The 54,917-nt window shown below is 71.6% G+C and carries 52 protein-coding genes and 4 pseudogenes (1 of these 56 running past the window's edge); 25 read left to right on the top strand and 31 right to left on the bottom strand.

What is annotated here, in order from left to right; all coding sequences use genetic code 11:
• Window positions 1-165: the start of a thioesterase II family protein gene (locus QMZ92_RS03275; protein WP_283295697.1), read on the bottom strand. It extends 645 nt beyond the left edge of the window; 165 of the gene's 810 nt are visible here — the first part of the coding sequence; its start codon is at window positions 163-165; its stop codon lies beyond the left edge, outside the window.
• Between the two features lie 318 nt (window positions 166-483).
• On the bottom strand, window positions 484-2,886 hold the full coding sequence (locus QMZ92_RS03270; RefSeq protein WP_283295695.1) for an ATP-binding cassette domain-containing protein: 2,403 nt from the start codon (window positions 2,884-2,886) through the stop codon (window positions 484-486).
• 552 nt (window positions 2,887-3,438) lie between these two features.
• Here QMZ92_RS03270 and QMZ92_RS03265 point away from each other — a divergent pair.
• The 3 genes and pseudogenes from QMZ92_RS03265 to QMZ92_RS03255 form a co-directional block, all read left to right on the top strand.
• Window positions 3,439-3,648, top strand: a pseudogene (locus tag QMZ92_RS03265) (carboxymuconolactone decarboxylase family protein); the annotation flags it as partial.
• Between the two features lie 498 nt (window positions 3,649-4,146).
• A pseudogene (locus QMZ92_RS03260) lies at window positions 4,147-4,392 on the top strand (RNA polymerase subunit sigma-24); the annotation flags it as partial.
• Between the two features lie 203 nt (window positions 4,393-4,595).
• A complete protein-coding gene (locus tag QMZ92_RS03255) occupies window positions 4,596-5,828 on the top strand; it encodes an NAD(P)/FAD-dependent oxidoreductase (RefSeq protein ID WP_283295694.1) in 1,233 nt (410 codons plus the stop codon).
• Between the two features lie 144 nt (window positions 5,829-5,972).
• On the opposite strand, the gene QMZ92_RS03250 is transcribed toward QMZ92_RS03255, so the two are convergent.
• Window positions 5,973-6,266 (bottom strand): WhiB family transcriptional regulator, encoded by a 294-nt coding sequence (locus QMZ92_RS03250; protein WP_283295693.1) that lies wholly within the window; start codon window positions 6,264-6,266, stop codon window positions 5,973-5,975.
• 297 nt (window positions 6,267-6,563) lie between these two features.
• On the opposite strand from QMZ92_RS03250, the gene QMZ92_RS03245 reads away from it, so the two are divergent.
• Complete coding sequence (locus QMZ92_RS03245; protein WP_283295692.1) at window positions 6,564-7,169, top strand: sigma-70 family RNA polymerase sigma factor family protein; 606 nt, start codon at window positions 6,564-6,566, stop codon at window positions 7,167-7,169.
• A gap of 275 nt (window positions 7,170-7,444) precedes the next feature.
• Window positions 7,445-8,620, top strand: coding sequence for a PP2C family protein-serine/threonine phosphatase (locus QMZ92_RS03240; RefSeq protein ID WP_283295691.1), 1,176 nt, complete (start codon window positions 7,445-7,447; stop codon window positions 8,618-8,620).
• A 25-nt stretch (window positions 8,621-8,645) separates the two neighbouring features.
• Here QMZ92_RS03240 and QMZ92_RS03235 read toward each other — a convergent pair whose 3' ends face one another.
• On the bottom strand, window positions 8,646-9,872 hold the full coding sequence (locus QMZ92_RS03235; RefSeq protein WP_283295690.1) for an amino acid aminotransferase: 1,227 nt from the start codon (window positions 9,870-9,872) through the stop codon (window positions 8,646-8,648).
• The gene (locus QMZ92_RS03230; RefSeq protein WP_283295689.1) at window positions 9,865-10,740 is read right to left on the bottom strand and encodes an EamA family transporter; all 876 of its coding nucleotides are present in this window, start codon (window positions 10,738-10,740) and stop codon (window positions 9,865-9,867) included. Before QMZ92_RS03230 ends, QMZ92_RS03235 begins: the two co-directional genes overlap by 8 nt.
• Window positions 10,741-10,997: 257 nt before the next feature.
• On the opposite strand from QMZ92_RS03230, the gene QMZ92_RS03225 reads away from it, so the two are divergent.
• The gene (locus QMZ92_RS03225) at window positions 10,998-11,486 is read left to right on the top strand and encodes an Lrp/AsnC family transcriptional regulator (RefSeq protein WP_138051763.1); all 489 of its coding nucleotides are present in this window, start codon (window positions 10,998-11,000) and stop codon (window positions 11,484-11,486) included.
• Window positions 11,487-11,589: 103 nt separating this feature from the next.
• On the opposite strand, the gene putP is transcribed toward QMZ92_RS03225, so the two are convergent.
• The 3 genes from putP to QMZ92_RS03210 all read right to left on the bottom strand — a co-directional run bounded on the left by putP (window position 11,590) and on the right by QMZ92_RS03210 (window position 16,841).
• The gene (putP, locus tag QMZ92_RS03220) at window positions 11,590-15,171 is read right to left on the bottom strand and encodes a sodium/proline symporter PutP (protein WP_283295688.1); all 3,582 of its coding nucleotides are present in this window, start codon (window positions 15,169-15,171) and stop codon (window positions 11,590-11,592) included.
• Between the two features lie 182 nt (window positions 15,172-15,353).
• Window positions 15,354-16,133 carry a cache domain-containing protein gene (locus QMZ92_RS03215; protein WP_283295687.1) on the bottom strand — a complete coding sequence of 260 codons (780 nt, stop codon included), beginning with the start codon at window positions 16,131-16,133 and terminating at the stop codon, window positions 15,354-15,356.
• A 33-nt stretch (window positions 16,134-16,166) separates the two neighbouring features.
• Window positions 16,167-16,841, bottom strand: a complete 675-nt coding sequence (locus QMZ92_RS03210) for a FadR/GntR family transcriptional regulator (protein WP_502961982.1) — start codon at window positions 16,839-16,841, stop codon at window positions 16,167-16,169.
• Window positions 16,842-17,013: 172 nt separating this feature from the next.
• Between QMZ92_RS03210 and QMZ92_RS03205 the strand changes: the two genes are divergently transcribed.
• The 5 genes and pseudogenes from QMZ92_RS03205 to QMZ92_RS03185 all read left to right on the top strand — a co-directional run.
• Window positions 17,014-18,051, top strand: a complete 1,038-nt coding sequence (locus tag QMZ92_RS03205; RefSeq protein ID WP_283295686.1) for an ABC transporter ATP-binding protein — start codon at window positions 17,014-17,016, stop codon at window positions 18,049-18,051.
• Window positions 18,052-18,113: 62 nt separating this feature from the next.
• Entirely contained in the window at window positions 18,114-19,313 is a 1,200-nt protein-coding gene (locus QMZ92_RS03200) for an ABC transporter substrate-binding protein (RefSeq protein WP_283295685.1), read from the top strand.
• A gap of 2 nt (window positions 19,314-19,315) precedes the next feature.
• Complete coding sequence (locus QMZ92_RS03195; RefSeq protein ID WP_283295684.1) at window positions 19,316-20,209, top strand: ABC transporter permease; 894 nt, start codon at window positions 19,316-19,318, stop codon at window positions 20,207-20,209.
• Window positions 20,210-20,221: 12 nt separating this feature from the next.
• Window positions 20,222-21,037 carry an ABC transporter permease gene (locus tag QMZ92_RS03190; protein WP_283295683.1) on the top strand — a complete coding sequence of 272 codons (816 nt, stop codon included), beginning with the start codon at window positions 20,222-20,224 and terminating at the stop codon, window positions 21,035-21,037.
• A 14-nt stretch (window positions 21,038-21,051) separates the two neighbouring features.
• Window positions 21,052-21,210: pseudogene (locus tag QMZ92_RS03185) on the top strand (gamma-aminobutyraldehyde dehydrogenase); the annotation flags it as partial.
• A gap of 18 nt (window positions 21,211-21,228) precedes the next feature.
• On the opposite strand, the gene QMZ92_RS03180 reads toward QMZ92_RS03185, so the two are convergent.
• The 3 genes from QMZ92_RS03180 to QMZ92_RS03170 all read right to left on the bottom strand — a co-directional run bounded on the left by QMZ92_RS03180 (window position 21,229) and on the right by QMZ92_RS03170 (window position 23,390).
• Window positions 21,229-21,729 carry a transposase gene (locus tag QMZ92_RS03180; protein ID WP_283295682.1) on the bottom strand — a complete coding sequence of 167 codons (501 nt, stop codon included), beginning with the start codon at window positions 21,727-21,729 and terminating at the stop codon, window positions 21,229-21,231.
• Window positions 21,730-21,890: 161 nt separating this feature from the next.
• Window positions 21,891-22,064 (bottom strand): hypothetical protein, encoded by a 174-nt coding sequence (locus tag QMZ92_RS03175; RefSeq protein WP_283295681.1) that lies wholly within the window; start codon window positions 22,062-22,064, stop codon window positions 21,891-21,893.
• Window positions 22,065-22,424: 360 nt separating this feature from the next.
• Window positions 22,425-23,390, bottom strand: coding sequence for a pirin family protein (locus tag QMZ92_RS03170; protein WP_283295680.1), 966 nt, complete (start codon window positions 23,388-23,390; stop codon window positions 22,425-22,427).
• A gap of 137 nt (window positions 23,391-23,527) precedes the next feature.
• On the opposite strand from QMZ92_RS03170, the gene QMZ92_RS03165 reads away from it, so the two are divergent.
• The gene (locus tag QMZ92_RS03165; protein WP_283295679.1) at window positions 23,528-23,878 is read left to right on the top strand and encodes a tetratricopeptide repeat protein; all 351 of its coding nucleotides are present in this window, start codon (window positions 23,528-23,530) and stop codon (window positions 23,876-23,878) included.
• 37 nt (window positions 23,879-23,915) lie between these two features.
• Here QMZ92_RS03165 and QMZ92_RS03160 read toward each other — a convergent pair whose 3' ends face one another.
• On the bottom strand, window positions 23,916-25,367 hold the full coding sequence (locus QMZ92_RS03160) for a dihydrolipoyl dehydrogenase family protein (RefSeq protein WP_283295678.1): 1,452 nt from the start codon (window positions 25,365-25,367) through the stop codon (window positions 23,916-23,918).
• A gap of 151 nt (window positions 25,368-25,518) precedes the next feature.
• On the opposite strand from QMZ92_RS03160, the gene trxA reads away from it, so the two are divergent.
• Window positions 25,519-25,899, top strand: coding sequence for a thioredoxin (gene trxA, locus QMZ92_RS03155; RefSeq protein ID WP_138051777.1), 381 nt, complete (start codon window positions 25,519-25,521; stop codon window positions 25,897-25,899).
• 165 nt (window positions 25,900-26,064) lie between these two features.
• Here the strand turns inward: trxA and QMZ92_RS03150 are convergent, their stop codons facing one another.
• The 3 genes from QMZ92_RS03150 to QMZ92_RS03140 form a co-directional block, all read right to left on the bottom strand.
• Window positions 26,065-26,334: a hypothetical protein gene (locus tag QMZ92_RS03150; RefSeq protein ID WP_283295677.1), complete on the bottom strand. Its 270-nt coding sequence runs from the start codon at window positions 26,332-26,334 to the stop codon at window positions 26,065-26,067.
• A gap of 123 nt (window positions 26,335-26,457) precedes the next feature.
• Complete coding sequence (locus QMZ92_RS03145) at window positions 26,458-27,480, bottom strand: LacI family DNA-binding transcriptional regulator (RefSeq protein WP_283295676.1); 1,023 nt, start codon at window positions 27,478-27,480, stop codon at window positions 26,458-26,460.
• 141 nt (window positions 27,481-27,621) lie between these two features.
• The gene (locus QMZ92_RS03140; protein ID WP_283295675.1) at window positions 27,622-28,467 is read right to left on the bottom strand and encodes a TIGR02452 family protein; all 846 of its coding nucleotides are present in this window, start codon (window positions 28,465-28,467) and stop codon (window positions 27,622-27,624) included.
• Between the two features lie 157 nt (window positions 28,468-28,624).
• Here QMZ92_RS03140 and egtA point away from each other — a divergent pair, with 157 nt between their 5' ends.
• Genes egtA through egtD form a run of 4 tightly spaced genes read left to right on the top strand, consistent with a single transcriptional unit; the run spans window position 28,625 to window position 32,917 of the window.
• The gene (gene egtA, locus QMZ92_RS03135) at window positions 28,625-29,893 is read left to right on the top strand and encodes an ergothioneine biosynthesis glutamate--cysteine ligase EgtA (protein WP_283295674.1); all 1,269 of its coding nucleotides are present in this window, start codon (window positions 28,625-28,627) and stop codon (window positions 29,891-29,893) included.
• The gene (gene egtB / locus QMZ92_RS03130) at window positions 29,890-31,203 is read left to right on the top strand and encodes an ergothioneine biosynthesis protein EgtB (RefSeq protein ID WP_283295673.1); all 1,314 of its coding nucleotides are present in this window, start codon (window positions 29,890-29,892) and stop codon (window positions 31,201-31,203) included. Before egtA ends, egtB begins: the two co-directional genes overlap by 4 nt.
• Window positions 31,203-31,958, top strand: a complete 756-nt coding sequence (gene egtC, locus QMZ92_RS03125; RefSeq protein ID WP_283295672.1) for an ergothioneine biosynthesis protein EgtC — start codon at window positions 31,203-31,205, stop codon at window positions 31,956-31,958. The genes egtB and egtC overlap by 1 nt, the downstream gene beginning before the upstream one ends.
• A complete protein-coding gene (gene egtD / locus QMZ92_RS03120; RefSeq protein WP_283295671.1) occupies window positions 31,955-32,917 on the top strand; it encodes an L-histidine N(alpha)-methyltransferase in 963 nt (320 codons plus the stop codon). Before egtC ends, egtD begins: the two co-directional genes overlap by 4 nt.
• Here egtD and QMZ92_RS03115 read toward each other — a convergent pair.
• From QMZ92_RS03115 to QMZ92_RS03100, 4 genes are all read right to left on the bottom strand, one after another.
• Entirely contained in the window at window positions 32,812-33,774 is a 963-nt protein-coding gene (locus tag QMZ92_RS03115; protein ID WP_283295670.1) for a lysophospholipid acyltransferase family protein, read from the bottom strand. The two genes, egtD and QMZ92_RS03115, sit on opposite strands and share 106 nt — an antisense overlap.
• Complete coding sequence (locus QMZ92_RS03110) at window positions 33,771-34,547, bottom strand: GNAT family N-acetyltransferase (protein ID WP_283295669.1); 777 nt, start codon at window positions 34,545-34,547, stop codon at window positions 33,771-33,773. The genes QMZ92_RS03115 and QMZ92_RS03110 overlap by 4 nt, the downstream gene beginning before the upstream one ends.
• 194 nt (window positions 34,548-34,741) lie before the next feature.
• On the bottom strand, window positions 34,742-35,158 hold the full coding sequence (locus QMZ92_RS03105; protein WP_283295668.1) for a hypothetical protein: 417 nt from the start codon (window positions 35,156-35,158) through the stop codon (window positions 34,742-34,744).
• A gap of 386 nt (window positions 35,159-35,544) precedes the next feature.
• Window positions 35,545-36,798 carry an extracellular solute-binding protein gene (locus tag QMZ92_RS03100; protein WP_283295667.1) on the bottom strand — a complete coding sequence of 418 codons (1,254 nt, stop codon included), beginning with the start codon at window positions 36,796-36,798 and terminating at the stop codon, window positions 35,545-35,547.
• 199 nt (window positions 36,799-36,997) lie between these two features.
• Between QMZ92_RS03100 and QMZ92_RS03095 the strand changes: the two genes are divergently transcribed.
• Complete coding sequence (locus QMZ92_RS03095; RefSeq protein WP_283295666.1) at window positions 36,998-37,222, top strand: dodecin; 225 nt, start codon at window positions 36,998-37,000, stop codon at window positions 37,220-37,222.
• A 234-nt stretch (window positions 37,223-37,456) separates the two neighbouring features.
• On the opposite strand, the gene QMZ92_RS03090 is transcribed toward QMZ92_RS03095, so the two are convergent.
• Both QMZ92_RS03090 and QMZ92_RS03085 read right to left on the bottom strand, forming a co-directional pair.
• Window positions 37,457-37,963: a phosphatase domain-containing protein gene (locus QMZ92_RS03090; protein ID WP_502961981.1), complete on the bottom strand. Its 507-nt coding sequence runs from the start codon at window positions 37,961-37,963 to the stop codon at window positions 37,457-37,459.
• Between the two features lie 31 nt (window positions 37,964-37,994).
• A complete protein-coding gene (locus QMZ92_RS03085) occupies window positions 37,995-38,174 on the bottom strand; it encodes a cupin domain-containing protein (RefSeq protein WP_349307701.1) in 180 nt (59 codons plus the stop codon).
• Between the two features lie 529 nt (window positions 38,175-38,703).
• Between QMZ92_RS03085 and QMZ92_RS03080 the strand changes: the two genes are divergently transcribed.
• On the top strand, window positions 38,704-39,441 hold the full coding sequence (locus QMZ92_RS03080) for an SDR family oxidoreductase (protein ID WP_283295665.1): 738 nt from the start codon (window positions 38,704-38,706) through the stop codon (window positions 39,439-39,441).
• A 247-nt stretch (window positions 39,442-39,688) separates the two neighbouring features.
• On the opposite strand, the gene melC2 is transcribed toward QMZ92_RS03080, so the two are convergent.
• Window positions 39,689-40,516, bottom strand: coding sequence for a tyrosinase MelC2 (melC2, locus tag QMZ92_RS03075; protein WP_283295664.1), 828 nt, complete (start codon window positions 40,514-40,516; stop codon window positions 39,689-39,691).
• Between the two features lie 17 nt (window positions 40,517-40,533).
• Window positions 40,534-40,941 (bottom strand): apotyrosinase chaperone MelC1, encoded by a 408-nt coding sequence (melC1, locus tag QMZ92_RS03070; protein WP_283295663.1) that lies wholly within the window; start codon window positions 40,939-40,941, stop codon window positions 40,534-40,536.
• A 435-nt stretch (window positions 40,942-41,376) separates the two neighbouring features.
• Between melC1 and QMZ92_RS03065 the strand changes: the two genes are divergently transcribed.
• Complete coding sequence (locus QMZ92_RS03065) at window positions 41,377-42,156, top strand: crotonase/enoyl-CoA hydratase family protein (RefSeq protein WP_283295662.1); 780 nt, start codon at window positions 41,377-41,379, stop codon at window positions 42,154-42,156.
• A gap of 160 nt (window positions 42,157-42,316) precedes the next feature.
• Here the strand turns inward: QMZ92_RS03065 and QMZ92_RS03060 are convergent, their stop codons facing one another.
• The 3 genes from QMZ92_RS03060 to QMZ92_RS03050 are packed head-to-tail and all read right to left on the bottom strand — an operon-like array spanning window position 42,317 to window position 45,712.
• Entirely contained in the window at window positions 42,317-43,063 is a 747-nt protein-coding gene (locus QMZ92_RS03060; RefSeq protein ID WP_283295661.1) for a succinate dehydrogenase/fumarate reductase iron-sulfur subunit, read from the bottom strand.
• Window positions 43,060-45,006 (bottom strand): fumarate reductase/succinate dehydrogenase flavoprotein subunit, encoded by a 1,947-nt coding sequence (locus QMZ92_RS03055; protein ID WP_283295660.1) that lies wholly within the window; start codon window positions 45,004-45,006, stop codon window positions 43,060-43,062. The genes QMZ92_RS03060 and QMZ92_RS03055 overlap by 4 nt, the downstream gene beginning before the upstream one ends.
• Before the next feature lies 1 nt (window position 45,007).
• The gene (locus tag QMZ92_RS03050) at window positions 45,008-45,712 is read right to left on the bottom strand and encodes a succinate dehydrogenase (protein WP_283295659.1); all 705 of its coding nucleotides are present in this window, start codon (window positions 45,710-45,712) and stop codon (window positions 45,008-45,010) included.
• Between the two features lie 83 nt (window positions 45,713-45,795).
• Between QMZ92_RS03050 and QMZ92_RS03045 the strand changes: the two genes are divergently transcribed.
• Window positions 45,796-46,707, top strand: a complete 912-nt coding sequence (locus QMZ92_RS03045; protein WP_283295658.1) for a LysR family transcriptional regulator — start codon at window positions 45,796-45,798, stop codon at window positions 46,705-46,707.
• A 73-nt stretch (window positions 46,708-46,780) separates the two neighbouring features.
• Here the strand turns inward: QMZ92_RS03045 and QMZ92_RS03040 are convergent, their stop codons facing one another.
• Window positions 46,781-47,188 carry a RidA family protein gene (locus QMZ92_RS03040; protein WP_283295657.1) on the bottom strand — a complete coding sequence of 136 codons (408 nt, stop codon included), beginning with the start codon at window positions 47,186-47,188 and terminating at the stop codon, window positions 46,781-46,783.
• Window positions 47,189-47,335: 147 nt separating this feature from the next.
• Between QMZ92_RS03040 and QMZ92_RS03035 the strand changes: the two genes are divergently transcribed.
• On the top strand, window positions 47,336-47,716 hold the full coding sequence (locus QMZ92_RS03035; protein ID WP_283295656.1) for a winged helix-turn-helix transcriptional regulator: 381 nt from the start codon (window positions 47,336-47,338) through the stop codon (window positions 47,714-47,716).
• 266 nt (window positions 47,717-47,982) lie between these two features.
• On the opposite strand, the gene QMZ92_RS03030 is transcribed toward QMZ92_RS03035, so the two are convergent.
• The 3 genes from QMZ92_RS03030 to QMZ92_RS03020 form a co-directional block, all read right to left on the bottom strand.
• Window positions 47,983-50,151, bottom strand: coding sequence for a putative bifunctional diguanylate cyclase/phosphodiesterase (locus QMZ92_RS03030; RefSeq protein WP_502961980.1), 2,169 nt, complete (start codon window positions 50,149-50,151; stop codon window positions 47,983-47,985).
• Window positions 50,151-50,963: an SAM-dependent methyltransferase gene (locus QMZ92_RS03025; RefSeq protein WP_283295654.1), complete on the bottom strand. Its 813-nt coding sequence runs from the start codon at window positions 50,961-50,963 to the stop codon at window positions 50,151-50,153. The genes QMZ92_RS03030 and QMZ92_RS03025 overlap by 1 nt, the downstream gene beginning before the upstream one ends.
• A 225-nt stretch (window positions 50,964-51,188) precedes the next feature.
• Window positions 51,189-52,157: an SCO0930 family lipoprotein gene (locus QMZ92_RS03020; RefSeq protein WP_283295653.1), complete on the bottom strand. Its 969-nt coding sequence runs from the start codon at window positions 52,155-52,157 to the stop codon at window positions 51,189-51,191.
• 207 nt (window positions 52,158-52,364) lie between these two features.
• Here QMZ92_RS03020 and QMZ92_RS03015 point away from each other — a divergent pair, with 207 nt between their 5' ends.
• The 3 genes from QMZ92_RS03015 (at window position 52,365) to QMZ92_RS03005 (ending at window position 54,412) form a co-directional block, all read left to right on the top strand.
• Entirely contained in the window at window positions 52,365-52,886 is a 522-nt protein-coding gene (locus QMZ92_RS03015) for a hypothetical protein (protein WP_283295652.1), read from the top strand.
• A 15-nt stretch (window positions 52,887-52,901) separates the two neighbouring features.
• A complete protein-coding gene (locus QMZ92_RS03010) occupies window positions 52,902-53,666 on the top strand; it encodes a bestrophin-like domain (RefSeq protein WP_283295651.1) in 765 nt (254 codons plus the stop codon).
• Between the two features lie 191 nt (window positions 53,667-53,857).
• Window positions 53,858-54,412 (top strand): hypothetical protein, encoded by a 555-nt coding sequence (locus tag QMZ92_RS03005; protein ID WP_283295650.1) that lies wholly within the window; start codon window positions 53,858-53,860, stop codon window positions 54,410-54,412.
• Between the two features lie 119 nt (window positions 54,413-54,531).
• Here the strand turns inward: QMZ92_RS03005 and QMZ92_RS03000 are convergent.
• Window positions 54,532-54,917: pseudogene (locus tag QMZ92_RS03000) on the bottom strand (hypothetical protein); the annotation flags it as partial.

Raw genomic sequence — 54,917 nt, 5'->3', positions numbered from 1 at the left:
CCCGCGCCAGTATGCGGCGGAGCCGCCGGCGTGCGGGAAACAGATCAACTCGAACGCCGGTTCCCCGGCGGGCACGGCGCCGTGTTCCACCGTGTGGAAGCGCCGCAACCACAGGTTCCGCTCCTGACTCACCCCGACCAACTCCGCACCTCGAAGCTCCTCCACCGCACGTCCGTGGCGAACGCCCGGTGTGTCCGCACCTCACCGGACCTGCCCGAACGCACCGAACCGGGTTCGCACGTCCGCGGGTTCACCCCGCATCGTCGCATTCGCCCCCGTGAGTGTCGCTCCCCCGTCGACGTGAACGTGATCACCACGACGGTGCCCACGGCCATGACGGCGCCCACGACCGCTGCGTCGGGAGACCCCGCGGCGCTGCGACGCCATCGGGGTCTGCCGAGGTGCCGCGCGGGCCGCGCCGCCGGTACCGGAGCCCCGGTCGGGTGTCGGACGTGCTCGGCGCGGCCCGGTCAGGTGCCGGTGTCAGGCGCCGACGTACTCCGCGAGGTGCTCGCCGGTGAGGGTGGAACGGGCGGCGACGAGGTCGTTCGGAGTGCCCTCGAAGACGACCCGACCACCGTCGTGACCGGCGCCGGGGCCGAGGTCGATGATCCAGTCGGCGTGCGCCATGACCGCCTGGTGGTGCTCGATGACGATGACCGACTTGCCGGAGTCGACGAGGCGGTCGAGCAGCCCGAGCAACTGCTCGACGTCGGCGAGGTGGAGGCCGGTCGTCGGCTCGTCAAGGACGTAGACGCCGCCCTTGTCCGCCATGTGGGTGGCCAGCTTGAGCCGCTGCCGCTCGCCGCCGGACAGCGTGGTGAGCGGCTGGCCGAGACTGAGATAGCCCAGCCCGACATCGGCGAGCCGCTCGAGGACCTTGTGCGCGGCAGGCGTGCGTGCCTCGCCCGCGCCGAAGAACTCCTCGGCCTCGGTCACCGGCATCGCGAGCACCTCGCTGATGTCGCGGCCGCCGAGGTGGTACCCCAGTACGGAGGACTGGAAGCGCTTCCCCTCGCAGTCCTCGCAGGTGGTGGCGACCCCTGCCATCATCGCCAGGTCGGTGTAGATCACACCGGCGCCGTTGCAGGTGGGGCAGGCACCCTCGGAGTTGGCGCTGAACAGCGCCGGCTTCACGCCGTTGACCTTGGCGAACGCCTTGCGGATCGGGTCGAGCAGCCCGGTGTACGTCGCCGGGTTGCTGCGGCGGGAACCGCGGATCGGGCTCTGGTCGACCGACACCACGCCCTCGGCCCCCACCTGCCGGGGCAGCGATCCGTGAACGAGCGAGCTCTTGCCGGAACCGGCGACACCGGTGACCACGGTGAGCACCCCGAGCGGGACGTCGACGTCGACGCCCTGCAGGTTGTTGGCCCTCGCGCCGCGGATCCGCAGCGCGCCCGTGGGCGTGCGCACGGCCCCCTTGAGGGTGGCCCGGTCGTCGAGGTGGCGTCCGGTGACGGTGTCGCTGGCTCGCAGCCCCTCGACGGTGCCCTCGAAGCAGACGGTGCCGCCCGCCGTGCCGGCGCCCGGCCCGAGGTCCACGACATGGTCGGCGATCGCGATCGCCTCTGGCTTGTGCTCGACGACGAGGACCGTGTTGCCCTTGTCCCGCAGCCGCAGCAGCAGGTCGTTCATCCGCCGGATGTCGTGCGGGTGCAGGCCGATGGTCGGCTCGTCGAAGACGTAGGTGACGTCGGTGAGCGAGGAACCGAGGTGGCGGATCATCTTGACGCGCTGTGCCTCGCCGCCGGACAGCGTGCCCGCGGGACGGTTGAGCGAGAGGTACCCGAGGCCGATCTCGGTGAAGGAGTCGAGGGTGCCCTGGAGCGCGGTGAGCAGCGGCGCCACCGACGGTTCGTCGAGTCCGCGGACCCACTCCGCGAGGTCGCGGATCTCCATCGCGCAGGCGTCGGCGATGCTGATCTCGTTGATCTTCGACGACCTGGCCCCCTCCCCGAGCCGGGTGCCGTCGCACTCGGGGCAGGTGGTGAAGGTGACCGCCCGCTCCACGAACGCCCGGATGTGCGGCTGCATCGACTCCTTGTCCTTGGACAGGAACGACTTCTGGATCTTGGGGATCAGTCCTTCGTAGGTGAGGTTGATCCCGTTCACCTTGACCTTCGTCGGCTCGCGGTGGAGGAAGTCGTGCATCTCCTTCTTCGTGAACCTGCGGATCGGCTTGTGCGGGTCGAGGAATCCCGACTCGACGTAGATCCCGACGGTCCAGACGTTGTCGGACTTCCAGCCGGGGATGGTGAACGCGCCCTCGGCGATCGATTTGGAGTCGTCGTAGAGCTGCGTGAGGTCGATGTCGGAGACCGTGCCTCGGCCCTCGCAGCGGTTGCACATGCCGCCGGTGCGCTCGTAGGTGGCCTTCTCGGCCTTGGTCCTGGCGCCGCGCTCGACGGTGATCGCGCCGCTCGCCCGGACCGAGGCGACGTTGAAGGAGTAGGCGCTCGGCGGGCCGATGTGCGGTTGGCCGAGCCGGCTGAAGAGGATGCGCAGCATCGCGTTGGCGTCGGTGGCGGTGCCCACCGTGGAGCGGGGGTCGCCGCCCATCCGCTGCTGGTCGACGGTGATCGCGGTGGTCAGACCGTCGAGGACGTCGACCTCGGGGCGCGCCGCCGTCGGCATGAAGCCCTGGACGAAGGCGCTGTACGTCTCGTTGATCATCCGCTGCGACTCGGCGGCGATCGTGTCGAACACGAGGGAACTCTTGCCCGACCCGGAAACGCCCGTGAACACCGTCAGTCTGCGTTTCGGAATCTCGATGCTGACGTCCTTGAGGTTGTTCTCGCGCGCTCCGTGTACACGGATCAGGTCGTGGCTGTCGGCGGGGTGCGGCTCGGACGACTGCGGGTCGGTCCTCGTGGCCTTGCTCATCTTCTCTCCATCCGTCGGGCGCCCTCGCGGCCCTTCGCCGGCGTCGCCCGGCTCGGTCCGACCGCCCTCGAGCAGTATGTCCGGTGGTCCCTCGGCGGTGCGGATCGTGGAACCGCTGCCGGGTGCGGCCCGGCCCCGGCGACCGGCACGCGGACGGCCTCGCCGGCCGTCCGGGGGTGGGACGGTTCGGGGTGTGGGGCCGTGCGGAGCGCACGGGGGTCGTGCCACGGCCGCGCGATCACTCTCCACGTCCCCTGGGTGCGGACCGGACCGCCCGCGGGATCGCGGACGGCGCGGCCGCGCACGCCGTACGGCTGCCCCGCCGGCTCCCGGACGGCCTCGGCGCCGCCTCCGCGTCGTCGTGCGTGAGGCGGCTCGCGTGAAGGGTGGTGTCCATGGCCGTCACGCTAGCCGCAGCCCCGCCGCCGGTGCTTCTCCGATTCTGATCGGTCCGGCTCTGATCGGCCCGGCGGGGCCCGTCCCGGGGTATCCCCCTGGCCGCACCCGCCGGCCGTGAGTCCGAGCGCACGCGGCCGCCTCCGGATCCTCGGCGCGGCCCTGGAGCTGGCGGAGCAGGGCACCCGGATCGCCGACGCGGCCGGTGGTGTCACCGACGATGCCTGGGCCGACGCGTCCAAGCACTACGACGAGGACCAGATCGTCGCCCTGATGTCACTCATCGCCGTCATCAACGCCTACAACCGCATCAACGTGATCAACAGGCAGCCTGCGGGCGGCTACCAACCGGGTCGGTTCGGCTGACCGAGGACGCCGGCACCGCCGGAACCGAACGTCCGTCTCCGCGTCGCCGCAGCCTTCCGGCGGGGAGACGGACCCCGGCACCGGCCGGTTCCGTCCCAACCGGTGGAGGAACTCGTCCTACCATCACAGGACATGACGTCTCGTCAGTTCTGAACGGTCGGGCCACGGCTGCCGGACCACGGTGCTTGACCGCTCCCTCCGCCGGCGGCCCGCCGATGTCGGCTGCAGCTCGGTGCAACGGCCGCCGCGAACGGACTCCCGGCCCGGCTCGATCTTCCCCGCCTCGCCTCGCACCGGCTCCGGGACGGCTCCCCGGGCGATGACCGAGTGCGCCGCGCCCCCGTGGCCATGGGGGCGGGGCGGCTCCACCGGCGCGCCCGCGAGCACCGCGGCGCGGAGAGGGCGAGGCCGGTTCGCGGTGTGCCGCCGGCAGCGGGGCGCCGGCAACGACGAGTGACGTGTTCTCCCTCGCGTGATCGGTGTGAGCGCCCACTGACATCGCGGATCCCGGTGGTCGGACGTCCGCACGTCTCCAAGTTCGTCGTCGCCTTCGCACCGCGGTTCTGGCCCGGGGCGGACGTCCGGTGGGTCGAGGCCAACGGACGCCCGGCCGTCCTCGTGTCGTCCGACGGGCAGGCCTTCGCGCTCCTGTCCGTCGACGTGTCCGCGGAGGGCATCGAACGGATCATGTGGGTGATGAATCCGGACAAGCTGACGCCCTACACGGCGTCGCTGGGCCGCTGAACCCTCACCCTGCCGCCCCCTGCGGTGTCACATGTCCCACGGTGCAGGACCGGAGGTGGTGGGGCCAGGACCGGCAGTCGGCACAGCCGTGGGCATCCCAATGACTGAACAGCCGGTTTGTCCCAGGATGCGCCGCCACTCGGTCTGTGAGACAACTCCCACGACACGACTCGCAGCATGCGACATCCGAGACGGGGAACACGGTGTCATCTGACAACACTTTCGTCATCGTCGGGGGCGGACTGGCCGCGGGCAAGGCAGCCGAGGCCCTGCGGGAGCACGGCCACAGCGGCCCGCTCGTCATCGTCGCCGATGAGCGGGAGCGGCCCTACGTCCGGCCGCCGCTGTCCAAGGGCTATCTCCTGGGCAAGGAGGAGCGCGACTCGATCTTCGTCCACCCCGAGGGCTGGTACACCGAGAACGGCGTCGATCTGCGCCTGGGTACGAGCGCGACGGCAGTCGACGTGCGAGCGAAAGAGGTGGAGCTGGACGGCGGGCGCCGACTGCCCTACTCCAAACTGCTCCTCGCGACCGGTTCGTCCCCGCGCCGGCTGTCCGTTCCCGGAGCCGACCTCGACAACGTTCTGTACCTGCGGCGGGTGGAGGACAGCGAACGACTCAGGACGGCCTTCACCGAGGGCGCGAGGATCGTCGTGATCGGCGGCGGGTGGATCGGCCTCGAGACCGCCGCTGCCGCGCGGACGGCCGGAGCCGAAGTGACGGTGCTCGAGCACTCGGAGTTGCCGCTGCTGAAGGTGCTCGGGCGCGAGGCGGCCGAGGTGTTCGCCCGCCTCCACAAGGACCACGGGGTGGATCTCCGCCCCCGTGCCGAGGTCGAGAGCATCACCGGTACCGAGGGCCGCGCCGACGGGGTGCGGCTCGCCGACGGCAGTCACCTGGCCGCGGACACCGTGGTCGTGGGCATCGGCATCACGCCCAACGTCCGGCTCGCGCAGGAGGCGGGCCTCGAAGTGCGCGACGGCATCGTCACCGACGAGCGCCTGCGGACGTCGGTGCCCGACATCCACGCCGCGGGTGACGTCGCCAAGGCGTACCACCCGCGTCTCGGCCGTCATCTGCGCGTGGAGCACTGGGCCAACGCCCTGAACCAGCCGCTCACGGCAGCCCTGAGCATGCTCGGCCGGGACTCCGTCTACGAGCGGCTGCCGTACTTCTACACGGACCAGTACGACCTCGGGATGGAGTACATCGGGTACGTGGAGCCGGGCGGCTACGACCGTGTGGTTTTCCGCGGCGATGTCGCAGGGCGCGAGTTCATCGCCTTCTGGATGTCGGGGAACCGCGTCCTCGCGGGGATGAGCGTCAACATCTGGGACGTCATCGATCCGATCCGCTCCCTGATCGGTTCGGGGGCGGGGATCGACGACGCCCGGCTGTCCGATCCCGATGTGCCCCTCGAAAGCCTCGTGCCCTGACGCTCCGCAGCTTGGGCGAGGAGCGGTGGGCCCCGCGGGTGGCCCGTGCCCGCTGGGGGCCACCCGTCGCCGACAGCCCCGGCCCCGAAGCGACGCCTGCGTCCGTGCCGCGCCGTCGAGTTCGGAGGCCCTCGGGGACGCCCACTATGCGCCGGGCGCCCGCGGCTCTCGACGAGCCGTTCCGCCGGTCATTCCCGAGTCGTCCGGGCGATGGCGGCCGGCCGCGCGTCGTTCACGCTCCGTGGTGCCACCCCATATTCCGTCCACCGGGCCTCTCCCGACAGCCCAGTCGAGGCATTGCCGCACCACGGGACACCGGCGGCACACGGCCTTCGCCTCGGCCGTCTGGATCAGCGTGGGACCGCTGTCACCGCTGCCTACGGGGAAGAACAGATCAGGGTCCTCGCCCAGGCACATCGCGTCCAGTCGCCAACTCACGAAGACCTCCTCGCCGAGGAACGCGCATATGCTCGCGTCACTTCTCCGGGGCCGTACGAGAACGTCCCGGCCCGTCGTATGTGAGACCGAACCGCCGGCGTGTATGTGACATGGGCGTACCTGCGTTCCCACGAGGGGTCCCCCTACGGCGGACACCCGGTACCGCGGGCCGGCGGTGTCCCGAGTGCCGCGCCTGTCCGGTCGGAACCGCGGAGCGGACGGGAGGACACCGTACGGACCAGGCCGATCACGCGGTGCCGCTCTCGGAGCTGCTCGACGAGCGGCGGTGCCTGCTGGATGTCGCCCAGCGTCCGCTGGGCGACATCCAGTGAGGCCCGGAGCGCCGTGGACGAGGCCTTCCGGCGGTGGTACGCGCTGTCCCGTCCGGCGCGGTCGCGGATCACGGCGCCCCGTTCCTGGCTGGTGCGGGTGACCGACGCCGTCTGCCTGGACCGGCCGGCCCTGCCCGGCCGCGAGCCGGCCCCCGCCGGAGGGGAGCACGCGACCCCGGCCGAACAGTCGGCCACTCGGACGGAGCAGGAAGCGGGCGAGGTCGTGCCGGCCGGGCGGGCCGCGTTAGTGCCCGACGACGCCTTCGGCACGGCACCTCGCCCGACTCCGGCATCGCGGGACGGCCGGAGCCGGAGCGTGCCGAACCGGTTCGGCGTGCCACGGTGCGGCCTTCGCGCCCGCCGCCTGCGCCCCGCCACACCGCTCCGGCACGACCTCGTCGTCCACGCCGTCCGGCACGCCTGCCTCACCCAGGACGCGACGCTCCTGACGTCGCTGCCGGCACCGGACGCCACCGCCTCCTTCGACGGCGGCGGCAAGGTCCGTGCCCCGGACCGGCCGGTACTGGGCGGCCGACAGGTCGCCCGCAGTCTGCCGGCCCTGCTCGCCTGATGCCCGGGCAGCACGCCGCGGGCCCGGTCCGTCAACGGACGGACCGGGCCCGTGGTGCGCTACGGCCACGAGGTCGACGCGGTCAGCTGCCCCGGCGTCGCCGGACGCCGCGTCGTCCGGGTGCGGGCCGTTCTCAACCCCGACGAACTGCGCTCCTGGAACCAGCTGAGTGGGGCGCCGCCCGCACCGCCGGGCGGCTCAGCGTCGGGACGGCACACCGCCCCCTGTGGTGCCGGCTGTCCGGCACCGGGCGCCGGGTCGGTTACGGTGCTCACATGGGCGCCACAGCACGGACCCGAACCGGCGGTGCCGACGACGCGGGTGCCGACACGCTGTGGACCGCCACGCCACCGCTGTGGCTGCGCTCGCTGCCCGTGGCCCTGCTGGCCGCACTGGTCCTGGCCCAGGGAGTCACGCCCAACCAGGTGGAACTGGGCGCTTACTACGCAGCCGTGGCGCCGCTCGCGGCCCTGGCGTACGGAGCACCGGGTACCGCGATCACCGGCGCCGCCGTGCTCGGCATCATGCTGCTGCCCCGCGTCGGGGCCGGCAGCCTGATCGCCGACGAATTCGGGGCCGTCGCCGTGATCACCGCGCTGAGTGTGGTGATCGCCGGGGTGCGGCAGCACTTCCGCGGCCGCCTGGAAGTGGCCGGTTCGGTCGCCGAGGCCGCCCAGCTCGCCGTCCTCACCCCGGTTGCCGACCGTGTGGGCGAGCTGCGCTGCGCCGCCCTCTACCGGGCCGCACAGCGGGGTGCCCTGGTCGGCGGGGACCTCTACGACGTACGGTCGGGGCCCTACGGAGTACGGGCCCTGGTCGCCGACGTCCAGGGCCATGGGCTCGCCGCCGTCGGCACCGTCGCGGCCCTGCTGGGAGCCTTCCGCGAGGCCGTCCTCGACCAGCCGGACCTGCAGGGGGTGGCGGCGCGGCTGGAGCGGCGGCTGACACTCGATGCCGTGGCCGGGGCCGGCGGCGAACTGTTCGCCACCGCGCTCCTGATGGAGTTCCCGGGAGACGGTTCACACGTGCGCATCCTCAGTCAGGGCCATCCCCCGGCCCTGCTGCTGCGTGGCCGCACGGTGCTGGAAATGCGCTGCGAACCGGGCCCGCCGCTCGGCACCGGGCTGCCGGGGCTGCCGGCGGCCACCCCCACGACGGTGCCGCTCCGGCCCGGCGACGTGATTCTCGCGTACACCGACGGTGTCACGGAGGCGCGGGACTCCTCCGGCACCTTCTACCCGCTGGACGACCGGCTCACCGCCCTGCTCGCGGAGGGCTCGGATGCCTCACCGCGCGCCGTGGTCGACGCGGTGTGGGGAGACCTGCAGCGGCGCACGGGTGCGATGGACGACGACGTGGCGCTGCTGGCGCTCGCGGTCCCGGGTGCCGCCACCACCACGTCCGGTGGTCGAGCAGGGTCTCGACGCCCCGACCCGGGTCCGCCGCCGTGAGGGACACGGCGGGCGACCCGCTCCGTCAACGCGCCGGCGGGGCGGCCGACGCCGCGCCTGACGCGTCGGCGGTTGCGTACACCGCTGCGACGCCCTGCGCCAGGTAGGGGATCCGATGCGCCGAGACCCCGGCGATGTTGATGCGCCCCGAGGCCGTGCCGTAGATGGCGAACCGCCTGCGCAGTCGGCGCATGTCGTCCGGCACGAGCGGCAGCATCGAGAACATGCCCTTCTGCCGCGCGAGCGAGTTCGCCAGGGTGCCGCAGCCCAGCGCGTCGAGGTGGGCGACCAGGTCCGACCTGTTGGCGGTGATCCGGTCGCGCATGGCGTCGAGTTCGGCCCGCCACGCGGCCCGCAGCCCCGCGTCCTGGAGGATGGTGGTGACGATGGCGGCTCCGTGCTCCGGAGGCATCGAGTACAGGGTCCGTGCGGCGTTCTGCAGGGCCGTTTCCACATGCCGCAGCGCCGGGCCCGACGAGCCGAGGACGATCGCGCAGCCGGTGCGGTCGCTGTAGAGGCCGAAGTTCTTGGAGCAGCTGACGGCGATCAGCATCTCCGGAAGGCGGTCCGCCAGCATCCGGGTGGGCCGCAGGTCGGCCTCGAGCCCGTCGCCGAGTCCGTGGTAGGCGAGGTCGATGAAGGGGACCCAGCCGTTCGTCGCGGCGAGCCCGGCCATCGCCTCCCAGGTCTCGAGGGAGGGGTCGACACCTGTGGGGTTGTGGCAGCAGCCCTGGAGGAGGACCACGTCGTTGCGTCCCGCACCACGCAGGTCGTCGAGCATGCCCGTCGTGTCGGGAAGTCCTTCGCGGTCGATCCGGCCGTAGGTCCGGACCTTCAGCCCCGCTGCCTGGAGGATGGGCCGGTGGTTGACGTAGGCGGGCTCGCTGATCCACACCGTCGCACCCGGCCGGGTCTGGCGCACCAGGTCGGCCAGCAGGCGCAGTGCTCCGGTACCCGCCACCGTCTGGACGGCCGTGGCCCGTGCGATCAGGGCTTCGGCGCCGAGAACCGTGGACATCATGGCGCGGTTGAAGGCGGTGTTGCCCGAGAGTCCGCGGTACTCCTTGGAGGCGGAACGTTCCGCCAGGCGCATCTCGGCCTCTCTGACCGCCGACATGACGGGCGTCGATCCCGTGTGGTCCCGATACACACCGAGGACGAGGTTCAGGCGCTCCGGGCGCGTGTCGGCCTCGAACTCGGTAGCCAGATCCCACAGCGGGTCGGCGGGCGGGGAAGCAAGAAGTTCAAGCATCTGCGGAAACCTTGGCTCGGGGGCGTCGATTGGCGAGAACGACGCCGACGGTGATGAGGGGCACGCCGACCACGACGGGCAGGGTCGGCGCCTCGTCCAGGAGGGGGATGGCGAGCAGGACGACGGCGACCGGGCTGAGGCTGCCGACGACCGAGCTGCGCTGCGGTCCCAGCCGCCGGATCGCGAACGCGTACAGCAGGCCGGCGCACAGGCCGACGCCCAGCCCCTGAACGACGAGGAACAGCAGCAGGTCGCCGGCGGCCGCCCGGGCGAGATTGGCGGGCAGGACGCCGGTCAGGACCAGGGACGAGATGACGGCGAACGACGGAAGGCACAGCAGCCCTATGGATCCGACCGGATCGAGGTCCACTTCGCGCAGCCCCACCGTGTACAGGGCCCACAGGCCGCTGGCGACGAGCAAGGTGCCCGAACCCAGCAGGACATCCGTGTCCAGAACCACGGTGTGGCGGAGGACCAGCGCGATGACTCCGGCGACGATCAGCACCAGCCCGGCCGTCTGAGTTCCCCGCGGCGCACCACGCCCGCTCGCGACAAGGAGGGCGGAGACGAACAACGGGACCATCCCGGGGACGATCGCACCGACGAAGGCCGCCGACGTCAGCGATCCTCCGTGCATCGCCGCGAGGAAGAACGGCACCCCCGCACCACAGATGATCTTGGCGGCGGGACCCGGTCGCACAGCGGCCAGCCGGCGCCGACGCCGCCACAGGGCGGGCGCGAGGACGACGAGGGGCACACCGAACCTCAGCAGGGCCGCGTCGGCGGGCAGCAGGGTGGAGGCGCTGAGGGCGCGGGCGCTCAGCGCGAACGCGGCCCAGATCGCCACGGTCAGCAGCAGTGCCAGCATGCCCACCGCCTGTGGAGAGAGCCCTCCGCGCCGCGCGGCAGCTGACGTGGGTGCGGCGCTCCCGGCCTCCGAGGGCGTTGGCTCCACGGCCGTTCTCGTCGCGACCACCAAGGAACCTCCCACCCATGGACCTGACCTACGGGCAGCACCACGCCTCCCGCGACAACGAGGGCAACGTTAGATCACACAGCAGGGCAGACGATTGCCACTTGTGCCCTTCAGACATAGCTTTGAGGCAGAATCTGCCAAGGAGGCCCATGGACGCCGTCGATCTCAAGATCCTTCATGAGCTGCAGGCGGACGGTCGCCTGTCCAACCAGGACCTCGCGGACCGGGTACGGCTGTCGCCCTCGCCCTGCCTGCGCCGGGTCCGCCGCCTCGAGGAGTCGGGTCTGATCAGCGGCTACACCGCCATGGTGGACCAGGTCGCCTTCGGTCTCCCGATCACCGTCTTCGTGCGGGTCAGTCTGGAACGCCACACCGCCGAGGCGGTCAACGTGTTCGAGCGGCACGTAGGGCTCATCGAACACATCCAGGACTGCTACCTGATGGCGGGCAGCAGCGACTACCTGCTCAGAGTCGTCATCGAGAGCCTTGAGGCGTACGAGGTCCTGGTGCGCACGCAGATCCACGCCATCCCCGGAATCGCGTCGATCGAGTCCAGCTTCGCGTTCGGGAGCGTGAAGCAGTCCAGGGTGTACCCCCGCCCCGGCGCGCCGTCCCGCCCGGCGGCCGGTCCTCGTTGACCTGCCGCGCAGGAACCCGCGGGCCGAAGGGGCCGAGGAGGCGGATGGGAACCCCGGGTGCAGTCCGTGCGGCTGCAGGGGCGGCTTCCCCAGGCCGCGGGGCTCACCTCGTTCCTCCGCCGGGAATCGCCTGTTCCGCCCAGATGATCTTGCCGGTCTTCGTGTAGCGCGTGCCCCATCGTCGGGCGAGCTGAGCGACGATCAGCAGCCCCCGCCCTCCCTCGTCGGTGGTCCTGGCGTGGCGCAGGCGCGGCGAGGTGCTGCTGGCGTCGGAAACCTCGCAGATCAGGCCGCGGTCCCGGATCAGACGAAGACCGATCGGTCCGGTCCCGTGGCGGATGGCGTTGGTGACCAGTTCGCTGACGATCAGCTCGATGGTGAACACGAGGTCGTCCATTCCCCACTCGGACAGCTGCCGTCCGGCGAGACTGCGGGCATGCGCGACGGCGGCGGGGTCGGAGGGCAGGTCCCAGGTGGCGACCCGGTCGGAGCCCAGGGTGCGGGTCCGGGCGAGGAGCAGCGCGGCGTCGTCGGACGGCGGACCGGTCAGCAGGGCGTCGACCGCGCTGTCGCCGGTCTCCTCGAGCGTCGGACCGGGGACCGCGAGAGCGCTGCCCAACAGGGAGAGACCGACGTCGACGTCCCGGTCGGGGGCCTCGATGAGGCCGTCGGTGTAGAGCCCGATCAGGCTGCCCTCGGCCAGCTCGAGTTCGACGGATTCGAAGGGCAGCGACCCGAGGCCGAGCGGCGGTCCGGCGGGCAGGTCCAGGAAGTCGGTGGTGCCGTCGGGGCCGACGACCACGGGCGGGAGGTGACCGGCCCGGGCGAGCGCACACTGCCTGCTGACCGGGTCGTACACGGCGTACAGGCAGGTGGCCCCCATCAGCGCGGCGCCCACGCTGTCGCTCTCGGCCGTCGCCGACTCGTCACTGCCGGGCGCCTCCATGAGGCCGATGACCAGGTCGTCCAGGTGGGCCAGCAACTCGTCGGGGGGAAGGTCCAGGTTGGCGAGCGTGCGCACCGCCGTCCGCAGCCGCCCCATGGTCGCCGCGGAATTGATCCCGTGGCCGACCACGTCCCCGACGACCAGGGCGACCCGGGCCCCGGAGAGCGGAATCACGTCGAACCAGTCGCCCCCCACGCCACTGGGCGCATGTGCCGGGAAGTACCAGGAGGCCACCTCCAGAGCGGATCCTCCCGTCAGCTCCTGCGGAAGCAGATAGCGCTGCATCGAGCGGGCCGCGGTGCGCTCGCGGGTGTAGCGGCGCGCGTTGTCGACACACACCGCGGCACGGGAGACGAGCTCCTCGGCAAGACGTGCGTCGTCCTCTTCGAAGGGGCCCAGGCGCCGGGAGCGGACGAACGTCGCCGCGCCCAGGGTGATGCCGCGGGCCCGTACCGGCACCACCATGATCGAGCGGAACTTGTACTCGCGGATGACGGCGCCCAGCGACGGGTCCATGGCCACCCACGCGCTGGTGGAGGCGTCCAGGATCGGTTCCACCAGGGTCCGGCTTTCCAGCAGGCACCGGGCGACGGGGGACGCGGGGGTGCGCTGGACCGTCTCCCCCACGGCCAGTCTCGCCTCCGGAGCGCCCTCACGCACCGACTTCTGCGCCGCGCGGCGAATGACGGGGCTGGAGTCGACGGGCCCCGGAGCGGGTTCCTCACCCCTCATGACGGAGTCCAGCAGGTCGACGGCGACGAAGTCGGCGAGGGACGGCACGGCGTCGTCGGCCAGTTCCTGTGCCGTTCGGGTCACATCCAGCGTGCTGCCGATCCGGGCGCCGGCGTCGCTCAGCAGAGCCAGTCGCTCCTGGGCCCGCCAGCGCTCGGTGACGTTGATGATCATGTACCAGACGCCCACGTGGCGACCGTGGCGGTCCTTCATCCCGAAGAACGAGGCCGAGTACGCACGCTCCTGGTGGGGATCGGCGTAGCTGGGCCCGCGGAACTCGTAGTCCATCACCGGAGCCCCGGTCCGGAGGACCGTCCGCATCCTCTCCTCGAACGCCTCCGCCTCCAGCTCGGGCAGCACCTCCTTGACCTGCCGCCCGAGCCGTCGTTCGAGGGGGATCAGCCGCCCCAGTACGTCGTTCACCCAGACGTACCGCAGATCAGTGTCGAGAACCGCCACGCCGACCGGTGCGTGAGCGAGAAACGGCTCGAGCCTCAGCTGGCTCACCCCGCCCCCCGGCATCCGCCAGAAGGCACGCTCCGGCGGCCGGCCGACGAACCTGCCGAAGAGCAGCGCGGCGGCCGTGGCGACCAGCACGCCCGGCACCATCTCGTAGATGCCCGAATCGAGCGGCCCGAGCAGCGGACTGATGTCCTTCCAGAGGAGCACCGTGGCCGCGCCCGACACGATTCCCGCCATGGCCCCCGCCCATGTCATCCGCGGCCAGTACAGCGAGAGGAGGACGACCGGCCCGAAGGCCGCTCCGAAGCCGGCCCAGGCATAGGCGACGATGTTCAGCACCCCGCCGCCCTTGAGGGCGATCAGGCAGGCGACCAGGATCACCACCACCACGGCGCCGCGACCGACCCACACCAGCACCTTGTCCGAGGCCCGCCGGCTGAGCAGGGCCCGGTAGAAGTCCTCCGTGAGGGCGACGGACGACACGAGGAGCTGACTGTCCGCGGTCGACATGATCGCGGCCAGTACGGCGACCAGCATCACCCCCGCGATCCAGGGGTTGAGCAGGGTCTGGGTCAGGGCGATGTAGACGGTCTCCGGATTGTCCAGTGGCGTGTCGAGCTGCCCGATTCCCACGAGACCGACGAGCACGGCGCCGCCGAGCACGACGAGCACCCAGCCCGTTCCGATGCGCCGGGCCGCGGGGACGGCGAGGGCGCTGCGGATGCCCATGAAGCGTGCCAGGATGTGCGGCTGACCGAAGTAGCCGAGCCCCCAGGCGAGCAGCGAGATGATGGCGACGGCGCCGAGCGGCTCCCCGGCCGTCCACCGGCCGTCGGCATAACCGGCCTCTGCCCCCACTTCCAGCAGGGTCGGCGTCTTCTCGCTGAGGGCGTTCCCCAGCGCCCCGAAGCCCCCGAGCGCCCCGATACCGATCACGGGGAGCACCAGCAGGGCGAGGAACATCAGGGTGCCCTGCATCACGTGCGTGGTGCTCACGGCGAGGAAGCCGCCGAGGCACGAGTACACCACGATCACCAGGGCGGTCAGTGACACGGCGAGCTCGAAGTCGACGCCGAAGACCTTCTGGAACAGCAGCCCGCCGGCCACCAGTCCACTGGCGACGTAGACGGTGAAGAACACGACGGTGACCGCCGCCGAGACCATCCGGAGCATCCGGGTGCGGTCCTCGAACCTCTCCTCCAGGTAGGCCGACAGGCTCACGGCGTTACCGGCGCGCTCGGTGTAGGTGCGCAGCCTCGGCGCGACGAACAGCCAGTTGAGGTAGGTGCCGATCGCCAGGCCGACGGCGATCCAGCCGGCCCCGATCCCGGCCGCGTAGACGGCTCCGGGAAGCGCCAGGAACAGCCAGCCGGACATGTCGCTGGCGCCCGCGGACAGCGCGGCGACCGGCGCGCTGAGCCTGCGGCCGCCCAGGGCGAAGTCGGCGAAGGTGCGGGTGCGGGTGTACGCCCAGACACCTACTGCGATCACGGCGACCACATAGACGATGAACGTGGCCGTGATCGGCGGGCTCACATCGGACATGTCTTCCTCGCCTGCGAGGCTGACGAGCACGGGCGCAACACGTCGGCCGGTCTGCAGCGCCTTTCGCCCTGGCAAACAAATCTACAGATTCCGAGCCGACGAGGGCCGATCGGCGTGCTCCTCACGGGTGCCGCGGTGTCGGCCCCGGCCGGTCCCGCCGCGCAGCCGGCGCCCCGGAGCCGTCAGTCGGCCGGTGTCACCAGGAGGAGGGAGGTTCCCTCGCAGGGGAAGAGCGTGAGCCCGTTGTGGACGCTCGGCAGCAACGGTCCGGCGGAGAGCGAGGCGAAGTCGCAGGCCTTGGTGAGGGAGCCCGCCAGATGATGTGGGTCGGTGGAAGCCGTCACACGCCCGCGTGAGTTGACCAGTCTGGCCGGGGCGGACAGGCGTCGCAGCGAGGGAACGATCGCCGCTTCGAAGTGCCGGAGGTAGACGTCAGCGGCGGCGACTCCGGCGAAGCGGCCGTCGTGGGCGATGGGCAGGGAGAACGTCAGGCTGTACTCCTCGGAGCAGAGGTAGTCGACGTAGGGCCCGGCGACGATGCGCCGACCGGTGTCCCGGGGGTGTGCGTACCAGTCCCAGTGGGTGTAGTCGGCGTAGGAGGAGTGGGAGCCCTCCAGGTCGAGGACGAGCGGCGTGACACGTCCGGTCGCGTCCCCTTGCCACCACTCCAGCCAGGCGGCAGTGTCGGACAGGAGGTCGAGTGCCGCCACGAATCCGAGCCCGGACACGAGGTCGCCCCGCTGCAGGCGGCTGTGCAGGTGGGGGCGGAGTGACGCGAAATCCGACGAGTGCGGACGGCGGCCCTCGGCAGCCACCGCGGCCAGCCGAGTCGAGCAGGCCACCCTGATCTCGGCGACCGTGCGGAAGACCGTCTCGACGACTTCGCGAACCGCGTGCGAGGCGCGGGCCAGCGCGTCCCGGTCAACCTTCACCGGGGAAGCGGCGGGAAGACTGCTGCCCATGGGAGCCCTCCTCGGGGCGGAGCCTCCGCACGTTCACACCGTCTGGAGGCAGATCTGCACAAGGTGAGCCACAGAAGTCCTGGCGCACTCCTCCATCAACGACCCTGCCTGCTCGCTCGCTCCATTGTGCAGGGCGGAGATTACGTCATTGTGACGGCGAGCGGTAGCTTCCGCATAGGAGTCGTCGGCGAGGGCCAGGCTCATCAGCGCGCCGATCTCGGCCTGGACGGCCATCGCCGCCCGGGTCAGCCGCGCCGACTGGGCGGCCGCGGCCGCCTCGACGTGCAACCGGCCGTAGATCCTCGCCCGCTCCGCGGGCTCCTGTGCCCGCCGCAGCTCCGCCAAGGAACGCCGCATCGCGGCGAGGTCCTCGGGCTCGGTGCGCTGGGCCGCCAGACGTCCGGCCGCCCCCGAGATGGCCGCCCAATAGTCACCGAGATCGCGGAGCTCCTCGGTGCCCCAGTCCGCCAATTGCGCACGCAGCCGGTCGGCTGCGGGTGCGGCGGGCACGGTGACGAAGCTGCCACCTCCGCGACCACGACGCGTGGTCACCAGGCCTCGGTTCCTGAGGGTGACGAGCGCCTCCCGCAGCGTCACGGTCGAGACGCCGAGCAGGGAGGCCAGTTCCAGTTCCCCGGGCAACTGTTCACCGTCCTCCAGCAGGCCCAGCTCGATGGCGTTGCTCAGCCGACGCACCACGATGTCCACGCGCGCCACTGAATCGACGGGCACGAACACAGCCCTGCGCGCTCCGCTCCGTTCCTGCTGCACAGCCACACCCCTCACCGCTTGGCCGAGTCTTTACCCTAACCAGGTCTTGAGATTTGAACTATGACTTCATATGTTTCATTCAACGCTGGACCGCTCAGAAAGGTTCCCCATGGGAGGCAACGCCATCCGGCTTCAGGACGTACGCAAGTCCTTCGGGCAGACCGAGGCCGTGGCCGGGGTCGATCTGGAGATCCGGGACGGGGAGTTCTTCTCGATGCTCGGTCCGTCCGGCTCGGGCAAGACCACGGTGCTGCGCATGATCGCCGGCTTCGAACTGCCCACCGGTGGCGTCATCGAACTGGCCGGCCAGGACGTGACCCGCCTGGCGCCCTTCGAGCGAGACGTGCACACCGTCTTCCAGGACTACGCGCTCTTCCCGCACATGACGCTCGAGGAGAACGTCGCTTACGGCCTGAAGGTCCGCAAGGTGCCCAAGGCCGAGCGACTGGCGCGGGCCCTCCAGGCGCTCGCCGAGGTCCGCCTGGAGGGATACGGCAAGCGGCGGCCCGCCCAGCTCTCAGGCGGGCAACGCCAGCGTGTCGCACTCGCCCGCGCCCTCGTCGGCCGGCCCCGGGTGCTGTTGCTGGACGAGCCGCTCGGCGCCCTCGACCTCAAACTGCGCGAGCAGATGCAGGTCGAGCTCAAGGCCCTGCAGCGCGAGGTCGGCATCACCTTCGTGTTCGTCACCCACGACCAGGAGGAGGCCCTGACGATGAGCGATCGCATCGCTGTCTTCCACCAGGGCCGCATCGAACAGGTCGGCACCCCGGCCGAGATCTACGAACGCCCCGCGACCCCCTTCGTCGCCTCCTTCGTCGGCACGTCGAACCTGCTGGAGGGTGAGGCCGCCCTCCGCATCGTGGGAGCCCCCGGCACCTACAGCATCCGCCCCGAGAAGATCCGTGTGCTGAAGGAGTCTGCCGAAGCCGACACGCCGGGACACACCAGCGCCGTCGGCACCGTCGCCGAGGTGGTCTACCTCGGCGACGCCACCCGCTTCCTCGTCGACCTCGACACCGGCGGCCGCCTCACCGCCCTCCAGCAGAACCTGGAGACCTCCTCCGAGGATGTCGCCGCCTACCGCGGCAACCGGGTGCGCCTGCAGTGGCACCGGCGCCACGCCGTACAGGTTCCCGACCGTCCGTAACCCCCGCCGGCTCCCCGCACACAATCCCCGCACTCCCCGCTGTCTCACCTACGGAGATCGCCATGCGTCTCAACCGAACCGCCCAGGCCGCCGCGGCAGCCGCCGCACTGCTCCTCGCCGCCACCGCCTGTGGCTCCTCCGACGGCGGGAGCTCCTCCGCCGACGGGCTCAACCCGCCCGACCTGAAGGCCCCGGCAAAGCTCGGCGCGACCGAGGACGAGGTCAACCTCATCGCCTGGGCCGGCTATGTCGAGGACGGCTCCAACGACCCCGAGGTCGATTGGGTCAGCGACTTCGAGAAGCAGACCGGCTGTCAGGTCAACGCCAAGACCGCCGCCAGCTCCGACGAGATGGTCAAGCTGATGAAGACCGGTCAGTACGACGCCGTCTCCGCCTCCGGCGACGCCTCCCTGCGCCTCATCGCCTCCGGAGACGCAGCCCCCGTCAACACCGACCTGGTCCCCAACTACAAGGACGTCTTCAGCGGGCTGAAGGACCAGCCGTGGAACTCGGTGAAGGGCACGGCGTACGGCATCCCGCACGGCCGCGGCGCCAACCTGCTGATGTACAACACCGAGACGGTCACCCCGGCACCCACCTCCTGGTCCGCGGTGTTCGAAGACGCGTCGAAGTACAAGGGGCATGTGACGGCGTACGACTCCCCGATCTACATCGCCGACGCGGCGCTGTATCTGAAGGCGACCCAGCCCGCCCTCGGCATCAAGGACCCCTACGCGCTCGACCAGAAGCAGTTCGACGCGGCCGTGGACCTGTTGAAGCGGCAGAACGCCAACGTCGGCGAGTACTGGAGCGATTACCTCAAGGAGATCTCCGCCTTCAAGAGCGGCGACTCCGTCGTCGGTACGACCTGGCAGGTGATCGCCAACCTCGCCAGCGACGAGGGCGCCAAGGTCAAGGCCTTCGTGCCGAAGGAGGGTTCGACCGGCTGGTCCGACACCTGGATGGTCTCGGCGAAGGCCGAGCACCCCAACTGCGCCTACAAGTGGCTCGACTGGATCGTCTCACCGGAGACCAACGCTCAGGTCGCCGAGTACTTCGGAGAGGCGCCCGCCAACTCCAAGTCCTGTGCGCTGACCAGCAACAAGAACTGGTGCACCACCTTCCACGCCAGTGACGAGAGCTACTGGAAGAAGATCGCCTTCTGGAACACGCCCATCGAGCAGTGCCTGGATGGCCGCACCGACGTCAAGTGCGTGCCGTACGCCAAGTGGGTCCAGGCCTGGACCGAGATCAAGGGCTGACGATGGCGACCTCCGTTGCGCGGACCCCCGGACGCGGTACCGTCCGGGGGCTCGCCGGGGCGCTGCACGCCCGCCCCCGGCTCCGGCTCTCTCTCCTGTTGACGGCACCTCTGCTGTGGCTGGTCGTGCTGTATCTCGGCTCACTGAGCGTGCTGTTCGTCTCCGCATTCTGGACGACCGATTCCTTCACCTCCGAGGTGGTGAAGGTCTGGTCGACTGACAACTTCCACGCCCTGTTCACCACACCGGTGTTCCGGCAGGTGATCCTGCGGAGCATAGGCGTCGCCCTCGCCGTCACTGTCCTGTGCGCGGTGATCGCCTTCCCGCTCGCCTTCTTCACGGCGCGGGTCGCCAAGCCGAAGTGGCGCCCCCTGCTCGTGGTCGCCATCCTCACCCCGCTGTGGGCGAGTTACCTGGTCAAGGTGTACGCCTGGCGGCTGATCCTCTCCGAAGGCGGGCTCGCCGACTGGATGCTCAAGCCGTTCGGGCTGAGCGGGCCGGGCTTCGGGCTGACCGCCACCGTGCTGACGCTGACGTACCTCTGGCTGCCGTACATGATCCTGCCGATCCACACGGCACTGGAGCAGCTGCCCGCCAACCTGCTCGACGCGTCGGCGGACCTGGGCGCGCGGACCGGGCGCACCTTCCGTTCGGTCGCCCTGCCGGTGGTGCTGCCGTCGGTGGCCGCCGGGTCGGTGTTCACCTTCTCGCTCAGCCTCGGCGACTACATCACCGTTCAGACCGTCGGCGGCAAGACCCAGATGATCGGCAACCTCGTCTACTCCAACATCGAACTCAACCTGCCCATGGCCACCGCGCTCGGCACGGTCCCGGTCGTCATCATCGTCCTGTACCTGCTGGCGATGCGCCGTACCGGCGCCCTGAGCAGCCTGTAGAGGAGCCCTTCCGTGCAACTCTCCCGATCAGCGCGCATCGCCCTGCGCGTCGCCGCCGGGCTCGGCTTCGCGGTGATCTACGTTCCGCTCGTCCTCGTACTCGTGAACTCCCTCAACCCCGACCGCAGCGCGAGCTGGCCCCCGCCGGGACTGACGTGGCACTGGTGGTCGGTCGCCTGGGAGAACGAGGGCGCCCGCGAGGCGCTGTGGGTCTCGGTCAAGGCCGGCCTCGGCGCCACCGCGATCGCCCTGGTGCTGGGCACGTTGATCGCCTTCGCCGTCGCGCGCTACCGCTTCTTCGGCCGCGACACCATCTCCTTCGTGGTCGTCCTGCCGATCGCGCTGCCCGGCATCGTCACCGGCATCGCCCTCAACTCCGCCTTCAGCACGGTACTCGAACCGCTGGGCGTCGGGCTCGGACTGTTCACCGTGGTCGTCGGCCACGCCACCTTCTGCATCGTCGTCGTCTTCAACAACGTCGTCGCCCGGCTCCGGCGCACCTCCGGCTCATACGAGGAGGCGGCCATGGACCTGGGCGCCCACACCTTCCGCACCTTCCTCGAAATCACCTTCCCCATGATCCGGTCCGCCCTGCTGGCGGGCGGACTGCTCGCCTTCGCGCTCTCCTTCGACGAGATCGTGGTGACCACCTTCACCGCCGGACCCGGCGTCGAGACCCTGCCGATCTGGATCTTCAGCAACATGACGCGGCCACAGCAGGCCCCGGTGGTCAACGTGGTGGCCGCCGTCCTCGTCCTGCTCTCCGTCATCCCGATCTACGTCGCCCAGCGCCTGTCGTCGGACACGGCGACCACCAGCAGGGCCTGAAAGGAGTCTGGACCATGACAGAGCCTCGGACACTGAAGAACTACATCGACGGTGAGTTCCGGGACGCCGCCGACAGGCGGACCACCGAGGTGGTCAACCCCGCGACGGGCGAGGCGTACGCGACCGCGCCGCTGTCCGGGCAGGCGGACGTCGACGCCGCGATGGAGGCCGCCCGAGGCTGCTGTATCGCGTCAAGCAGCTTGAGGAAGGTCCTTGGGTTTCGTTCCGGTGCTTCGGTCGGAGCGTTCGAGGATCTCGAAGAGCTGTCGACAGATGGCTCGCTCGAGGCAGCGTTGCGCATCGCGTGAGGTCTTGCCTTCGGCGGCGCGGCGGGCGACGTACGTCTTCGTCGCCGGGTCCAACCGCATCCGGACCAGCGTGATGGTGTGCAGGGCCCGGTTCAGCTGTCGGTCGCCGCTGCGGTTGATCCGGTGCCGGTCGGTCAGCCCGGAGGACGCGGGGATCGGTGGGACACCGGCGAAGGAAGCAAAGGCCGCCTCGGAACGGAACCGGCCCGGATGCGACCAGCTCACCAGGACCTGAGCTGCCGTGATCGGTCCGACATCGAGCAGATCAAGGAGCTCGGGCGTCAACTGCCTTACCGGGGTGAGGATCTCGATCTCGAGATCCTTGGCCTCGACCTGCAGAGCCTGGATAGGTTGGGCCGTGGACCGCAGGGCCCGGACCGTCATCCGGTGCTCGACGCCATGCGCAGGACGATCCCTAAGTTGAGCGCAACGGGTTACCTGAGCCGGGCGCTTGAGCGCGGCGGTGGCGGCGAGGACCGCGCCGTGGCGGTGGCGGCCCGGATGGCGTCGGCGGCCACCGCGGACGGCCGGCCGGCCGCAGCACCTCAACAGACCTGTTCGCCGGCCTGGTCGAGGAAGTCGGCCAGACCGGCACCGAAGCTGCCGACGCCTTCCAGGGCCCAGCGGCGGCGACCGGGGACATGTTGTCGGGCGAAGTCCAGCAGGCGACGGTAGCCGCGAGCGTTCGCCGGGGAGTCCGCGAACCCGGGGCTCGACACCTTGTCGGATCACCACAACGGCCCTTCTCATCGCGAACCAAGCCGCCGACGTCTTGGTTGGCCCGTGAGGACGAGCAGACCTCTACAGCGTCGGCAAGATCCAGCAACGGTCATGACGCCGGACCACCGGCCGACTCATGGCAGGAATGGGACCAGCGAACACATGGCACTCATTGCTCTGACGACCCATCAGTAGAGTCAGCATTGGGTTTACTGAACCTGCCCACAGATGACCACACCTGGTACTGCCGGCAGCACGGCCGAGGCCGTCAGAGGGGTGATGCGCCACTTTCCGCTCGGCGGGAATGGGCGGACGTACCGCCCTCGACAGGGCGACCAGCCTTCTCTCATCATCCCAGGTCAGCGCACCCTACCCCGTGGCTTCAGTGCCACAGGCGGGAGTTCGGGGGCAGGCAGCCGACCGCCGTCATAACCCTCCACTACGCCGAAGCGGGAGCCGCTCACCCACTCTTCGCGAGCGTTTGCGATGTCCTCGTGCGACCGTCCGATGAAGTTCCACCACATGACGAGCTCCTCCTCGAACGGCTCGCCGCCGAGGAGCATCAGACCGGCGTCCGACTCCGCTCGGAGGGGCAGTTCACCGCGGCCGCATCCGAGGTAGAGCATCGAGCCGGGGAGCACGGGAACACCGTCGACACGGGCATCGCCGGACATGGAGAGGACGGCGTACTCGAAGTCCGGTTCGAGCGGGACGGCGGTCTCGGTGCCGCGGGCGAGGGCGAGGTCGGCTCCCACGATCGGTGAGTACGTGGCGCCCGGCGACACTGCGCCGTCGAGTTCGCCGAGGATGACCGTGGCGGTCAGGCCGGGGGCGGTGATCTGCGGGAGCCCGGCGTGGTGCTGGAAGTGGGGTTCCACGTGGCGGTGGGCGTCGGGCAGGGCCACCCACAACTGGGCTCCGTGGAGGATGCGGGCGTGGCTCTTCGGGCTCTCCTCGGAGTGGCTGATCGCCCGTCCCGAGGTCATCAGCCCGAGCTCCTTCGGCCGGATCGTCCGGAGGCTGCCGACGCTGTCCCGGTGCAGCACCTCTCCTTCGTGCAGCCAGCTCACGGTCTGCAGACCCATGTGCGGGTGGGGCGGGACCTGCATCCCGGGCTCGTCGGCGATGTCGTCGGGACCGTAGTGGTCGACGAAGCACCAGGCACCGACCATCCGGCGGCCGAGGTTGGGGAGCAGCCGGCGGACCTCGGTGGACTCGCCGAGCGGCACTCGGCGGGGGATGAGGAGTTCACGCACCGGATCGGCGACGACGAAGCCCCTGCCGCCGCACACGGAGAGCGCAGCCTGACGATCAAGATTGCTCATGGCGCCCAACCTAGCCCTGTGTGGTGCCGATGCGCCGCAGCACGCGAATATGGAATATTCAACTACTTTCTCGGGTTGACGGGGTGGCGGGGCAGCGGTCCTTCGAGAGATCCCCGAACGGCGGAGAGGAAGACGAAGTGAGCGACACCTACTACGAGTTCGGGACACCGGCGGAGCGGTGGGACCGCGCGGGGTTCTTCTTCGACGCCAAGGAGTACATGACGGCCGCGCGGATCCTCGACGGCCTCGTCGCCGAGGCGCCGGAACAGGTCGCCCCGCGGCTGCTGCTGGCCCGCGCCTACTACCACTCGGCCCGACTCGGCAGGGCCGAGACCGAGCTCCTGGCGGTGCTGGAGCGCGACCCGGTCGAGCACTACGCCCGCCTGATGCTGGGCCGCACGCTGGAGAGGCAGGGCAGGCGCACCGAGGCCGCGCCGCATCTGCGGATGGCGGCGGCGATGTCCGGTGACCTCCCCGAGGTGCGGTGAGGCGCGCGCCCCGCCCCGGTACGGACGGGTGGGCCGGTCAGCCGCCCTGGCCGTCCCCGCCGTCCCGGTACGCCTCCAGCAGACGCAACCACACCTCGCTGATCGTCGGGTACGAGGGCACCGCGTGCCACAGCCGGTCGATCGGCACCTCCCCGGCCACCGCGATCGTGGCCGAGTGGAGCAGCTCGCCGACGCCCGGCCCGACGAACGTGGCGCCGAGCAGGATCTCCCTGTCGAGGTCGACGACCATACGGGCGCGGCCGCGGTAGTTGTCCACGAACAGGCTCGCGCCGGCGACGGCGGCGAGGTCCTTGTCGACGGCGCGGACACGGTGCCCGGCAGCCCGGGCCTCGGCCAGCGACAGGCCGACCGCGGCCGCCTCCGGGTCGGTGAAGACGACCTGGGGAACGGCGTCGTGGTCGGCCGTCGCCGCGTGCGCACCCCAGCGGTCCGTCTCCAGCAGAGGGGTGTGCCGGGCGCGCGCAACGATCGCCGCCCCGGCGATCCGGGCCTGGTACTTGCCCTGGTGCGTGAGGAGGGCACGGTGGTTGACGTCGCCGACCCCGTACAGCCACTCGTGGCCGTCCACCCGGCAACTGTCGTCCACCGAGAGCCAGGAGCCGGGCTCCAGGCCCACCGTCTCCAGACCGATGTCCTCGGTGCGCGGGGCACGGCCGGTGGCGAACAGCACCTCGTCCGCCTCGATCATCTCCCCGTCGTCGAGGACGACGGTGACCGGACCGCCGGAGTCGGGCCGGTTGACCGCCGCCACCCGCACGCCGGTCCGTACGACCGCCCCGGCCTCGGTCAGCGACTCGGCGACGTGCTCGCCGACGAACGGCTCCATGCGCGGCAACAGCCCCCCGCCCCGCACCAGCAAGGTCACCTGCGAGCCGAGCCCCTGCCAGGCGGTGGCCATCTCCGTGCCGACGACTCCCCCGCCCACCACGACGAGCCGGTTCGGCGCCCCGTGCGCGCTGGTCGCCTCGCGGCTGGTCCATGCCCCGGCCCCGGTGAGGCCCGGCAGATCCGGCAGGACCGCGCGGCTGCCCGTGCACACGGCCACGGCGTGCCGCGCGGTCAGCACATGGTGCTCGCCCTCCGGTCCCCCGACGACGACCTTGCGGGGTCCGTGCAGCCGGCCGTGGCCGCGGTACAGCCGGGCGCCGATCCCGTCCAGCCAGGAGACCTGGCCGTCGTCCTTCCAGTGCGAGGTCATCTCGTCGCGGTGGGAGACGACGGCCTCCGTGTCGAGCGGACCCTGCACCGACCGGCGCACTCCGGGCACCCTGCGCGCGTCGGAGCGTGTGATCACGGGCCGCAGCAGCGCCTTGCTCGGCATGCACGCCCAGTACGAGCACTCGCCGCCGACCAGCTCACCCTCCACCACCGCCGTGCTCAGACCGGCGGCCCGTGTGCGGTCCGCCACGTTCTCGCCGGTCGGCCCGGCCCCCAGCACCACAACGTCGTACTCCACGGCTTCCGTCATACGGACAGTCTGGTGCCACGTGTGGAGCGTGGCCACATGGGCAGGCGGAATACGGCCGTACTCCGCGTCTGTTGTGGCGGACGTCCATCCGGGCCGCGAGGGCGCCGGAGGGACGGGGCCGACCGGACACCCCAGGAAGAGGTAGTAGGTAATGAGCACTGTCGAGCTCACCAAGGAAAACTTCGATCAGGTCGTCTCCGAGAACGACTTCGTCCTGATCGACTTCTGGGCTTCCTGGTGCGGTCCGTGTCGCCAGTTCGCCCCGGTGTACGAGAGCGCCTCCGAGCGCCACGAGGACCTCGTCTTCGCGAAGGTCGACACGGAGGCGCAGCCGGAGCTGGCGGCGGCGTTCGACATCCGTTCCATCCCGACGCTGATGATCGTCCGGGACAACGTCGCGGTCTTCGCGCAGCCGGGCGCGCTGCCCGAGCCCGTCCTGGAGGACGTGATCGGCCAGGCGCGCGGCCTGGACATGGACGAGGTGCGCAAGTCCATCGAGGACGCGCAGAAGAACGAGGCGACGCAGCAGTGACGCACGCAGGGCGGGCCCGGCCGCGAACTTCGCGGGCCGGGCGCGCCCGCGTTCTCGGGCACCCCTTCCCCGAGCCCCCCGGTGTCCCCGGTGGCCCGGGTGTCCCGACCGCGGCCCGCGGTGCCCGTCGCCCCGGAGCCCGTGCCTGCCGTGGCTGCGGCCCTCTCAGTCGGGCTGCCAGTCCCTGACCAGCGCCGTCAGCCCGTAGTCGAGCTCCGAGCCGTCCACGAGCAGCGCCTCCACCGTGCGGGTGTCGGGGTCGACGTCCGCGACGATGCCGTGGCCCGCGTAGCGCGGATAGCCCGACGCGCCCCGCTCCCCGGTCATCTCGACCACAGCCGTGCGGACCGCGCTGTCCTCGACCGCGGCGCCACCGCGGTCCTCGACGTGTTCCGGCACGAGCAGGATCTCGAAGCGCCGCGGAACAGTGCTCATGCCCTGACGCTAGTCAGGCCCGGCCCGTCACGCATGCCGGGCCCCGCCCTCCGGCCGGATTGCCCTCGGTGACACCGCTCCGGCCGCTGGTGGCACCACTCCGACCGCAGCCGGTCCCGCGCCTCAGGTCGACTCGCGCCGCACCACCCTCGTCGCCATCACGTCGTGGCGTTCGGGTGCCCCGTCGGGGTCCCGGACCGCGCGGTCCACGAGCCCGGCGAGGTACTGCCCGGTCACCACGTCGATGCGCACGGTACTCAGCCGCGGCCGCAGCAGCCGCCCGAGCAGCAGGTCGTCCGCTCCGATCACGGCGGTGTCCCCGGGGATGGAGAGGCCGGCGTCCTGCAGGGCGCGCATCAGGAGCATCGCGTACTCGTCGTTGTACGCGTAGACCGCGTCCAGCCCCAGCTCCCGCCAGCCCGCCGCGAGCGCCTCGGCGGCCTCCTCCTCGCAGGCGAGCGGCACGGGCCGGACGGTCGCCCCGTGCGGCTCCGCCGCACGGCGGACACCGGTGAGACGCGGCTCGGAGAAGAGTCCGGGGCCGGGTTCCTCGGGCATGATCACGCCGAGACGGCGGTGACCGCGCTCCAGCAGGTGTTCCGCCGCCCTCGCACCGATCTGCCGCTGGTCCATGAGGAGGGAGTGCGCACCGTCCACGGCGCGGGTACCCAGCGTGATCACGGCCCTGACGCCCGAGCGCTTGAGCAACTGCACGCTGCGGGGGGTCAGGACGGTCTCCCCGAGGGAGACGACGGCCGCGGGCCGCAGCTCCGCCCAGGCGCGGGCCGCGGAGTCGCCGTCGAGGCCCATGCTCCCGTACTGGACGACGGTGTAGTCGAGGCCGCGGAGCGCCCACTGGAGTTCGTCGAGGAAGCGGCTGTGGAGCGGGCCGGCGGGAACGTGCGCGGTGGGCAGCAGCACCATACGGCTGTGTCCGGCGCGCAGACTGCGCGCGGCCGCGTGGGGCACGTACCCCAGTTCCTCCGCGGCCCGGCGGACTCTTCGGCGGGTGGGTTCGCTGATGCGTACCGCCGAAGCGTTGTTCAGCACGTACGAGACGGTCGCACGGGACACCCCCGCCAGCCGGGCGACGTCGGCACTGGTCGGAACGGAGCGCTCTCGTGGCTCTCTGGATGTGTGGCTCATCGCGCCCGGAATCCTTCCAGACCGATTCCGCGGTCGGCCCGGGGGTTGGCCTGAAGTGATCGCCGCATGGGCGAACCGGTGACGGAACCGACCGGGGCCGGTCGGGACGGGCCCGGGGCCGGTCGCTACGCGGGCCCGGGCTCAGGGTGCCTGATCGGCCGGCGAGCCCGCCGGGAAGGCCGCCTGGAACGCCCCGAGCGTCCTCGCCTCCCGCGTCCGGTCCAGCACCGCGAAGACGATCTCTTCGAAGTGCCCGGAGAAGCGCCCGTCCCCGGTGAGCAGCGCCCTGAACGCCCCCGCGACCTGCGCCGGGTCGTTGCGGAAGACCCCGCAGCCCCAGGCGCCCAGGACGAGCCTTCGGTAGCCCGTCGCCGCGGCGGTCTCCAGGACCCGCTCGGCCCGGGAGGCCAGGGCCGCCGGTATCCGGTCGGCCAGCTCCGGCGTGCGGCCGGTGATCACGCCGGCGTTGGGCGCCGGCGAGGTGAGGAAGCCGACCGTGAACGGGGTGTCGAGGAGCCCGCCTCGCTCGTCCCGGAACACCGGCACTCCGGGCGAGTGGATCACCCGGTCGGAGTAGAACGGGTCCCGGACCTCACGGTGGTGGGCGTAGAACCCGGGCACGGCCAGCAGCGTCGTGTAGAGCGCGGAGTCGCGGCAGAGCGCTTCCTCCTGCGCCTGGGCGCCGTTGAGGTAGCCGCCCCCGGGATTGCGGGCCGAGGCGAAGTTGAGGACCGCGACCGGACCGGCGCTCCGGCCGGACAACCGCCGCGCGGCCGCCAGGCTGCTCTCCCCGGTGACCACGCATAGGCTGAAACGGTCCGTGTCGGGGACCACCGGCACGGGCTCGGGCCCGAACATCCGTGTCCCCTCGACCGCGGCGGACAGATCCCCTCCGATCGTCACCGTGTGGCCGCCCGGTGCCCGGTAGCGGCCCGCTTCGACGATCTCCTGGGTCTGCCGTGCGACCCCCCGCAAGCGTGCACTCATGCCCCGAATCCTCAGTGATCAAGGAGGCGCCCGGCAAACCCGTTTTCGCCCCGCTCGCCTCGCCGGAAGCAGATCCGCCCCGCTCGAGGGGCAGTCTTGTGCGAACCGCAGCGGTGGCATTAGGTGGACGGAACGCCTTCGACGGGAGGAGTCGACCATGGCAGCACCGGGCCACGGGGGCAGCACCCAGCCCCTCTCCGAGGACGACGCCGAAGAACTGCTCCGATGTATCTGCTTCAAGACGGGCCCGCCCCGCACCGTCGGCGTGGAGCTGGAATGGCTCGTGCACGACCGGTACCTACCGCAACTGCCCGTCGACGAGGCCCGTCTCGACCGGGCCTTCGCCGGACTCCGGGGCCTGGCCCTCGGTTCGGCGCTCACCTTCGAACCGGGCGGGCAGCTGGAGCTCAGCTCGCCGCCCGCCGCGTCGCTGATGGAGTGCATCGACTCCACGGCGGCTGATCTGACCACCGTCCGGACCGCACTGGCCCGGTCCGGGCTGACTCTGACCGGATACGGTCACGACCCCTGGAACCCGCCCCGCCGACTGCTGCGCGAGCCGCGGTACGACGCCATGGAGGCGTGCTTCGACCGCACCGGCCCCGCCGGCCGGTCCATGATGTGCTCCTCCGCGTCCGTCCAGGTGTGCCTGGACGCCGGGCACGAGGAGCCCGGCCCGCTCGGCCTCGGCCGCCGCTGGCAGCTGGCGCACCTACTGGGGGCGGTGCTCGTCGCGGCCTTCGCCAACTCCCCGGCCGGGGCGGGCGGGCCCACCGGATGGCGCTCGACCCGGCAGTCGCTGTGGGCCGGCCTGGACCCGGCACGGGCCCTGGCACCGCCCACGGGCGCACCGCCGCGCGACGCCTGGGCCGCGCACGTGCTGGACACGCCGGTGATGTGCATCCGGGCCGCGGAGGGTCCCTGGCCGGTGCCGGACGGGCTGACGTTCCGACAGTGGATCCGGTCCGGGAAGCCCCGGCCGCCCACCCGCGCCGACCTCGAGTACCACATGACCACGCTCTTCCCTCCGGTGCGGCCGCGCGGGCATCTCGAACTGCGCATGATCGACGCACAGCCGGGGGAGGCGGGGTGGATGGTTCCGCTCGCCGTCACCATGGCGCTGTTCGACGACCCGGAGGCCGCGGAGACCGCCTACCGCACCGTCAAGCCGCTCGCCGAGACCGCCGGCACCCGCCCCGCGCCCCGCAACCCCCTGTGGGAGAGCGCCGCGCGGAACGGGCTCACCGACCCCGAACTGCACGGTGCGGCCGTCAGCTGCTTCGCCGTCGCCCTGGAGGCCCTGCCCCGGCTGGGCGCCTCCCAGGCCGTACAGGACGCGGTCGCCGCGTTCCACGACCGCCATGTCCTGCCCGGCCGCTGCCCGGCCGACGACTTCTCGCTCCTCAGCAAGGAGACCAGCTCATGACCGAGACCCCGGTGGCCGCGGACGACGTGCTCAGGAAGCGCGCCCTGGAGGCGCTCACCACGGCCCGGGCCCGCACCAGGCTGCTGACGGAGTGCGTCGAGGACGACGAGCTCACCGCCCAGCACTCGCCTCTGATGTCCCCGCTCGTCTGGGACCTGGCGCACATCGGCAACCAGGAGGAGCAGTGGCTCCTGCGGGCCGTCGCCGGACGGGACGCGATCCGGCCCGAGATCGACTCGGTGTACGACGCCTTCGAGCACCCGCGAGCCGAGCGCCCGACCCTGCCGCTGCTGTCCCCCGCCGAGTCCCGGACGTACGCCTCCGACATCCGCGGCCGGGTGCTGGACGTACTGGAGGCTCACCCGCTGCACGGCAGCCCGCTCGTGGACGCCGCCTTCGCCTTCGGGATGATCGCGCAGCACGAGCAGCAGCACGACGAGACCATGCTCATCACCCACCAGCTGCGGCGCGGCCCGGCGGCGCTCGACGCGCCGGAGCCGCCGGGCGGCGGCACGGCCGGGCTGCCGGCCGAAGTGCTGGTGCCGGCGGGTCCGTTCACGATGGGCACCTCCACCGAGCCGTGGGCCCTGGACAACGAGCGGCCCGCGCACCACCGCCGTGTGGACGCGTTCCACATCGACACCACCCCCGTCACGAACGGGGCGTTCCAGGCGTTCGTCGCGGACGGCGGCTACACCGACGAGCGCTGGTGGGCGCCCGAGGGCTGGGACCAGATCCGCAGGCACGACATCGGCGCGCCGCTGTTCTGGCGGCGCGAGGGCGGCCAGTGGCTGCGCCGCCGGTTCGGGGTGAGCGAGCCGGTGCCCGAGGACGAGCCGGTGCTGCACGTCAGCTGGTACGAGGCGGACGCCTACGCGCGCTGGGCGGGACGGCGGCTGCCGACGGAGGCGGAGTGGGAGAAGGCCGCCCGGCACGACCCCGCGTCCGGCCGCTCTCGGCGCTACCCGTGGGGCGACGAGGACCCGACGCCCGAGCGGGCGAACCTGGGCCAGCGGCATCTGCGGCCCGCGCCCGCCGGGGCGTACCCGGAGGGCGCCTCACCGCTCGGGGTGCGGCAGCTGATCGGCGACGTGTGGGAGTGGACGTCGAGCGACTTCCTGCCGTACCCGGGTTTCGCGGCCTTCCCCTACCGCGAGTACTCGGAGGTGTTCTTCGGCCCCGGGTACAAGGTGCTGCGGGGCGGTTCGTTCGCCGTGGACGCCGTGGCCTGCCGGGGCACCTTCCGCAACTGGGACCTGCCGGTGCGCCGGCAGATCTTCTCCGGCTTCCGTACCGCGCGGGACGCGTGATGTGCCGTCATATCGCCTTCCTGGGACGGCCGACGGCACTGGGTGAACTGCTGGTGCGCCCGCCGCACGCGCTGCTGCGGCAGTCGTGGGCGCCTCGCCGGCAGCGGTACGGGACGGTGAACGCGGACGGTTTCGGCGTGGGCTGGTACGCCGAGGGCGATCCGGTGCCGGCACGCTACCGGCGTTCCGGCCCCGTCTGGGCCGACCTGTCCTTCGCCGATCTGGCCCGGGCCGTGCGCAGCGAGGCTCTGCTGGCCGCCGTACGCGACGCCACCGCGGCCGGCGCGGACGGCGAGGCCGCGGCCGCCCCGTTCGCCGCCGGGCCCTGGCTGTTCAGCCACAACGGAGCCGTGAGGGGCTGGCCCGGCAGCGTTGCCGCACTCGCCGCCGCGCTGCCCGCGACGGAACTGCTGTCGCTGGAGGCGCGCTGCGACTCCGCGCTGGTATGGGCACTGGTACTGCACCGGCTGCGGGACGGTGACGAGCCGGGGCAGGCCCTGGCCGACACCGTGCTCGACGTGGCCCGGGCCGCGCCGGACTCCCGGCTCAACCTGCTGCTGACCGACGGTGTGACGATCGCCGCGACCGCCTGGGGCGACACGGTCTGGTACCTGGCCGAACCCGGCCGGGGCACGGTCGTGGCGTCGGAGCCGTACGACGACGATCCCCGCTGGTGCGAGGTGCCCGACCGAGCTCTGCTCACGGCGACCCGTACCGACGTACTACTGACCCCGCTCAAGGAGCCGTCCGCGTGAGCCCGTTCCAGCTGACCCGCACCCTGCCCGAGGACGCCACGAGTGCCGCGCTGCGCACCGATGTGCAGCACGGCCTGACCCGCGCCCCCAAGGAGCTGCCGCCGAAGTGGTTCTACGACGCCCGCGGCAGCGAGCTGTTCGAGGAGATCACCCGGCTTCCCGAGTACTACCCGACGCGGGCCGAGCGGGAGATCCTCGCCGGCCGGGCCCGGGATATCGCCGCCGCGACCGGCGCCCGCACCCTGGTGGAGCTCGGCTCCGGCTCGTCGGAGAAGACCCGTTTCCTGCTGGACGCCCTGCCTGGACTGCACAGCTACGTCCCGGTGGACGTGAGCGAGAGCGCACTGACCGGGGCCGGAGAGTCGCTGCCCGCGGATCGCCCCGGGCTCCATGTGCACGCGCTGGTGGCGGACTTCACCCGGGTACTGGCCCTGCCGGACACCCCGGGCCCGCGGCTGGTCGCCTTCCTCGGCGGCACGATCGGCAATCTGCTGCCCGGCGAGCGCGCGGACTTCCTGCGGTCCGTGCGCGCGCTCCTGTCGCCCGGGGACGCGCTGCTGCTCGGCACGGACCTCGTGAAGGACGAGGGGGTGCTGGTGGCCGCGTACGACGACGCGGCGGGAGTCACGGCGGAGTTCAACAAGAACGTCCTCGCCGTGGTCAACCGGGAGCTGGGCGCGGACTTCCCGCTCGACGGCTTCGACCACGTGGCCGTCTGGAACGCGCGGGAGGAGTGGATCGAGATGCGCCTGCGCGCACGCGAGGCGACGAAGGTGCGGATCCGCGAACTGGACCTCGTCGTTTCGTTCGAGGCGGGCGAGGAGATCCGTACGGAGGTGTCGGCGAAGTTCCGTCAGGAGGGCGTGCGTTCGGAGCTCGCGGCCGCCGGGATGAAACTCACCGAGTGGTGGACGGACCCCGAGGGGAGGTTCGCGCTGTCCCTGTCGACCGCGGTCTGAGCGGTGCCCCTGCGGGGCCCGGGGAGTGCCCGGTGCGGGGCGGTGGCGGCCTCGGACGCCACCGCCCCGCCGAGGGCGTGATGAGCGGCCCCGGCCAGTGCCCGCCGGTCGGGGTGGGCGGCGGCGGGGATCGGCGGCAGGACCGTGATCTCCGCGGTCAGCCCGGCGGTGGCCGCCACCCGCCAGAGCGAGGCGCCCAGCGCGTCGTCGCCGACGAACGCGGCCGCGCCGACCGGCCGGTAGGCGATCCGCACGGGCTGTACGGCCGCGCCGGCATCGAGGGCCGCCTGGAACGCGGCGTGCCGGAAGCGGCCCCGCTCCCGGCCGCACCAGGTCGAGCCCTCGGGGAACACGATCACCCGCGAACCGCTCCGGAGCGCGCCGGCCACCGCCCCGACGACGCCGGGGAGTTCCCGCAGCCGGTCGCGGTCGACGAACAGGGTTCCGCCGATCCGGGCGAGCGGGCCGAGCACGGGCCACTGCCGCACCTCCCGCTTGGCCAGCATCCGCCCGGGCAGGACCGAGGCGACGAGCGGGACGTCCAGCCAGGAGATGTGGTTGGGGACGACGAGGGTGCCCGGCCCGGAACGCCCGGTCCCCCGCTGTCCCGGGAAGGCGCCCGTCACCCGGACCCGCACGCCGAAGGCCCGCATGACCGCGCGGCACCACAGCCCGACGAGACGGGCGCGGCCGGCCGGTCCCAGGAGGGTCGCCGCCGGGGCGAGCACGACGCCCGCGAGCACCGCCGCCGTACCGGTGATCAGGCGGAGAACCGCGGTCGTCCGGCGCACGGCCGGCCACCGCGGGGACGCGCAGTCGGCGGGTGTGCAGGGAGCGGTGGGCAGCCAGACGCTCATCTCACCGGCGCCAGGGAGAGGAAGTGGCGCAGGTAGCGGGGGTCGGTACGGCGCAGCGACAGCAGGACGTAGAGGTCGGCGACGCCGAAGTCGGGGTCGTGGGCGGGCGCACCGCAGATCCAGGCGCCGAGGCGGAGGTAGCCGCGCAGCAGCGGTGGGAGTTCGCTGCGGCCCTCGGGGCGGGCGATGCCGTCGGCGCTCCAGAGCCTGTGCGGAGTGACCCAGTAGTCCTCCGGCGCGAGGTGCTTGGCCTTGACGGCGTCCCAGGTCGCGGCGGCGAGGGCACCGCCGTCGGCGAGCGGCACCGAGCAGCAGCCGGAGAGCCAGGTGTGGCCGGTGCGGGTCATGTAGCGGGCGAGCCCGGCCCAGACGAGGGCGATGACGGCACCGTTGCGGTGGGCGGGGTGGACGCAGGAGCGGCCCACCTCGACCAGGTCGTCGCGGATGAGGGCGAGCCGGGACAGGTCGAACTCGGTCTCGGAGTAGAGCCGTCCGGCGACCCGGGCGCGCTCGGGCGTCAGCACGCGGTAGGTGCCGACGACCTCGCCGGTGTCCTCGTGGCGCACCAGGATGTGGTCGCAGTACGCGTCGAAGGCGTCGATGTCCAGTCCGGGTTCGGGGCCTTCGAGGCGGGCGCCCATCTCCCCGGCGAACACCTGGTGGCGCAGCCGCTGCGCGGCCCGTACGTCCTCCCGGTCCCTGGCGAGCGACACCACGTAGCGGGGCTCGGCGGCGGCGAGGGGCGCGGGGACGACGGCTGGCGATGCGGGCATGGCGGTCTCCTCTGCCGGAACGGTGGGGCCGGACCGCGGCTGCGGCGGTCCGCCCCTAACTAATTCCGTGACCGGCTGGATTCGACATGACGGCGGTGCGGAGCGGGGATGTGCGCCGTCTGAACGCCCGCCCTCCCCGTACGGGGAGGGCGGGCGGTGAGGACGCACACCGCGGCGGGGATGGCCGCTTCGCGTCACGGCTTGGCCAGATGGACCGCGGCGACCGCCCCGGCGACGGACTCCGGCGCGGATGCCACCTTGCCGTCCGGGGCGTTGATCTTCAGCACCGGAAGCGAAGCCACGGCGACGTCCCCGGCACCGGCCTTCATCGCAGGTACCGAAGCCACGATGACGTCCTTGGCACCGGCCTTCAGCGCAGGTACCGAAGCCACAGCGACGTCCCCGGCACCGGCCTTCAGCGCGGGTACCGAAGCCACAGCGACGTCCCCGGCAACGGCCTTCGGCGCAGGCCGGGAGGCGGCGACGACGTCCGAGGCAACGGCGCCCGTGGGTGCTGCCACCTTCGCCTGTGCGCTGGCGACGGCCGCGCCTCCGAGGGTGAGCGCTCCCGCGGCAGCGGTGGCCAGTGCGGACTTGACGATGACGTTCATAGCGATCTTCCTTTCTCGTGGTGCGGCGGGTCCGCCGGGTCCGTGTCCCCCGGCTTTCCGACCGGTGATCTCCACCCTAGGAAGCGCGGCCTGCCGCCGTGGTCCACTGGGTGGCCCGTGCGACGGAGGAATCGCGTACTCCGACCGGGGGACACAGGCCGTCCCCCGGTGGACACGCCGCTCACGGTGGTGCGCCCGCGTCGCGGCCTCGCCACCGAAGGGGGCGGGGCCGCGGACGGCGAGGGCCGCCGCAGCGAGGACCCGGGCGGTCCGGGAGGCGACCCCCGGGTCCCGCCGGTGGCTCCCTCCCTACGCGAACCAGACCCGGACGGCACCATGCGCACGGCCGCGGCCGGCTCGGCCGACGCGGGTTCCGCCCCGCCGGCTCAGCTGCCGGCGAGGGCGGTGGTGATGCGCTCGGAAGCGGCCCGGCCCGCGGTGGCGGGGTCGGCGCCGCCCAGCACGGCGGTCATGTACGGCTTGATCGGGTTGTCCTCCTCGACCTCGGCCCAGTGCGGCGAGTTCGGCGTGGCCCGGCCCTGTGCGGCACCGGCGGCCATCGCGGCGGTGCCCTCCTGGCCCTCGATGACGGAGGCGAGGCCGGTCTTGTTGGGCACGTAGCTCATGGTCCTCGCCAGATCGGTCTGCCAGCGTTCCCCAGCCAGCGCCTTGACCACCTCGATCGCGGCGGCGCGCTCCCCGGCCTTCTCGGGGATGATCAGGTCCGAGCCTCCGGTGAACACGGCACCCGGTTTCCCGGCGGACTTCCCGGGGACGGGGAAGAAACCGAGCCTGCCCTCGAGCGCCGGGTTCTCCTTCACGACGAGGGTGGCGGCGGACGGGGTCGCGATGATCTGGGCGACGTCGCCCTCGGCGAAGACCCCGGTCTGCGGCGGGGTCATCTCGTCGGCGTTCTCGGGCCCGTCCCCGAGGGCCTGGAGCTTCTTGTAGAACGTCATCCCGCGGACGGCGGCGGGCTCGTGCAAGGTGCCCTGCCAGACGCCGCCCCGGTCGACGGCGAGGTCGCCGCCCTCGTCCCAGACGAATCCGGCGAGGGTGTACCAGTCCTGTCCGGAGAGGTATATGCCCTGCCTTCCCCCCGTGTTGAGCCTCTCGGTGTCCTCGAGCCACTCGGCGCGGGTCTTGGGAGGGCGGCTGATCCCGGCCTCCTCGAAGAGGTCCTTGTTGTAGACGACCACGCGGTTGGCCGCGTACCAGGGGATGCCGTACTGCGTACCGTGGACCCGGCCGGGCTCGGCGAGCCCCGGCAGCCAGTCCTCGCCGCCGAGGTCGCGGACGGACTCCAGGGTGAGATCGAGGAGCCCCTCACTCTCGGCGTACTGGGCGACCTGGGTGTTGCCGACCTCGATGACGTCGGGGGCGTCGTCGCTCTCCAGCGCCGCGAGGACCTTCTTCCCGATGCCCGTCCACTCGTGGAAGGTGACGTCCAGCCGGACGCCGGGGTGGGTCTGCTCGAACTCGGCGACGAAACGCTCGAGGAAGTCGTCGGAGACGCTTTCCTTCATCAGCCAGACGGTGACCGTACGGTCGCCTGAACCGCCGCCCGGGAGAAGCCCGCAGCCCGTCAGGGCGGTTGCGGACACGACGGCGATGGCACCGGCCAGTAAACGGTTCATCACGTAGGTCACCTTCTGCGTGAGGGCACGGGGAAGTGAACACGACGTGGGGGGGAACGTTCGGGATTCGAGGCGGTCGCGCGTGGTGGGAATTTTGGTCTGGACCAAGTTCCGGGGTCAAGCCCCGATGTCTCGCGGAGCCGCACGGGCTGGGGCACGGTGGAGTGGAGCCAGCGACACGGCTGAGAGGAGAACGGCCCTCATGTCCCACCACACCTACCGGGTCACCGAGATCGTCGGCACTTCGCACGAAGGCGTCGACCAGGCCATCCGGAACGGCATCGCCCGAGCCGGGCAGACACTGCGCGGCCTCGACTGGTTCGAGGTCACGCAGGTGCGCGGCAACATCGAGAACGGCGCGATCGAGCACTTTCAGGTCGGCCTGAAGGTCGGATTCCGGATCGAGGACGCGGAGGGCGCGGGCTGACACCGTCACCCGAACGGCCGCACGGGCCCCGTGGATCCGTCGGCCCGCACCGACCGGGACCGGTTGTGCGGCGTGCCGTCCGGGCCGGGCGAGGACGCGATGCGCGCCGGTTCCGGTGCCGGGGTCGTCAGGCGGACGACCGGCCGTGCATGCGAGGACCGTGCGCGGCCGCCCTCCGTCAGGTACGCCTCGGGTACGTCCCGCGTGCGCATCCCCGTCGGGTACGGGCCCCCGTCAGGTACGGCCCTGCGTCTGCTGGGCCGCCCGCATCGCCGTGGAGGTCGTGGCCCAGCGGGCTCGGACGACGCGGAAGCCCGCGCGTTGCGCCGCGTCGCAGACGAGTTCGTCGTCGTCGACGAGCATTCGGATCTCCCGGGTTCGCCCGAGGCGCCGCAGGACCTCCAGCTTGGTCGTACGCGCCGGGCGGCGGTCGTGGTTGCCCCGCATCCAGATGCGGCCGAGGGGCAGGCCGTGGCGCTCCAGCCACTCCACGGTGTCCGTGCGGCAGCGCTCGGGACGGCCGGTGAGGTACACCACCTCGCACTCCCCCGCGGCCTCCGCGACCAGCCGCAGCCCCTCCGCGAGCGGTGCGTCGTCGGGCGCCGCGGCGAAGAATCCGGCCCAGTCGCGCGGACTGCGCTCCAGGAAGTGCTGCCGGTGGCCGGTTTCGGCGAGGGTGCCGTCCAGGTCGAAGACCGCGAGCGGCCGGCCATCCCGGGTCGTCTGCGTCTGCTGCGTCACGGGCCCCAAGGGTACGGCCACCCGCCCGCCGTCAGGACGGTCTGGGCGCCCGCCCGTCCTCGCGCTGCTCCAGTTCCTCCTCTTCGACGAGGACGAGCATGGGATTGTCGGGCACGCACATCATCGTGACGACGAACCGGACCGGTACGTCCGCCCGATGGTTGCCGTCCTGGTAGTGGATCACGTCACCGCCCGGCTCCCAGAACGCCACCTCCGTCCGGGGGTGCCCGCACGGAGAACCGATCGTCGTGCCACGGGTTGGCCGCGCCACACACAGCGGCCTCGGCCGATCCGGCCCGGATGTCGTCTCGTCGCGCGGATCGGGCAACCGCGGTCCGGCGCGACGCGCCGAAGCGGCCGGACGTACGGCATCGGCCTCCTCCGACCGCGTACCTGCCACCCTTCGTCGCCCGGTCGCCGGCACCGCCCTCTCCCCGTCCCAGCACCGACCGACGGGCGGCCGCCGGTCACCGGCGCGCTCCGGCCCCTCTGGCCGTACTGCGGCCGTCACGGGGTGGGGCGTACCGTGGTCACGGGCGACTCGAAGACCGGGCGTGCACTGCGCGAAGGCGGTGCCGACGAGCGCCGTACGCGGCGAGGGCCCGCCCCGGGCTCCTGGCGCCCTGCACCGGGCGCCCACTCGACCCGGGACGGGTCGGCCGGCCCACAACAGGCAGGCCGCTCCGAGCCGTTGCCGCAGTGACACCTCGGGAACACGAGCGGCCGACGAAAGGTGCGCCATGAAGTTCACAGTCCTGGGGGCAAGCGGCCTGATCGGCTCCCGATCGGTCGAACGGCTGACGGCGGCCGGGTACGACGTCGTACCCGCCACGCGCTCCACCGGGGTCGACGTGGTCAGCGGCAAGGGTCTGAGAGAGGCCTTCTCCGGCTCCGACGTGGTGATCGACCTGACGAACTCCCCCGTGTTCGACGCTTCCTCCATCGACTTCTTCGAAACCTCCGCGAACGCCGTCGGGGCCGCGGCCGAGGAGGCCGGGGTGCGCCATCTGGTGATTCTGTCGATCGTCGGCGTGGACCGGGTGCCCCAACCCGACTACTACCGGGCCAAGACCGCCCAGGAGAACGTCGTCGCGAGCGGGCGCACGCCGTACTCCATCGTGCGGGCGACGCAGTTCTTCGAGTTCGTCGAACCGATCATGTCCTGGACGACCGACGGCGACGTCGTCCGGCTGCCACGAACCCCCGTGCAGCCGATCGCCGCCTCCGATGTGTCCGCGGCGGTCGTGGGCGCCGTGTCCGGCACCCCGTTGCAGGGCATCCGCAACATCGGCGGCCCCGAGGTGTTCCCCCTGGACGAGTTGGGACGGATCACTCTGGCCGCGCGGGCCGACGGCCGCACTGTGGTCACCGACGACCAGGCGGGCTCGTTCGCGCTGGTGCCGGGAGACGTGCTCGTCGCGCCGGAGGACTCCGACCTGGGCCCGACGTACTACGGGGACTGGCTCCGGCGCCGATAGCGCCCGCTTCCGGCGCGCTCCCGGCTCCGAGGGCCTGTTTCCCGCCGGCGCGGGCCGGGGCCTGTCGCGGACGACTCCGGCCCCGTGGGCCGCCCGGAGGGAATCCTCGCCTCGCCGGTCTCCGGGGGTACGCCCAGGACACACTCCTGCTACTTGACGAGGAACGCCTCGCGCGCCGGCCGGTGACCACCCGTCACCGGCCGGCGCCACGGCAGCGTCACGCCGGGCCCGGGCCCGGCGGCCGGTGTCAGGCGGCCGTGTCGTAGGTGTAGTACGGCCGGTGGTCGAGCATGTCCGCCGGTGTCACGTCGTTCCACGGACGCATGGTGTCCCGGAGGTCCACGACGTTCGGAGTGCCGGCGGCGGGCAGGTAGGGGGAGTCGGGGTGGCGCCGCTGCCACTCGGACCAGAGCCTGTCGATGAAGGCGTGGTGGAGCCAGAACACCGGGTCGTTCGGGGAGACACCGGTCGCCATCTGGCCACCGACCCAGACGTGGACGCGGTTGTGCAGATTGACGCCGCGCCAGCCCTCCAGGTGGTTGCGGAAGCCGCCCGAGGAACTGTTCCACGGCGGGGCGTCGTAGGTGGGCATGGCCAGGACGGAGTCGACCTCGGCCTTCGTCGGAAGCTGACGGCCGCCCGAGCCCAGGGCGCGACGGAGGAAGGTGCGGCCGTCAACACGGACGTTGACGGTCCAGCCGCCGGACGCGGCCGCGAAGGGGCCGTCCATGACCTGTCCGTCGCGGGCGCGGCCGGTGCCGCCGAGGAAGTCGGCGGCCCACAGCGAGGAGGCGATGGTGCGGTCGGCCGTCCAGTCCCAGTACGGGAGCGCCACGGACGGGTCGACGGACTGCAGGGCCTGCTCGAACTGGATGAGGAACCTGCGGTGCCACGGGAGGAACGACGGCGAGCGGTGACCCACGCGGTCCCCGTTGTCGGTATCGCTCATGATGAAGGCGTTGTGCGTGGTGACGAAGGAGTCGTACTGCCCGTTCCGCTTGAGGGCGAGGAGTGCGTTGACGAAACGCCGCTTCTCGTCGGCGGTGAGCTGGGCCTGGTTCTTGCGTACGGTCATGGCGGTGGCGCTCCGGTTCAGCCGAGGGCGAGCGGGACGAGGGCGGCGCCCTGGAGTTCGGTGACGGCCGCGCGGGCCAGGGCCTTCGGGGTGGCCTGCGGCTCGTAGTGGTTGATGACGCTGATCCAGGTGCCGTCCGCGTTCCGCATGACGTGGAGCTCCTCGCCGTCTATACGGACGGTGTAGCCGGCGCCGTGACCGCCGTGGTGCCCGCCGCCGTGACCGCCGTCGTGCGTGGGACCGCCTTGTATGCGGCGGCCCTTGTAGACCTCGTCGAACGCGCCCGGCGCGGCGGTGGCGCCCTGGGCGCCGTGCGCCGGTGGTTCTGCCTGCTGTACCGCGGCGTGCGCGGCTCCGGCCGCGACGAGGCCGGCGGTGGCGCCCGCGGCGACGCCCAGCGCCTTGCGGCGGGTGAATCCGGACATGCGTTACCCCCAAGTGGATGTGGTGGAACGGCGGTTCCGGTGGTCGGGCCGGAAGCGCCGGGACCATGCCTACAGGCCGCCCGGCGCCGGGCAGTAGTCCAGACGGACAGGTTGGCCGCCATACGGACAAGTCGGCACACACAGTGCAGAGTTGAACAGTGTTGATCTTGTTGTTTGCGCCGTTCGCGCACCGCCCCGACGCAAGAAAGACGGCCGAATGTGACAGTCCTGTGAAAAATCTTCACGACGTGACCATCCGGCGTGCCCGGCGCCACAGGCAAAATCTGTCCGGAAAATATGCCAAGAGCACTGGTCTGAATACCCCCATGCAAAGCGTCTCGGAGTGGCCTGCTCCCGGGGGGGGTTGTACCGCTGCCGGCCACCCGGGAGGATCCTCGACCGGACCAGGCGGGCACATCAACGGGAGGGCGAACGATGGGTGACACCCCGGCCGTACGGATCGAGCGCGACGGCCCCGTCCTCACCGTCGTCCTGAGCCGCCCCGAGGTGCGCAACGCCGTGGACGGCCCGACGGCAGCGCTGCTGGCCGACGCCTTCCGGCGGTTCGAGGCGGACGAGGACGCCGCGGTCGCCGTGCTGTGGGGCGAGGGTGGCACGTTCTGCGCCGGCGCCGACCTCAAGGCCGTCGGCGGCGAGCGCGGCAACACGGTCACCGCTGACGGCGACGGCCCGATGGGCCCGACCCGGATGCGGCTCGGCAAGCCCGTGATCGCCGCGGTCTCCGGCCACGCCGTGGCCGGCGGTCTGGAGCTCGCTCTCTGGTGCGATCTGCGCGTGGCCGAACAGGACGCGGTCTTCGGGGTGTTCTGCCGCCGCTGGGGCGTCCCGCTGATCGACGGCGGCACGGTGCGGCTCCCGCGGCTCATCGGGGAGAGCCGCGCCATGGACCTGATCCTCACCGGTCGCCCCGTGCCGGCGGCCGAGGCCTACGACATGGGTCTCGCCAACCGGCTCGTCCCGCACGGGGAGTCCCGGCGCGCCGCCGAGCGACTCGCCCGCGAGATCGCCGCGTTCCCCCAGCTGTGCCTGCGCCACGACCGGCTGTCCGCGCTCGAACAGCACGGCCTGCCCGAAGCCGAGGCGCTCGCCGGCGAGTACCGGCACGGTCTCGTTCCCCTGACCGCCGGCGAGACCCGATCGGGCGCGAACCGCTTCGCCGAGGGCGCGGGCCGCCACGGGTCCTTCACGGACTGATGCGTGCCCCGCGCGCCGGATGCACCGTCGGGCCGAGCGGCACCGGCGGCGATCCGCCGCCCCACGGCGTCCGCCGCCCGCGCGCCCCGGCCGTGCCGCCCCGCGGACGGCGGGGCAGCCGGCCAGGTCCGCACCGCCGGTGCAGGCGGCGGCCCGGTCCCTACCGCTTCACCTTGCGCGCGGCGCGCAGCCACTCGCGGTTCATCGCGGTGATCGACGGGAGCGGGATGCCCTTCGGGCAGGCCGTCGCGCACTCGCCGGTGAGGGTGCAGCCGCCGAAGCCCTCGTCGTCCATGGCCGCGACCATGTCGAGGACCCGGGTCTCGCGTTCCGGCGCGCCCTGCGGGAGCACGTTGAGGTGGTTGATCTTCGCCGAGGTGAAGAGCATCGCCGAGCCGTTGGGGCAGGCTGCCACGCACGCGCCGCAGCCGATGCATTCGGCGTGCTCGAAGGCGGAGTCGGCGTCGGCCTTGGGGACCGGCGTGGCGTGCGCCTCCGGCGCGGAGCCCGTCGGGACGGAGACGTAGCCGCCGGCCTGGATGATCCGGTCGAAGGCCGATCGGTCCACGACCAGGTCCTTCACCACCGGGAAGGCGGAGGCGCGCCAGGGCTCGACGTCGATCGTGTCGCCGTCCTCGAACGAGCGCATGTGGAGCTGACAGGTGGTGGTGCGCTCCGGGCCGTGCGCGTCGCCGTTGATGACGAGCGAGCATGCCCCGCAGATGCCCTCCCGGCAGTCGTGGTCGAAGGCGACCGGCTCCTCCCCGCGCAGGACGAGTTCCTCGTTGAGCGTGTCGAGCATCTCCAGGAACGACATGTCCCGGGAGATGCCGTCGACCTCGTAGGTGACCATGGCGCCGGGTGCGTCGGCGTTCTTCTGGCGCCAGACGCGCAGTCTGAGCTTCATGCGTAGCTCCGCTGGGTGGGGTGGACGTACTCGAAGACAAGGTCTTCCTTGTGCAGCACGGGCGGGGCGCCGGTGCCGGTGAACTCCCAGGCGGCGGCGTAGGAGAACTCCTCGTCCCTGCGCTCCGCCTCTCCGTCCGCGGTCTGGGACTCCTCCCGGAAGTGGCCGCCGCAGGACTCCGACCGGTGCAGTGCGTCGAGGCACATCAGCTCGGCCAGTTCCAGGTAGTCGACGACGCGGTTCGCCTTCTCCAGCGACTGGTTGAACTCCTCTCCGGTACCGGGCACCTTGATCCGGCGCCAGAACTCCTCGCGTATCCGCGGGATCCGGTCGAGGGCCTTGCGCAGCCCGGCGTCGGTACGGGCCATGCCGCAGAACTCCCACATCAGCTCGCCGATCTCGCGGTGGAACGAGTCCGGCGTACGGTCTCCGTCGACGGAGAGCAGCAGGTTCAGCCGGTCCTCGGTCTCGGCGAGCACCCGGGCGACCACCGGGTGTGCCGCGTCGACGGCCTCCGTGTGCGGATGGCGGGCCAGGTAGTCGTTGATGGTGGACGGCAGGACGAAGTAGCCGTCGGCGAGGCCCTGCATCAGCGCGGAGGCACCGAGCCGGTTGGCGCCGTGGTCGGAGAAGTTGGCCTCCCCGATCGCGAACAGGCCCGGCACGGAGGTCTGGAGGTCGTAGTCGACCCACAGACCGCCCATGGTGTAGTGCACCGCGGGGTAGATCCGCATCGGCACCTCGTACGGGTTCTCCGCGGTGATCCGCTCGTACATGTCGAAGAGGTTGCCGTACTTCTCCTCGACCTCGGCCCTGCCCATGCGGCGGATGGCGTCGGCGAAGTCGAGGTACACGCCCTGACCGCCGGGTCCGACGCCGCGGCCCTCGTCGCAGACGTTCTTCGCCGCGCGCGAGGCGATGTCGCGCGGAACGAGGTTGCCGAAGGACGGATAGATGCGCTCGAGGTAGTAGTCGCGCTCGCCCTCGGGGATCTGGTTGGCGGGGCGCGTGTCGCCCTTGGCCTTCGGCACCCAGATCCGGCCGTCGTTGCGCAGCGACTCGCTCATCAGCGTCAGCTTGGACTGGTGGTCGCCGGTGCGCGGGATGCAGGTGGGGTGGATCTGGGTGAAGCAGGGGTTGGCGAAGTACGCGCCGCGCCGGTGGGCCCGCCACACGGCGGTGGCGTTGGAGTTCATCGCGTTCGTCGACAGGTAGAAGACGTTGCCGTAGCCGCCGGTGGCCAGGACGACGGCGTCGGCGAAGTACGTGTCGATCCGGCCCGTGATCAGGTCGCGGGCCACGATGCCGCGGGCCCGACCGTCGACGACGACCAGGTCCAGCATCTCGGTGCGCGGGTGCATCTCGACGTTGCCCTCCGCGATCTGCCGGGACAGCGCCTGGTAGGCGCCGAGCAGCAGTTGCTGGCCCGTCTGGCCGCGGGCGTAGAACGTCCGGGAGACCTGGACGCCGCCGAAGGAGCGGGTGTCGAGGAGACCGCCGTACTCCCGGGCGAAGGGCACGCCCTGGGCGACGCACTGGTCGATGATCTCGACGGAGATCTGCGCGAGGCGGTGGACGTTGGACTCCCGCGCCCGGAAGTCCCCGCCCTTGACGGTGTCGTAGAAGAGGCGGTGGACGGAGTCGCCGTCGTTGCGGTAGTTCTTGGCCGCGTTGATGCCGCCCTGGGCGGCGATGGAGTGGGCGCGGCGCGGCGAGTCCTGGTAGCAGAACTGGACGACGTGGTAGCCCTGTTCGGCGAGGGTCGCGCCGGCCGAGCCGCCGGCGAGTCCCGTGCCGACCACGATCACGGTGTGCTTGCGGCGGTTGGCCGGGTTGACCAGCTTGGCACCGAAGCGGCGTCGGTCCCAGCGGTCGCCGATGGGGCCGTCGGGCGCCTTGGTGTCGGCGATCGGGGCGCCGGTCTCGTAGTTCGGGTAACTCATGTCAGCTCACGACTCCGGTCATGACGGCGACGGGTACCGAGACGAAGCCCACCGTCAGCACCAGCGCGAGGCCGTCGGCCGCGGCCTTGAGCGCGCGGTCGCGGCGTGCGCTGCCCGCCCCGAGGGTCTGGGCGGCGCTCCAGAACCCGTGGCGGACGTGCAGGCCGAGAGCGAGCATCGCGGTGAGGTAGACCGCGTTGCCGTAAGGGGTGGAGAAGGTCGCTACGACGTTCTCGTAGGGCCTGCCCGGCTGGGCGTTCTCGTTGACGGTGAGCGTGGTCAGGTCCAGCAGGTGCCAGACGATGAACAGCCCGAGGATGATGCCGCCCCAGCGCATGGTGCGGGTGGCGTAGCTCGCGCGCCGGCGCTTGTGGACGTACCTGCTCGGACGGGCCCGGATGTCCCGCCTGCTGAGCTGGTACGCCGACACGCCGTGCAGGACGACGGCTGCGAGGAGCACGAGGCGGGCGATCCACAGCGCCCACTCGTAGTGGAGGAACGGCTCACCGAGCGTGCGCAGCCAGTGGGCGTAGCCGTTGAACTCGTCGGAGCCGAAGAAGATCTTGAGATTGCCCAGCATGTGGACGACCAGGTAGCCGAGCATGATCAGGCCGGTAACGGCCATCACGGTCTTCTTGCCGACGGTCGATCCCCAGATCGTGCGCGTCATGGACGGCCGTCGGTCCGTCCGGGTTGCCAGAGCCATGGACACAGACGCTAGGCGCGGAGGCCTGAGAGGTCCAAGACATGGTCCAGCTGATATCGATAGACAGGGGCTATCGTGGGGGGATGCAGTTCCAGCAGCTCCAGTACTTCGTGGCCGTCGCGGAGACGCGGCACTTCACCCGGGCCGCGGAGCGTGTGCACGTCTCCCAGCCCTCGCTCTCGCAGCAGATCCGGGCGCTCGAGAGGGAGCTGGGGGCGGAGCTGTTCAACCGGGCGCGCGGCAACATCACCCTCACCGACGCGGGCGAGGCGCTGCTGCCGCCGGCCCGGCGGATCCTCGCCGACGCGGACACCGCCCGGCACGAGGTGCAGGAGCTGGCGCAGCTGCGCCGGGGGCGGGTGCGCCTGGGGGCGACGCCGAGCGTGTGCACGGGTCTGCTCCCGGACGTGCTCCGGGCCTTCCACGATCTGCACCCGGGGATCGAGCTGCTGATCGAGGAGGGCGGCTCGCACGACCTGGTACGGGAGCTCGCGCGCGGCGCGCTCGATCTGGCGCTGGTAGTACTGCCGCTGCCGACTCCCTCACCGGCGCTGACGACGGTGGAGCTGCTTCAGGAGGATCTGGTGGTGGTCTCCTCGGCGGCGTCCCCGGCACCGCGCCGGCCGGTGCGGATCGCGGACCTCCAGGGCGAGCCGCTCGTGATGTTCCGGCACGGCTACGACCTGCGAGAGCTCACGGTGGCGGCGTGCCGCGCGGAGGGCTTCGAGCCGGCGTTCACGGTGGAGGGCGGGGAGATGGACGCGGTGCTCGGCTTCGTACGGGCCGGGCTGGGCCTGGCGGTCGTCCCCCGCATGGTCGCGGCACGCGCGGGCCGCGACCTCCGGGTCACCGCCCTCGCCCGCCCCGGCCTGCGCCGCACGATCGCGCTGGCCCACCGCAGCGACGTCGCGCCACCGCGTGCCGCCCGTGAACTCCAGCACCTGCTCCTGCGGACGCGGGCGGCCGCTCCGCAGGAGCCGGGCTCCGACGCGTAAGGCGCCGGGGTCCCGGTTCCGGTTTCCCACCCCCTGCCCCTGCCCCTGCCCCTGCCCCTGCCCCTGCCCCTGCTCAGTCGACCATCGCGGTGGCTTCGATCTCGACCAGGTGCTCCGGGACGTCCAGGGCCGCGACGCCCAGCAGGGTGGCCGGCGGCACCGGGGTCACCCCCAGCTTCGCGGCCGCACGCGCGATGCCCTCCATGAGCAGCGGCATCTTCTCGGGCGTCCAGTCGACGACGTACACCGTCAACTTCGCCACGTCGTCGAACGAGGCCCCGACCCCGGCCAGCGCGGTGCCGACGTTGAGGTAGCACTGCTCGACCTGGCCGGCGAGATCGCCTTCCCCGACCGTGACCCCGTCGGCGTCCCAGGCGACCTGTCCGGCGACGAAGACCAGTTTCGACCCGGACGCGACCGACACCTGACGGTAGGCATCGATCTCCGGCAGTCCGCCGGGGTTCACCAAACTGACGGCCATGCTGCCGCCTCCTTGTCCTGGCTCACGAGGACGCCCCGGCCCGGGTCCACCGGACAGGGCGCCTTCGGTCTCTTGTGGTTACTCGGTAACCGTAGGAGACTGGCCCCTGACATGGAAGAACGCACTTTTCAGTGACTGGGGAACCTGATGGTGACCAAGCAGTTCACGGGCTCGCCCGACGAAGCGGACCTCCGGCGCGCGGACTCCCTGGCACGGGAGATATTCGCGGACGTCGCCAACAAATGGGCGCTCCTGATCATCGAGGCCCTGGGTGAGCGCACTCTGCGCTTCAGCGAGCTGCTCGTCGAGGTGGAGGGCATCAGCCACAAGATGCTCACCCAGAACCTGCGCATGCTGGAGCGCAACGGCCTGGCCCACCGCAAGGTGCACCCCACCGTGCCGCCGCGGGTCGAGTACAGCCTCACCGAGCCGGGGCTGGCCCTGCGACGGACCGTTGACACGATGTGCGACTGGACCCACCGGTACCTCGGGCACATCGAGGCCTCCCGCAGCCGCTTCGACGCCTGACGGTTCCACCCGCTCCCGCCGCCCGGTTCCGAACGTCCGGTTCCCGGCTCGAACGGAAACCGCGCGAAGGGGGCGACCGAGCGCCGGTGGCGCGGACAAGGATCGCCCCCGGCCCCTGACCGGTCACTACGGCAGCCGCCACGGGCCCAGGCGGTGTTCGGGCCGGGCCACCGGTATCCCGTGCCCCGAGCGTCGGCGGCGCCGGGGCCCCGGGGGCCCTCGCGCGCCCCCGGTCAGGGCTCCTCGGCGGTCCGGCGCGGCACCGGCTAGACCGCGTCCGCGAGCGACAGCGTGTGCAGACGGTCCGGCGGGCCCGGCCGGGCGTAGTACCAGCCCTGCGCCGTGTCGCAGCCCAGCTCGCGCAGTTGCTCGGCCTGGACGCCGGTCTCCACGCCTTCCACCGTCACCGCCAGCTCCAGGCTGTGGGCCAGCGAGACGATGCCCTCGACGATCTTCCGGTCCACCGGATCCGCCGGGTGCTGCTGCATGCCCCGGGTGAAGGAGCGGTCCAGCTTCAGCACCCTCACCGGGAGCCGCCTAAGACTGGCCAGGTTCGAGTAGCCCGTGCCGAAGTCGTCGAGCGCGATGTCGACGCCCATCTCCGCGAGTTGCCGAAGCGGCTTGAGCAGGTCCTCGTCCGCTCCGATCAGCGCGGACTCGGTGACCTCCAGGCACAGCGCGCCGGGCGGCAGGCCCGAGCGTTCCAGTACGTCCACGGTGTCGGCGACCAGGCCCGGGTGGTGCAGCTGGGTCGGGGACAGATTGACGTTGATCCGCAACGGCGGTACCGAACAGCCCGGTTCGGCCTGCTCGTGCCAGAAGCGCGCCTGCCGCACGGCCTCCTGCAGGACCCACCGGCCGAGCGGCACGATCAGCCCGGTGTGCTCGGCGAGTGGGATGAAGTGGTCCGGCCCGAGGACCCCGTGCTGCGGGTGCAGCCAGCGCACCAGTGCCTCCGCGCCGTGCACCCGGCCGTCGCCGAGGTGCACCAGCGGCTGGTACTCGATGAAGAACTCGCCCCGCTCCAGGGCCGCAGGGAGCGCCGTGGTGAGCCCGTGCCGGGTGATCGCGCGGGCGTCCGCCTCCGGGTCGGCGAGCTCGAAGCGGTTCCCACCCGCGGACTTGGCCCGGTACATGGTGATGTCCGCGCTGCGCAGCACCTCCGCCGAGGTACGCTCCCCGGCCGGCCCCTCGACGATCCCGATACTGCCCCGGACGCTGATCTCCCGGCCTTCGAGGGTGATGGGCGCGGCCAGTGCGGCGAGGATCCGGGCGGCGAGCTCGCTCACCTCGCACTGGGTCTCCCGGCCGGTCGTCAGCGCGACGAACTCGTCACCGCCGAGCCTGGCCACCATCTCCCCGGGGGCCGTGGCGCAGCTCTGCAGCCGGTCGGCGACCTCGACGAGCAGCCGGTCGCCGGCCGAGTGGCCGAGGCTGTCGTTGATCGCCTTGAAGCCGTCGAGGTCGAGGTAGCAGAGCCCGAAGCGGACCCCGTCGCCGGCCGCCAGCGCCTTCTCCAGGCGCTCGAAGAACAGGGTCCGGTTGGGCAGCCCGGTGAGCGCGTCGTGCGTCGCCTCGTAGCGCAACCGGAGGTTCAGCAGCCGCCGTTCGGTGGTGTCCTCCATCAGCGCCAGCTGGTACTGGGGCAGGCCGTCGGCGTCCCGCAGCAGCGAGACGGTGAGGTTCGTCCAGAGCACCGTGCCGTCGTTGCGGTAGAAGGGCTTCTCGACGCGGTAGTGCTCGCGTTCGCCGCGTACCAGCTCTTCGTACATGTTCCAGGTCTGCGGGCGGTCCTCCGGGTGTGCCCATTCGTTGACCTTGCGTCCGCGGACATGGTGCTCCAGCCCGCCGAACATCCGGGTGAGCGTGTCGTTGACCTCCAGGACGTTGCCGTCCAGGTCGGCGATGCCGATGCCGATCGCCGCGTCCTGGAACACGGCGCGGAAGCGCGTCTCGGTGGCGTGCAGGGCCTCCATGGCCACGCTGCGCGCCGCCAGCGCCGACCGGGCGATGGCCTCCTGCTCGCTGAGGGTGCGCTCCCTCAGCGCGAGGGCGTACCCGGCGGCGAGGGCGTGCTGCAGTCTGGCGCAGCGGGCCCGGCTGTCGTCCGCGGGCTCCTGGTCGTTCCCGCAGTACAGGACCAGGTAGGCGTCGACGACGCCGAGCGTACGGCTGAGGGCGTCCGGGTCCGTGCAGTGGGCGTCGACGAGGGCGGCGCCGACCCGCTGGGCGGCTCCCGGGTCGAACGGGCGCGTGTGCAGTGCGTCGCTCAACTGCCGTGCCAGCGGCAGCAGATGCCCCTCGAACTCGGGACGGGTCAGCGACGTGGCGGTGACCGGGAAGATCGCCCGGCTCCAGATGGTCGCGAACCGTCTGAGCCTGTCCTCCAGGTCGTCCGGGCCCGCCGTCGGGCCCGCTGCCTGCGACGGCGTCATCACGCCTTGCGCCCCACCCCTGCGTAGCCGGAGAACGCGTATGGGTCCTCCTGCGCGTCCGGTGTCTCGGGCCGCCAGTCCGGCATCGACACCAGTCCGGGCTCGACCGTCTCGAACCCGTCGAAGAACCGTGCGATCTCCTCCCGCGAACGCATCACGAGCGGGTTGCGGATGTCCTTGTAGACCCCGACGGCGCCGCCCGCCTGTTCCTTGGGCAGCGGGATGCCCTCGTACGAGGCGTGGGTGATGACGACGAGGCTGCCGGGGGCGAGCTCGTCCCGCAGTGCGGCGACGGACCGCCGCGGGTCGTCGGAGTCCTCCAGGAAGTGGAGGACGGCGACGAGCAGCAGGGCCACGGGCCGTTCGAGGTCCAGCAGCCGGGTGGTCTCGGAGTGCGCGAGGATGTCGGCCGGCCTGCGCAGATCGGCCTGGACGATCCCGGCTCGCTCGTTCCCCTCCAGCACCGCCTGGCTGTGGGCGACGGCGACCGGGTCGTGGTCGACGTACACCACCCGCGCCTCGGGGTCGGCCTTCTGCGCAACCTCGTGGGTGTTGCCGAACGTCGGTATGCCGGAGCCGATGTCCAGGAACTGGTTGACGCCCTCGCTCACGGCGTAACGTACGGCACGGCGCATGAAGGCCCGGTTCGCCTGCATGATCTTGGGGAGGCCCGGGAGGAACTGCATGGCCTTCCGGGCGGCTTCACGATCGACCTCGAAGTTGTGCGAGCCGCCCAGGTAGTAGTCGTAAATGCGGGACACGCTCGGCACCGAGATGTCGATGCCCGGCGGGGCCCAGGCGGGACGCTCCATTGATGTCTCCAACAAGTCGCCACGGGGATTAACGGCCATTCGCACGGCCGGTGTTCGAGCCGAGGCTACTGATCGCCCGCCAAGAGAGCGAGCAGAAACGGAAATTAACGGTCCGTTCTTGGTCACACGCCACCGGCACGTGCTGGCAGGAACCACCGCAAACAGCCGACCCGCCGTACGCGGGGGCGTGACGGCGGGCCGGTGGCCGGAGCGCTGCGTGGGGACCTACTTGGGCGCTCCGACCGGCTTGCCCTGGGGCGACATGGCGTACCAGGTGCCGCCCACCCCCTGGCCGTTGGTGTCACCGGGCTTCTTGTCGCCCGCGAAGGTGTAGATCGGCCAGCAGTCGATGGTCTGCTGCTTGATTCCGTCGGGACGGTCGAAGGTGACGAAGCCCTTCTTCAGAATGCCTTCGGTGTCGTTCTTGTCGACGGGTGCGACGACCGGCCACTTCTCCAGACAGGCCCCCGTGCAGGCGGTCTTCATCGGCCAGGCCGAGTCCTTCATGAAGCGGTAGACGGTCATTCCGTTCTTGTCGACGACGATCTCGCCGAGCTTCGGGTCCTTGCGGACGGAAAGGCCGGCGAGGTCCGAGGACCCGCCGCCGGCCACCTCTCCGCCGCCACCACCGAGCGCTGCCTTCTTCCCGTCGGGCGCCGACGCGAACCAGGTGCCGCCGACCCCTTGTCCGTTGGCGTCCCCGGGCTTGGTGTCCTTCGCGTAGCGGTACATCGGCCAGCCGCCGACGGTGAGCTGCTTGGTACCGTCGGCACGGGTGACCGAGCCGATCAGCGAGGCGTCGGTCCCGGGAGCCGGAGTGACATCGCCCGCGGCCACCACCGGCCACGCCTTCGCGCAGTCGCCGTTGCAGTTGGACGTCACCGGGTCGACGGAGTCCTTGTCGAAGCGGTAGAGGGTCAGGCCGTCGCTGTCGGTGAGTACCTCGCCGAGCTTCTTGCTCTCCCACACGGCGAGTTGGCCCGCCGTCTTCGGCTTCGCGTCCGCGGCACCGGCGTCCGCACCGCCACCGTACCCGGGTCCGTAGCCACTGTTGGCGGCGGGCTGCCCGGCGGGGTTGACCGCTCCGACGGCCTGACCGTTCGGCTGCGCCTCCGTCTCCTGACCGCACGCCGTCGTCAGCGCGAGTACGGCCGCCGCGGTCACCGCGAGCGAGGCGTTCCGCCAGGTCTTCATGTCAACTCCTGTAGCCCGGTGTCCGTTGTGGCGCCCTTGGTGCGCCGTTCATGGCCCTAGGTACGCGCGGCGAGGCGGGGTGTGTTCAACGGCCGGCGGAAAAAATCCTCGCGGGGCCGCAAACACGATCCCGGGACATCCCCACCATCAGGCGAATCGCTCCTCCTCCGGGCGTGTCCGGCCCTCGCGTGGATCATGCTCACCGGCGTGTACGGATCGCTCGTCGCGCGGCTGCTGTCGGCCGCCGCACTCGCCTGGCTGCTGACGGCCCCGCTGCCCGCCGCGGCCGACTCCTGCTCGTACGCCTCGATCGGCCCCGGCGGGCCGAACGGGCCGGGCTCCTCCGTCGCGGTCGCCGGCGGCGCCCACTGCACGGCGGGCCCGGTCCCCGTTCCCGAACCGCCGCCTACACCGCCGCCACCACCACCACCACCGCCACCACCACCACCGCCGCCGCCACCACCGCCGCCACCACCACCACCGCCGCCTACACCGCCACCGCCGCCACCACCCGCACCGCCCCGGATCGAGCCCGCTCCCCCACCACCGCCGTCCCCGCCCCCGAAGGCCCGCCCCGCACCGCCGCGGCCGACGCCGGTCGCCCTCCCCCACTACCGCAGGCCCCAGCGCGAGGAGCCGCGAGGCGGACCCTCGCTGGTCTCCCTCACGCTCCTGATCACCGCACCCGCCGTGCTCGCTGCGGCGTTCCTTCGCCCCCGATCCCGCTAGCTCCCGGAGGTTCACTTGTCGGAGTGGGTCGTACTGTCCCTCGCCATGGCCGCGGCGTGTGCGGTCGTCCTCGCCATCACCGTCATCAACCAGCGGCGGGTCGGTGACGACGACGACCCGTCGGAGACCCCGGACGTCATCGAGTACATGACGATGATGATCGGCGTGGTCTACGCGATCGTCCTCGGCCTCGCCATCGCGGGTGTCTGGGAGGCGCGCGGCGCCGCCGAGGACTCGGTACGCCAGGAGGCCCAGGCACTGCACGAGGTGAGTGCGCGCGCCGAGGTCTACCCGACCGAGGCGCGCGCCCGGATCCGCGACAGCGTCGACGCCTATGTCTCGCACGTCGTGAACACGGAGTGGCGCCACATGGTCGAGAAGGGCGAGCTGACGGAGGAAGGCACACGGCGGCTCGATCAGGTGCGCAGGGACGTGACGGGCTACGTACCCAGGAACGACCACGAGGGCCAGGCGTACCAGCCCCTGGTCGACCAAGTGGCGGCGGTGGACGACGCCCGTGGGGCCCGGGGACAGGGCGCCGAGGCGACGATGCCCGGGGTGGTGTGGTTCGGCCTGGTCGCGGGAGCCGTGGTCACCGTCGGCCTGATCTTCACCCTGCAGATCCGCCGGACGTTCCGGGAACTGCTGCTGGCCGGACTCTTCAGTGCACTGATCGCGTTCCTGCTCTTCCTGATCTGGGATTTCGACGCGCCGTTCGGACGGGGCCTCTCAGCTGCCCCCGGGCCGTTCACGGAACTCTTCCCGCACGTCCTCGGCTGAGCACGACATCTCCGGGTGGCGCAAGCCGGGAAGACCGCCGGTGCGCCACCCGGGGGACAAGCGTGCCCCATTCGCCCGTCTGAGATCGCGGGGGTGAATGCGCACTTCTAGCGTTTCGGTCATCGAGGTGCATTCCCTGCCCTTGTGGAAAACCCTTCCGCAACTGCTCCTCGGGGACCCGGAGGATTGCCATGCGCGCGATACCCGTCGCGTCCGCCGCTCTCGCGGGAGCGGCCGCCCTCGCCCTGACCCTTCCCGCCGCGGCGGCCGACACCGCCGGCGGCGCCGGCGCCAGCATCCGCAAGCAGCCGTTCTCGTTCGCCGTCACCCCCTCGACCGTCGCCCCGGGCGGTACCGTCACTCTGGGCGTGTCCGGCTGCAACACCACGGCCACGGCCTCGTCGGGCGTGTTCGACACCGTGACCATCCCGCCGCGCCAGACCGCCACGGCGCGGGTCGACCTGGACGCACGGCGCGGTGCCGTGTACTCGGTCCAGTTCACGTGCAACAACCAGACCGGCACCACGGACCTCACCATCTCCGGCGGCAGTGGCGCGGCGGCCACGCCGACCATCCGCTCCACCAGCACGGCCGCCCCCCAGCCCCGGGGCGTCAAGGGCGGTCAGGGCGGCAGCATCGGCGCTATGAACGCGGTGGAGATCGCGGCAGGCGTCGTGCTCGTCCTGGCAGCGTCCGGTGGTGTCGTCTACGTCGTGCGCCGCCGCTCGGGCAGCCGACTGCACTGACTTCTCACCGCCGGCTCCCGTCCCGTTCGGGTCGGCCCGCAAGGCCCGTCGCCCCGAGTCCTGAACCAGGATGACTCGGGGCGGCGGGCATTGCGGGCCGACCGGGGGGCTTGGCCGCTTCAGGCCTCTCCGCCGCTCATGCTGCGGCGACGCCGGAGGAGGTACACGGCGCCACCGACGGCCGCAGTGGCGACGAGACCGCCACCCACGGCCATCTCGGTGCTGGAAGGGCCCTGCGAGCCACCGAGACCACCCCGGGCACCGCGGCCCGAGAGCACGATGAAGGTGCGTGTCGCGATCCGGTTGCTGTCGTGGCACCGGACGGCCAGGTTGTACTGGCCCGGGGTCGCACGGTCGAAGATGCGGGCCGTGGCGACGGCGACGCCCGCCCCGCCCCGGAAGTTGTCGGAGTGATCGCGGTCGTTGCGGCGGTTGTCGTTGCGACCGTTGTCGTTACGGCGGTTGTCGTTCCGGCCGTTGTTGTTGCCACCCTGATCGTTACGGC

The organism is Streptomyces sp. HNM0645 (assembly GCF_030056615.1).
In the GTDB taxonomy this organism is placed as follows: domain Bacteria; phylum Actinomycetota; class Actinomycetes; order Streptomycetales; family Streptomycetaceae; genus Streptomyces; species Streptomyces marianii.
Note: the sequence above shows the minus strand (reverse complement) of the source record. Positions and strands in the feature narration are given on the sequence as shown.

What these genes read in the sequence shown, in the direction of transcription:
- putP (WP_283295688.1), bottom strand. Translation starts at nt 15,171, where the DNA reads ATGTCCGATGTGAGCCCGCCGATCACGGCCACGTTCATCGTCTATGTG.
- melC2 (WP_283295664.1), bottom strand. Translation starts at nt 40,516, where the DNA reads ATGACCGTACGCAAGAACCAGGCCCAGCTCACCGCCGACGAGAAGCGG.
- QMZ92_RS03035 (WP_283295656.1), top strand. Translation starts at nt 47,336, where the DNA reads ATGGTGACCAAGCAGTTCACGGGCTCGCCCGACGAAGCGGACCTCCGG.
- trxA (WP_138051777.1), top strand. Translation starts at nt 25,519, where the DNA reads ATGAGCACTGTCGAGCTCACCAAGGAAAACTTCGATCAGGTCGTCTCC.
- QMZ92_RS03270 (WP_283295695.1), bottom strand. Translation starts at nt 2,886, where the DNA reads ATGAGCAAGGCCACGAGGACCGACCCGCAGTCGTCCGAGCCGCACCCC.
- egtC (WP_283295672.1), top strand. Translation starts at nt 31,203, where the DNA reads ATGTGCCGTCATATCGCCTTCCTGGGACGGCCGACGGCACTGGGTGAA.
- QMZ92_RS03200 (WP_283295685.1), top strand. Translation starts at nt 18,114, where the DNA reads ATGCGTCTCAACCGAACCGCCCAGGCCGCCGCGGCAGCCGCCGCACTG.
- QMZ92_RS03095 (WP_283295666.1), top strand. Translation starts at nt 36,998, where the DNA reads ATGTCCCACCACACCTACCGGGTCACCGAGATCGTCGGCACTTCGCAC.
- QMZ92_RS03040 (WP_283295657.1), bottom strand. Translation starts at nt 47,188, where the DNA reads ATGGCCGTCAGTTTGGTGAACCCCGGCGGACTGCCGGAGATCGATGCC.
- QMZ92_RS03145 (WP_283295676.1), bottom strand. Translation starts at nt 27,480, where the DNA reads ATGAGCCACACATCCAGAGAGCCACGAGAGCGCTCCGTTCCGACCAGT.
- QMZ92_RS03110 (WP_283295669.1), bottom strand. Translation starts at nt 34,547, where the DNA reads ATGCCCGCATCGCCAGCCGTCGTCCCCGCGCCCCTCGCCGCCGCCGAG.
- QMZ92_RS03240 (WP_283295691.1), top strand. Translation starts at nt 7,445, where the DNA reads ATGGGCGCCACAGCACGGACCCGAACCGGCGGTGCCGACGACGCGGGT.
- QMZ92_RS03225 (WP_138051763.1), top strand. Translation starts at nt 10,998, where the DNA reads ATGGACGCCGTCGATCTCAAGATCCTTCATGAGCTGCAGGCGGACGGT.
- QMZ92_RS03245 (WP_283295692.1), top strand. Translation starts at nt 6,564, where the DNA reads ATGTCGCCCAGCGTCCGCTGGGCGACATCCAGTGAGGCCCGGAGCGCC.
- melC1 (WP_283295663.1), bottom strand. Translation starts at nt 40,941, where the DNA reads ATGTCCGGATTCACCCGCCGCAAGGCGCTGGGCGTCGCCGCGGGCGCC.
- QMZ92_RS03205 (WP_283295686.1), top strand. Translation starts at nt 17,014, where the DNA reads ATGGGAGGCAACGCCATCCGGCTTCAGGACGTACGCAAGTCCTTCGGG.
- QMZ92_RS03180 (WP_283295682.1), bottom strand. Translation starts at nt 21,729, where the DNA reads ATGACGGTCCGGGCCCTGCGGTCCACGGCCCAACCTATCCAGGCTCTG.
- QMZ92_RS03080 (WP_283295665.1), top strand. Translation starts at nt 38,704, where the DNA reads ATGAAGTTCACAGTCCTGGGGGCAAGCGGCCTGATCGGCTCCCGATCG.
- QMZ92_RS03045 (WP_283295658.1), top strand. Translation starts at nt 45,796, where the DNA reads ATGCAGTTCCAGCAGCTCCAGTACTTCGTGGCCGTCGCGGAGACGCGG.
- QMZ92_RS03050 (WP_283295659.1), bottom strand. Translation starts at nt 45,712, where the DNA reads ATGGCTCTGGCAACCCGGACGGACCGACGGCCGTCCATGACGCGCACG.
- QMZ92_RS03160 (WP_283295678.1), bottom strand. Translation starts at nt 25,367, where the DNA reads ATGACGGAAGCCGTGGAGTACGACGTTGTGGTGCTGGGGGCCGGGCCG.
- QMZ92_RS03215 (WP_283295687.1), bottom strand. Translation starts at nt 16,133, where the DNA reads ATGGGCAGCAGTCTTCCCGCCGCTTCCCCGGTGAAGGTTGACCGGGAC.
- QMZ92_RS03020 (WP_283295653.1), bottom strand. Translation starts at nt 52,157, where the DNA reads ATGAAGACCTGGCGGAACGCCTCGCTCGCGGTGACCGCGGCGGCCGTA.
- QMZ92_RS03025 (WP_283295654.1), bottom strand. Translation starts at nt 50,963, where the DNA reads ATGGAGCGTCCCGCCTGGGCCCCGCCGGGCATCGACATCTCGGTGCCG.
- QMZ92_RS03235 (WP_283295690.1), bottom strand. Translation starts at nt 9,872, where the DNA reads ATGCTTGAACTTCTTGCTTCCCCGCCCGCCGACCCGCTGTGGGATCTG.
- QMZ92_RS03140 (WP_283295675.1), bottom strand. Translation starts at nt 28,467, where the DNA reads ATGAGTGCACGCTTGCGGGGGGTCGCACGGCAGACCCAGGAGATCGTC.
- QMZ92_RS03230 (WP_283295689.1), bottom strand. Translation starts at nt 10,740, where the DNA reads ATGCTGGCACTGCTGCTGACCGTGGCGATCTGGGCCGCGTTCGCGCTG.
- QMZ92_RS03060 (WP_283295661.1), bottom strand. Translation starts at nt 43,063, where the DNA reads ATGAAGCTCAGACTGCGCGTCTGGCGCCAGAAGAACGCCGACGCACCC.
- QMZ92_RS03170 (WP_283295680.1), bottom strand. Translation starts at nt 23,390, where the DNA reads ATGAGCAATCTTGATCGTCAGGCTGCGCTCTCCGTGTGCGGCGGCAGG.
- egtA (WP_283295674.1), top strand. Translation starts at nt 28,625, where the DNA reads ATGGCAGCACCGGGCCACGGGGGCAGCACCCAGCCCCTCTCCGAGGAC.
- QMZ92_RS03150 (WP_283295677.1), bottom strand. Translation starts at nt 26,334, where the DNA reads ATGAGCACTGTTCCGCGGCGCTTCGAGATCCTGCTCGTGCCGGAACAC.
- QMZ92_RS03195 (WP_283295684.1), top strand. Translation starts at nt 19,316, where the DNA reads ATGGCGACCTCCGTTGCGCGGACCCCCGGACGCGGTACCGTCCGGGGG.
- QMZ92_RS03115 (WP_283295670.1), bottom strand. Translation starts at nt 33,774, where the DNA reads ATGAGCGTCTGGCTGCCCACCGCTCCCTGCACACCCGCCGACTGCGCG.
- QMZ92_RS03005 (WP_283295650.1), top strand. Translation starts at nt 53,858, where the DNA reads ATGCGCGCGATACCCGTCGCGTCCGCCGCTCTCGCGGGAGCGGCCGCC.
- QMZ92_RS03030 (WP_502961980.1), bottom strand. Translation starts at nt 50,151, where the DNA reads ATGACGCCGTCGCAGGCAGCGGGCCCGACGGCGGGCCCGGACGACCTG.
- egtB (WP_283295673.1), top strand. Translation starts at nt 29,890, where the DNA reads ATGACCGAGACCCCGGTGGCCGCGGACGACGTGCTCAGGAAGCGCGCC.
- QMZ92_RS03105 (WP_283295668.1), bottom strand. Translation starts at nt 35,158, where the DNA reads ATGAACGTCATCGTCAAGTCCGCACTGGCCACCGCTGCCGCGGGAGCG.
- QMZ92_RS03065 (WP_283295662.1), top strand. Translation starts at nt 41,377, where the DNA reads ATGGGTGACACCCCGGCCGTACGGATCGAGCGCGACGGCCCCGTCCTC.
- QMZ92_RS03055 (WP_283295660.1), bottom strand. Translation starts at nt 45,006, where the DNA reads ATGAGTTACCCGAACTACGAGACCGGCGCCCCGATCGCCGACACCAAG.